Raw genomic sequence first — 46480 nt, 5'->3', positions numbered from 1 at the left:
AGAAGATTTATGAAAAAGGGCAGCGGTTAGGGAAGAAGATCGGGGAATGCATTGGCAGGCGACAAGGAGAACACATTGGCAGACAGCAAGGGGAACGCATTGGAGAACGCAAAGGGGAACGTAAAGGGGAAGCAAGACAAAGAATGATGCTTCAACAGATGTTGAGTATTCGGATTCCGATGGATGAAGAAGAAACGGCGCTGCTTCAGCAGTTAAATGGCGATGAGCTTCTGTTATTATCGGAGCGGTATGAAATGATAAAAACGTCGGACGATCTGGTTGAACAGGTTCATCAGATTGTAAATCAGAGAACTCACCGTTAGCCTGGGTTCAGGTGAATTCCTGTTTTCTGAAGAAAGGTTCTAATTACAGAAAAATGCCAGGATTAAGGAAGAACCCTGGCACAGGAGCGTAAAAATCAAATGTTTGTTTCTTAACTATTTCATGAATTTCCGAACAAGCTTTGCTTTCCAAGGAGAAACAGGCTGATAGCGGATTGGCAGGTCGATGAATGTTGATTTATTGACGATGCTTTTCATATGGGAGAAGGCTGCGAAGCTGGCATAACCATGATAACCGCCCATGCCGCTGTATCCAACGCCGCCGAAAGGCATCGCCGTGGTCGCTAAATGAATGATCGTGTCGTTAAGGCAACCGCCGCCGAAGGAACATTCGCGCAGGAAGCGATCCTGATGTTTATGATTTTCGCTGAACAGATAAGCGGCCAGCGGTTTCTCCCGCTGTTGGATAAAGCGCAGCGCTTCGCTGAAATGCGTATAGGTCAGAATCGGAAGGATCGGGCCGAAGATTTCTTCCTGCATTAAACTTGAATTGGGATCCGGATCGACGACCAATGTCGGCATGAGTTTGTGCTGGTTCCAGAGTCCGCCGTAAACAACCGGCTGATCCGCCAAGAGTTCATTCAGCCGCTGTTCATGTTTCTCATTGATGATTCGCGGATAGTTTTCATTTAATGTCGGATTTGTACCATACTGCCGTGTGATTTCAGAACGCAGCGCTTCGATCAACGGTTCTTTTACACGGGAATCCACTAAAATGTAGTCTGGGGCCACACAGGTTTGTCCGGCGTTGAGCAGCTTGCCGAAAATGATCCGGCGTGCGGCCAGTTCGATATCGGCGGATGCGTCAACCAGACACGGACTCTTTCCGCCTAATTCCAAGGTTACCGGCGTCAGCCAGCGTGATGCCTTTTCCATCACCAGCCGGCCGACCTGGACGCCGCCAGTGAAAAAGATCGTGTCGAAACGTTGTTCTAAGAGCTCGGTATTTTCTGCCCGGCCGCCCTCAATGACGGCGACATAACATTCGTCATAAATGATGTTCAGCAGCTTGGCAATACAATGGGAGGTTGCCGGTGCATAAGCGGACGGTTTAACGATCGCACAGTTACCGGCGGCCAGTGCGCCGATCAGCGGACTCATCGTCAGCTGGAATGGATAATTCCACGGCGCCATGATCAAAGCCACGCCAAGTGGTTCGGCCATCGTGAAGCTGACAGCTGGAAATTGAGCTAACGGCGTCGGGACACGTTGGAACCCCATCCATTTTTTTAAATTTTTTCGTGCGTAATTCAGTTCCTCAAAGACCATGCCGATCTCGGTCATATAAGACTCAAAATTAGATTTTCCCAGATCCTGTTTCAGAGCTTCCATGATTTCCAGTTCATGTTCCTGGATCACGCGTTTCAATAGCGTCAGCGCTTCGAAACGAAACGCATAGCTCAATGTCGCGTGCGTATTAAAATAAGCCCGCTGATTTTCTACACAGGTTTTAATATTCATACATAAATCCTCCTGTTTTCCTTATTGTATCACGAAGCGGGAAATGGCAGGTGAAAGAATGCTGAGATTCGTGAAAGGGAAGCGGATAAGCACTCCTTCTATTCCATCGACAGAATCTTCAGGTCTTCGCCGGCAATCAGATCTGATCGTTTTTGTGAAGAATTATGTTGATGCAGAATTGTTGATGAGTCTGTGATCTGAAAGTATCTTTAAAGCTGAAATTTTCATTCCCAACAGAATGAGAAAATCCAATAATAAAATAAAAAATTAGAATATTTTGTTGCAGGAGTTCAACACCTACTTCATTTGAATTGACTTCAAGGAAGTCCCTCAATTTCTGATGTGAACGGCACAGGATCATTGCTTTCATGGATCAGGATAATCAAACTTAGTGGAAAGAATGATAAGCTGAACGGCAATCGGTTTGATCGCGCTGATTGTATCGCGGAGCGTGCTGGTGAATAGTTCAGGGTAGCTGAACGCTTAGCCTTGTATTAGTTTCTCTATTCCCGGTTTTCAACGAAAGAAAAAGAAGGTCTTAATCAAGGTCAAAAAGAACGTCTTCGTAATTTTGGACATAATATCGAAGATTCTTTCGACCTTTGCGAACGATCGTGTGTCCTTCGGCTTCCAACTTTGCTTTTTGCGCCAGGACGCCGCCAGGATATTTCGGGTTCAGTTCCCCTTCCGCTTTAAGCGTCCGCCAATAGGGTGTTTCATCCTCTGATCGCTGGAAGCTGGCCCAGGCGGCAATCGACACGAAAATGCCGGCGGTGATCGGTTCTGTAAAATCAGTGCCGCTGGTTCGGGCGAAGTATTCACGAAGCGTCCCGACAGTGATCACCTTACCCCAGGGCACACGTTTCATCATGCGGTCGTAGTCGATCGGCGGGGCAAAAAACATCCGGTTTCCACCGTATTTCTCAATACTTTTGGGATCGGTGATGATCTGAATTTTTGGCATGTCTTTTTTGTCCTGCAGCATGGCGTTGAAATCTTTTAATTCTTCGTTGGCCATAAAATCACCTCTTGCCTTAAGCATAGCGGCTTTTGTAACTTCCTGCAATGAGACTGTTTTATAAATTTCCAACTATTTCATAACTCAAATTTTATTTCTCGTTACTGTTTGCCGTGCAGAGGAAAAATTCAATTTGCCCGCACAGTTTGGAAAGAAGCAGGATGACAACGGAAAAGATCCGTATTCTTTTCATGCGGGTGAGTCGAGACTGCCGGTCAGCTATGCCTGAGATGGGAGATGGTAGAGAAATACAATTCCTTATGCGACCATGCTGCGCGGATTTCTTTGAACGCTCTGCCGCACGGTGTTCGCTCACTACTCAGGGGAAAGTCAGACTGGGGATGACGTTTAATAAAAGGTCAGGAACTGTTGAAGTGAATACCGTGATCAAGACGGCCGGCATGAAATCCAAACGGGAAGAAGCGCTGGCATTCTATGGCATTACGCCGCAGACGGCGGTGATCGGCGATTGTAAGCGCGTCGGCTGGGTGATGGAAGCGACGCATGTCGGATATTTCTTCGCAATGAGCTTATAGAGGGAATCAGTTCTCAATCCTCATGATTAAAATGAAAAAGGAAAGCCGACAAAGACTTTCCTTTTTTACGGTCAATTAACAGACAAGATTGCTTTGAAATCAGTTTTTCTGGGAAACAGGCGAAAGAAAAATTGCATTATCCGCAATTTCGGGCATGGTTCCAATGGATTCCGATATGACCGATACCCAAAATCACAACAGATACGCAGAGGAATGGATTGTGGTTAGCGATTCCCAGCAGGAAAAAAGCCATGACCGGCAAAGTCGCGCCCGCAACCGGAATCTTGAGAAAAGGGGCATAGAAATCCCGCAGCGTCTGCGGACTTCGAAAATAATGGATCCAGAAGCCTTCGTAGCCCAGCATCATCGCCAGGGACAAAAGAAAACAAAGCTGTTCCCGAAATCCTGAATAAGCTGATTGACTCTCGAAGAAGGCAAACACGGTAACCAGAACCTGACCGATTCTTTCCATGCGTACCAGCGATGGTTTTTCTTTTGCCACCGCGACTTCGTAACCTTGCGGTTTGTGCCACGTCCAGAAGAGATTGGGCAGAAACAAGCCGGTCAAATAGATCAGACCTGGGAATGAGAATTTCCACGACATAGGAACACCTTTTTCTAAAATTATCAAAAAGAAAAATATGACTTGAATTCATCAGAGATGCAGAGGTTAAGCTGGAAGGTTTAAATTTAAAGCAACTTCCAGCGCTTTGCCGATACAGGCTGAAAACATTAAATCAAAGTAAACCGCAAGTTCTTTCGCGGGTATAGTCATCCCTTCTTCAACCCAATCCGCAATTACGGCCATGGATCCTTTGGAATGATAATTGATGACAAAGTTGATTCGTTGGGTATCGACTTCTTTTAGCAAGCCCTGATCTTTATAATCCCTGATTGTCAATTCTGCGCACATCCGGAGGTTTTCCTGTGTTTCTTTCAGCATATAGCTGATCAGATCGTTTTGTCCGCGGATTTTAAGTGCTTGCAGATAAAAGGCTTTAGCCCTTTCCATTTCGCCAAGATAGAGAGGAGAAATCGCATCCCAATTTGAGGTTGGACCATCAATAATTTTGCGAACTGGCAGCGTGATATCCTGATGAAAAATCCAACAGATCAGTTCTTCTTTGTCACAGAAATGATAGTAGAAGGTTCCCCGATTGATATTACATTGATCAGCTAACTCCTGGACAGTGATGCTTTCTAATTTTCTTTGCATACACATTGATTTTAAGGCATTTGCTAGTAAATTCCGTGTTAAGCTGTTTCGCATTATAGATCCCCTCCCTTTCTAATTTCAACATTTTATGTGAAATGTTGAACAATTCAACAATAATCCTTTAGTTGTCGATATAATTTAAGTTTAACACATGCTATTCTGGAGTCAACAATAGTCATGATAATGGACTAATCTGAAGGAGGAACTTATGCGAAGCGTAAAGAAATTAACGACAAGTTTTATCAGTCTTTTGCTTATGGTCTCTTTAACGGGATGCCAGAATGAACCAACGTCACAGCCAGCATCTTCGACAGGCTATACGCCGGGTACTTATGAAGGAGTTGGAGCGGGCATGAATGGAGAAGTTCATGTCGCTGTTACCTTTGATAAGGATTCTATTACCGCGATTGAAATCAAAGATAATGTGGAAACCATTTCAATCTCGAAACCGGCTTTGACAAGACTGCCACAGGATATTGTGCAAAATCAATCGTTAAATGTGGACTTGGCCAGCGGCGCAACGATTTCCAGCAATGCGGTGATTACCGCTGTCGGTGAGGCCGTCAAGCAAGCAGGTGGAGATGTAGATGCTTTAAAAAGCAAAGCGAAACCTGAAATTGAAGTCCAACCGGATGAGCAGACGGAAACGGATATTGTTGTCGTCGGCAGCGGTCTGGCTGGAGTGTCAGCCGCGTTGGAAGCCGCAAATCGGGGAAAATCGGTGCTGTTGGTGGAAAAGATGGAAGCCTATGGCGGATCCTCTGCACAATCCGGAGGGGCTGTTTGTTACACGCTGGAAAATTCTGATTTTACAGAACAAGATTATGCGGAATGGTTGATCCAGATGGGGCATGACGGAGAAAACATCAACGAAGAATTAATTCGGAAGATCGCCTCAATGACAGGGGATAGTCTTGAATTTTTACGCGATCGAGCTGGTGTTGACATTTCTTTTCCGGTTCGGGAAACATTGGCACACAATACGGTTTCTTATCTGGTTTCAACAAAGAAAAGTGTTGTTCTCGGAGCAGGCGGTTTAATTATTGAACCTTTCATCGAAAAATTAACTGCGATGAATAACGTTACACTGTTAAACCGGACAAAAGCAGAATCGTTGATTGTTGATGATACAGGCGCTGTATGCGGCATTCAGGCAGTCAGAGCTGATGGTAGTTCACTGACGGTAAAAGCGGATGCGGTAATTCTCGCGACAGGCGGCTGGGACCGAAATTCGGAACTTACAGAAAAACTGGCTCCAGGCTTTGCCAACAGTGTTCATTTAACTGGAACCGGAAATACTGGGGATGGCATATTGATGGCGGAAGCTATCGGTGCAGCGATCAATGAACAATTACCAGCTTGCGTGGATGGATTTATGGGCTTGCCGGTTACGCTGACCAGTGATTTTATTTTAGTAAATCAACAGGGAGAACGTTTTGTCAACGAGAACACAGTGAATATTGAAGTCTTTAATGCCATTGCCCGGCAGGAAGGTGGGCTACATTATTATATTTATGACGCGAATGAACTCTTTGAATTCGTAAATACGACAGATCGTGCAGCACTGGAATCTGCAGCTCAGGCAGGCACTGTGCTGAGCGCGGATACGATTGAAGAATTAGCTGAGCAAATAAAGGTGGATCCTTCAGCTTTACGTGTAACGGTGGACCGTTACAACAGTTTTGCAGGAGGTCAGGATTCAGATTTTGGCAAAGATATGACAAACGTGCAGCCATTTGAAAACGGACCTTTTTATGCAATGTCGGGTGTTCCCTATATTATGACGGCTTATGGCGGACCTGTTGTCGATGAAGAGTGCCGCGTTCTTAATCAGGAAGGGCATATCATTTCAGGGCTATACGCAGCTGGTGAACTTGCGGCTTCTAATTGGACCGGACAGGATTCGATTGGACATGGGATGAGCCTGCAGGATGCGATGAGTACGGGACGGCTCGCCGCGCTATCAGCATCAAGAGAATAAAATACGTCAGATTGCCCATCAGGAAACGAGGTTTTCATGAAGGTCTCGTTTTCCTGTTTTTCTATATTACATAAAAAACGGAAGACGCTTTGATCTTCCGTTTATCATTTTCTGCATTCCCGGCATTGGGACAGGGGCTTAAGCTAGTGCATCAGCCGGCTCTTGTTTTCTGAACTCATCTGGAACACGATTGCCAGCGGAATCATATACGACAACATACTTGAGCCGCCGTAGGAAATAAACGGCAGCGTAATGCCGGTGATCGGAAACAAACCGGTGATCATGCCCATGTTGACCAGCTGCTGAAACAATAACATGCCGATCATCCCCGCGACCATATACCGCTCGCGCGGCTGATCATGCCGCGAGGCGATGCTGATCAGCTTTAAATCGAACGCCGTCAATAACGCGACGACCGAAGTCGTGCCGAGAAATCCGAAATTCTGACCAATGACAGAGAAAATGAAGTCAGTTTGCGGCTCTGGAAAACGAATCAGGACTTCGCGGAAGCCATGGCCCGTTAAGCCGGAGGAACCGATCGTTAATAACGAGGTATACAGCTGGTTGCCCCAGGTATTGATGTATTTCTCCGTTTCCAGCCAGCCGTAAATCCGCCGCATTTTATAACCTCCGCCTAAGACGGAGGATAAAAGATTCGGATAAAACTTGAACATGAAGATCAGTCCGCCGAAGCCGATGACTAAACCGGCCGCGCCCAGCCAGACCCATTCCTTGCGGACGCCCGAGACCGCCAGCATGACCAGGATACTGACGATGATGATTAGCGGGATCCCGGTATCGGGTTCCAAAAAGATCAGAATCAGCGGCGGGACGGCGATCTTGCCGACTTCCCAGAACAATTTGAAATCACTCGCAAACGACATTTCCGTCTTCCCGAGGTTATGCTCGTGGATAATATTGGCAACCATGATGATCAGCACGACCTTCATGAACTCGCTGGGCTGAAAGGTGCCCAACCCGGGGATCTGATACCAGGCCGTCGTTCCGTTGATCGGTCGGATAAACCGGTCCGGCAGGTTGATCACATACTTATCCACCAGTAAAATCGCTAACAGCACCATCAGAATCCAGTAAAAGATTTTGACGCCGGTAAATAACCGGTCGCTGCCAAACCGCGTCAGAAAGGCCAGCATCAGAAAGCCGATCGCATACCACATGCCCTGTTTCAGCCACAGATGCGTACCCTGCAAGCGCGTCGCCATGATCGGATCGGCGCAGTAGATCGCCAATAACGAAACGCAGGTCATCGCCAAAAGCAGAAGCATCAGCGTCCGGTCGATATGGAATTTCTTGTGGATCCGTTCCGGCTGTTGGCTCATAGCACTTTCTCCATCGTGACGTGACGAATGCCGGCCTCATAAAATGGCTCGGACACCGTGGTATATCCCAGCGATGCGTAGAAACCTTCAACTTGCGCCTGAGCATGCAAAACGATCTTCTTAAAGCGTGCCAGATGCGGATCTTTTTCAATCTCACGCATCATCAACGCTCCGACATGCTGCCCACGATAAGACTTCAGGACGGCTACCCGTCCGATGTGAATTTCCTCGCCGAAGTCCAGTCCCCGGCAGCAGGCAACCGCTTCGCCCGCCTCGTTTTCCACCAGCCAGTGCATGGCGGTATCGTCGTCCTGATCCTGTTCAATATGCAGGTCGACCTGTTGTTCTATGACAAAGACTTCTGTGCGGATTCTGACAATCCGGAAGAAATCCGCCTGTGTTTCAGCAAACTTGGTTTTCATGAAAGTCAAACCACTCCTTTCATTTGAATCTGATGTACAATAATGGTATCATAATAGGCGAGGTGATGGTATGAGAAGATGGCATTCTTTGTTAGAAATCATTCAATTTCCATTGAAAATGCTGTTTGTGGCAATCATCCTGACGGGGCTTGGAACCTTGATTACCAACCAGAGCTTATCGGTGTTCTGGTTGGTGAATGACCGCAATATCCTGCTGCTGGCAGATCTGTTCAAACGGACGGGCAGTTTTATTATCGTCAATTTTCCTTTCTTTGTCATGATAAAGTTTTTAGCGACGAAAAGCAATTCGTCGGTTCCGATTATGATCGGAATCACCGGCTATGTGCTGGTGCTGGTTATTACGATGTTATTCCAGCCGGCGGGCCTGCCGACGTCGGCCTCCTCGGCGATTCTGGGATTAAGCTATTCTTCATCCCTGTTCGATCGAACCCGCTATCCGCTGCAGACGGGGTTCTTTGCCTGCGCCGCGGTCGTTCTGGCATCGCGGATCGCGTATTCCAAGTCGCGGACGAAGTCGATTTACGGTTTCTTCTCGTTTGTCGACCGCGATACCTGGGGTTTGATTTTAACGTTGATTTTATGTATGATCACCGGTTTCGCGCTTGTCTGGCTGTGGCCGATCGTGCTTAATCTTCTCAATACGATCTTTGAGTTCATCGCTACCGATATTACCAATCCGATGAACCTGTTTGTTTACGGCGTCATGGACCGGCTGTTAGCGGATCTCAACCTGGGCGCGCTGATGCGCACCTTGTTCTGGTATGGCGAACAGGGCGGTACCTGGATCAATAATTTAGGCGTTAATTACATGGGCGACGTGGGAATCTGGACAGCGCAGATGAACAGTCTGATCACGCCCAGCGGCGTCGGTCGGCTGATCACGCCGTATTATGTTTTGAACCTGTTTGCGGTTCCGGGCATGTTGATCGGATTCTATACGATCTTTACGGATAAAATGGAAAAACGGCGGATTCGTCTGTTCTTCCTGCTGGCAATTCTGGTGTCGTTAGTCACAGGCACACTGCTTCCGCTGGAGCTGTATCTGTTGATTCTGACCCCGTTGTTGTTTGTCTTCCATCTGGTCATGACCGGTGCGTTGTTCGGTATCTTCCAGTCGATGAGCGTGACACTGGGCTTCAGTTATACCGGCAGCACCGTCACCGCCATGCCGGGAACCTTATTTGATTTTATGCTGTATGTGCGGAATCCCAATATGCAGCACACAATTCGGATGATTTTCCTGGTCGGCGTGATTCTGTTTGTGCTCTACTTTGCGTTCACTCGTTTCTACTTCAAATATCTGGCATTGGACTTATTCAATACCGGCGCCAGCAAGCGGCGGGTAGAAGGCTTTATCTTAGCGGTAGGCGGATTGGAAAACATCAAGATGATGCATTCCTCGCCGACGCGGTTAACCATTCAGGTTGTGGATTCCTCGCTGATCAACTTCTCACAGATTCAGCGCTTGGGAGCCAGCCGGGTGGTAGAGAGCCGTGCCGGATATTCCGTTAACTTTGGGGCCGGCAGCACGATTATTAAAAATGAGATTAACAAGCGGATAAAGGAAATGAAGCGCAGCGCATAATCAAAAACACTTGGGATTGAAACGATACGAGAGATCGGGACAATTCCTTTTCTTTTCTGGTAATGTTAATGTGTTTTATAGGTAATATAATTTATTCTGATTCAATGTGGGCTATGATAAAAAAGAGGGGATGACGAAGCAATGCCGAAAACGATTAGTATAGCAAATAAGAGAATTATTGGACCCATGATTCGCTTAGAAAGGCTAAGATTAGGTTTAACAAAAGAGCAACTAATTCATGATAATCAAGGTAAATCTATCTGTTCTCTATCCACCTTATACCGGATAGAAAAAGGGAAAGTAATACAGGACGACATCATCTATTATGATTTGATTAAGAAGCTAAATAGAAGTTATGAAGAGAATAGTTTATTAGATAATGCAGTAAAGGATCTAAGCTATAATTTAGTGAACTATTTTGAGACGCTGAATGCAGTTGATGCTGATGAAATCTTATCTTATCTTAAATCATTTAATAAAATTAACAGTTTTTATTATAAAGAAATCTTTTCCAGCTGTACAGACATACTTCACGTTAGCTTAAATCAAAGAAAGTTAACACCTAATGAATATCAATATTATCAGCGAATGATGGAATTTATGCCGGAGCCATATAATATCCTTCTGCTTCATCTCTGTTTTTGTCATGTGCATAATTATAATCAGGATATTTCAGAGATTTGCAGTTATGAGCCAATTTTAATGAAATATCAAAGCTATTTATTCATCCAAACGGATTTCTTACTGCTTTTAAGATGCGAAAGAAGATTTATTGAATATCAAAAGATTCATTCTACGGTTATGGATAAAATAGATAAAAGAAACTTAATTAATCAAAAATGTAAAGTTTTAAGTTACTATGTTGGAACTATTGCCGATATACAAAAACCTGAATTATGTAATACTTTGAAAGAATTAGAACAATTACTGAATAATGAGAAACAACGTTTGAATTCGGCGATTTACAGTAATGTCTTATTAATGCTGGCAATGACATATTATGTTGATTTAAAAGATTACAGGAAGGCTTCATTATTATTTGAAAGCTTGTTTATTGAAGATCCGCTGAAGATCTATTCTTCTGGAATATACTATTTTTCAGCCTGTGATTTAAGCAGAATCAAACCTTTACAAGAAATATTGGACAAGATAGACATAAATCAGGCAAATATCTACTTACGATATTTCTATTATAAATACTTAAATGGTTTTAAAATAACGGATTTAGTTCATTATTTAAAAACGGAAGTATTGGATGAACTTAAAGAAAACGGTAATCAATTAAAAATTGGTGTGTTTAAAAATCAATGGAATCTACTGATAAGTGAGAGTCCTAATAAATATTATAAAGACTATTATCGATTCATTAAGAACTTTGAATGATTCTCCAAAAATAATAAAGAAAACGGTGAAAATTTAAAGAACAGTTCAATTTCAAGAAATTCATAATGATTATGCTAAAATGAAATCAACAAGGAGGATTATGTTCATGAAAAAGATCTTGCTCTTACTTCTATTAGGATTGGTTTTATCCTTCAGTTTCATTCCAACAAATACAACCGAAATAAAGGCAAGATGTTCTTTTCCCGAATGTGGTTTTGGGGGATAAATTACTTTTTATTTCCCAAATTGTTTAAATTTTTGAAGCACAAAGTGTTTAAAGAACTTTAGGTATAATATTAGGAGGAAAAATGTTAAAAAAATTAGCTGTAACATTGATTACAATGTGTATTACCATTTCTGTTTTTGTGCCGATAAATGCTGAAACAAATATAGATGAAGAAGGTAAATCAAGAAAAGAATATTATAATGAACTGTTAAAAAGTAAAAGCTCTGGGGAAGAATTACCTTTACCATCTGAAGATTATTTACGAGAAGATTGGATAGATATGACATCTAGCATTTTAGAGTCAAGAAATCAAGGGATTCATGTGTCTAATATAATTACAGATGATCATTCTGTGACTTTTATTTTTGATCCAATTCAAATTCAGCAAAGAATTTTAATCAATTCATACAATAAAAACGCACAAGAAATTACTTATTTAGGAAGCGTTAGTTATGAAGAGGCAACTCCATTTGCAGCATCGACAAGAACTGCCTACTGGTATAACAGTGAACCTTTTGTTAATGTTGATGGTAAAACGCTGAAAGATCTATCAAATTTAGCTGGTATAACCATCGCTATCCTGGGGTTAGGCTTTTCAAATCGTATTCTTGCAATTTCTTCTGTTATTCAAGCGGCAGCGTCATTTTGTAATGTGACTATGAATAATAATTTAAAAACTATTGTAACAACAAACGTACAGAATGGTTATACAACAAAACAAGTTTCAGCATATTCAGTAAGTTGGATTCCTGGTGCACAAGTTCAACGTCATGAACAATTTACGCAATATATAGTTAATCAATATAAGAGCAATGGTGATGGCACTAATTCTGCTATAAAAACTAATTATCCTAACTCTACCCACTCAAATTATGATGCGTGTGAGAAAAAGGAACATTATGACGACGATGCGTGGCTACAAGAAAGAGCACGACAAGTCGCAACAGGAAATAATACGTTATATTATAATGTTTATAAAGACTATATACCAAATAACTAATAGAATATGTAGTGCGAAATAAGAGGTGTGATGTTCACCTCTTATTTTCAAGAAAGTCAATTTCAAGAATTATGTGTGGTACCAGAGCTTAAAATGATAAAGAATACCTTCCAGTATAATTAAAAAGAAGTCTAATAGGTAAAAACAAAATAAAGGAAAATATTTGTCAAATGAATTATACTTAAAGTTTATTACGCATGACATGGCAATCTAAAATACGTTCAGTTTTTGTGTATCTATATTTAATAATAGTTGTGTGCTTTTACTCTATTATCAAGAATTCTTTTGAATAGGTTCTTATAAAGGTTTGTATATTCTTGCTTTTAATGACTTCTAATATTCGTATATTAGTGCAATATATTTCCTTATACTTCAATGATAACATTCTTTGCGCAAATATCTTTCTGAAATGGTAGTAGAATGACATTAAGGGCTTAAAGATATTTTCTTTAAAATTAGGAACTCTATATGTTTATCTATTTTGTCAATAAACAATATATTTGTAGTGATAAAAGTGCTAGACAATGAAAAAGTAGTTGCCAAAAGACTTCCGATTTGATTTTGACATAACATCTTTACGGTGAGAAATATTTTTTTCGCCAAATGATGGATGTAGAGTAGGCTATTGCATATATTCTCAGCTATTTCTATAACAATTTTTCATTTTACGAATAAAAGTCTTTATATATAGGAGCTAATATATGTTATTAGTTAACGTTAATGTTCAGCTATCTAAAGGAGATGAGGTCACAAAGTAGTGCTAAGCGATTACTTAAATAATTCTGTATTTAACTTAATTATTTATAGTATAAAATTTATCGGTAAATTGATACTTTTAGAAAAGAAAGTTAAGGAAAACTGAAGAAGGTGTATCATGAAAAAATGTTTATTAATTATAGTATGTTCGATAATTTCACTGCTATTTTTTAATGTATTAACTTTATTTGTTTATTGCACACAATCGGAGTTTCTAGGTGTGAAATTTCTTCGTACTGCCTCTATAAATAATGTTAATAGTCAAATAACGTATATGAGCGATATGGAACTTAACAGTGTTACCGCTTACATCCAATTGAACTTTGAAGGGAGAAGCTGTAAAATAAATAAACCCGAAGGTTTAATCGGAGGCTACTATAAAGGGCCATATTATTGTGATAATGATGTGCCATGGATCATATATTTTGGGAAAAAGTATAATACGATCATAATTGAAGATGTTTATGATATGAAAAAAGAAAATAATGGAGGAGTAAGTTATAAGCATTCTGGTATATTTTATGTAGGAATAAATGTAGATGAGTACAAGATGCTGAGAATGACAAGACACGATTATATCAAAAAAATAACAGCGCTAATTAAAGAATGGTCACCTGAATTTGACTAAGGTGATTATAATGTTTATTTTTAAAATTTTGTGGATTTTAGAAAGACGAGATTTAAAATCATTTATAATTTAGGAAAGATTTTATCACCAGAATGAGTATTGAAAAAAAGCCTATAAAACAAGCCAGGAAACTTGCTGACGATCAATTTGTTAAGGTCATTAACTTAACCATGAGTCTCTCGCTTAGCCCTAACATACGACTTTTTCTATAGAATTCATTCACTTTGAACATAATGATATAATCCTGTAAAAAGGCATAGCTGACCCCTCTGAAACGCTGAAGATATTGTTTAAGATTATTATGCAGTAAATTGACTTTGTCCAACGTGTAAGTGTTAACCTTTCTCTTTCCACTCGGAATCTTATGCCACTTTACCTTTAACGCTTTTACAAGTCGGTGGTAAGATCGCTGACTGTCTGTGACCAAGTCACATCCTTCTTTAATCTTTCCTTGAAAAACATGAATTAAGCTGGAGGCTTTGATTCGTCCGACATCACTGGCTTGAATTACGCTCCTGCCCTGGATATCAATTGCACAGCATATGTTGACCTTCTGCTTACTAATTCCTCGTTTTTTTGAGCCTTTCAGTTCTTCCTTTCCTTTTTCTATCCGTTCAACAAAAGTTTCATCCAGATAGACTGTTCCCTCTAATTGATCCTGGTTCATCAATGCATTTAAAGCATCATTGACTTTGTGCCGCCACCGAAAGGCAGTATTTCGATGAATTTGAGCTTCGCGAGCACAAACATCTAAGCTTTCTCCACGAAGATAACATTCTAAAAATCGTTACCATGGGTCATAATTTTTATGTGTTTTATAGAAAACAGAATGGACGTTATAAACAAAGACCTTATTACAATTTAGACAATAAAATCGCGGAATTCCTGCTTTTTGTTTGACCATGCGGATAACAGTGAAGTCTGCCACAATGCGGACAACGGGCTAGGGCTTGATTCTCTTGTAGATATCGAGATAAGTATTCATGGTTGAGGGCTTCCCGTTTTTTTTCTCAAAGCTTCAAGACTGATTTCTTTTTTCATATTCATCATCTATTTATTATTAAAACGTTTTTTCTTTGTCCCTTTAATCGGACAGTACTGCATCTGGTGATGAAATTTTTAGGAAAAGAGAATAATTGATAGGAGGTCAGCCTTGTAATGAACAAAAAAGCTGAATATCCATATTTATTTGTGGTCAAAATCAAGCAACTATGATCTTATAATTTTAAGCTACAATAAAGTTAATACGGGAGATATACTTATGAAAAGATTATCCTGAAAAAAGGTTCTAACAAGGATTCCTGAAGTTTATCTTTTGGATAGTTCAAAACACGCAAACAAACAATAGAGTTGGAATAATCGAAGGGGAAAAAATGAAAAAATTCTTATATCGTCATGGATGGTCTTATGATCAAGTTCGTAGCCTTAAAGTGGTTCCTCTTTGTTTTTTGGTATATATCTTAGTAACTTATGGTTTTACGGCAATGACCAGGAATCAATCTATAGGCCAGGAAACTCCGCTAATAATTTATCTTTCGGATCTTGGTTTTGTGGATGAAAGCGTAGAAAAAAATCATAGCTGGACTGATGGATAAGGAAATAAACGAGTTGAATGTATCCTTTTGGGAGAGGATCCGGCTGCCAATCAACATGTTAGATTTAATGTTCAAGTGGTTGATTACCAAGAAAATATAAATCCTGTGGTTGGCTATCTGCGTGAGATGGGAATAAGCGTTCATCAAAATACGTTTCAAAAGCAAGATCTTGAACACTATCTTGAAGATATGCATGAATTAGACGCTGAACAATGGGGATCGGAATTGGCCTATTCAAGTCAGACATTTGATGTTGAACTCACATCCTATGGCATACCGAATAATACAATTTATCTGCTTTCCGAAAACAGAGCTATAATATTTCGCTATTATACTAAAATCGAAATAAATCAGGAACTCATTGACAGCGTGGTTTCTATCTACCAAAAATCGTTTTACTAATGAGGATTGGGTTCTTATTCATAAAGAGGCAAGAGGACGATCTCAATCTGTTAAGCATGAGATGTTTTTCGAAAATCAAAACAAGCAGAGAGGCGGCCGCTGCCTGTGGGAATCCCGGATTATCGTTTCGCTTCTTTTGAATCTTGCTATGCAGATCAAAGAAGCTGATCAAAGATTTTATTAATGAACATCCGTTAGTATTCCTGTTCACCCGACTCCGGCATATTGGAGAAACGCTGAATATAGATATGCTATGAACAATTTTTAAAAAGACAGGGAAAGATACTTCGGTTTTAGCCTGACAAAAATATCAACGATATTTTCACTGCTGCTCACAAAGCAAAAAATGAAATTTACCCGTGATCGGGATAATAACAATTTTAAGATTTCCATTTCATAAAGTATTTGGGGAAACTGAGGGGCAGGGAAACGAAATCTGATGCACGAAGGGCTGTTTATTCATCCCGGACTACATCTGTCTTTTCTGCGGATATCGTGATCTCAAAAAGTCAGCCAGATTTTCAGCCGCTTTCTGGTTCACATAATCTCGCCGCACAAGCAATCCAACGAACCAGTGATAATCACGAAACGGCGTCATGGTTAATCCCGGCAGCGGAAAGGCTTCGATTAAAAGATCAAAAATCATGCCTTCATTCGCTGAAATTCGATAAAACGTCTCAATCGTATTCGGGCTGTTTTCAAATAGAAAAGACTGTCCCCTTTTCTTCAGGTCGCGAAACAGGGGCGGATATGTATTTTCAAGGCTGCCCATGCCGAAAAAGCGGTATGGCAAAATGTCATCAAGGGTTAAGCAGGATTTTTTAAAGTCCAGTTTGGAACTATGCGTACAATAAACCGGACATTCAAAAATTGGGAATTTATTGAATTCTGACATGTCATCATGGAATTGAAAGATCAGCGCCGCATCCAGCTGCTTCTTGCGAAGCTGGCTGAGACATTCGTCCAGTTCTAAAAAGTGCCGTTCTATATGAAGGTCTGCCCGCTTTTCATAAGCTGAAAATTCAGCGTCGCTGACCTGAAACTGAAACGGAATCATCGAGGAACAGATGCCCAGCTGCAGCTGATGAAACTGCGGATTCAGGGCCGCCATTTTCTTTTGCAGCAGGTCAAACTCTTTCAACAGCGGAAGACTTTGTTCGGCAAGATATTTCCCTTCTGCGGTTAATGTGATCCGGTTGTGGTCGTTTTGAAACAAACGACAATGAAGCTCGAGTTCTAAGAATTGTATTTGCTGACGAAGCGCTTGCCGACTGATATAGCACTCTTGCGCCGCTTTTGTGTAATTCAGCGTTCGTGCAGTTGCGGAAAAATAACGCAGCGATTGAATATCCATAATCTCCTCCAACCGCAGGTTTTTCCTGCGTTTGTGTGATCATTATAACTGCTTTTGTCCTGGTTGAAAAGATGTTATCCTCTAACTGGATGATTTTTTCACAAACGAGGAGGAAAGAAGATCATGAAAACTGTATCACGCCGTGAGTTTCTCAAAGGCGCTGCATTGTCTGCGGCAGGTCTTGCCGCCGCGGGACTGCTTGCCGGCTGTTCCAGCGAAAACAAAGACGCTTCCCAGCAGCCGGCTCCTACTGAAGCACCTGCCGCTTCCGATTGGCTGGGCAAGGCTCCGGAATTCAAGGAAAGCGATTTCGTCAAAACCTATGAAACGGATGTTTTAGTCATTGGTGCTGGAAACGGGGGCCTTTTTGCCGCATCGGCGGCGGTCGAAGAAGGAGCCAAAACCATTTTAATTGAAAAATTCAGCGAAGAATTCGGAGGTTCCGGGATCCGCGATACGTTGGGAGCCATCAATTCCAAACAACAGATTGCCAATAACGATAATCCGGATCGGCTGGAAGTGATCACTGAACTGTACCGCGTATCGAACGGATATGGCGATATGCGGTTGTATAATACCTGGGCCGACCATTCTGGCGAGATGATCGACTGGTTTACTGAGCGGCTCAATGAAGAGGGCTGGCAGTTTCTACACGAAATTGACGGGAAAACAGAAAAGATGCGTTATGCAGCATTTGACACGGGTCACACGCTGCAGCTGGGAACCAACGCCTACGACCCGAACAATTCCGCCCGCGTTTTAAAGAAATACGCCAGCGGCCTGGGATTAACGATCCATTATGAAACCAAAATGGAAGCTTTGATCAAGGAAGAAGGAAAGGTAACCGGCGTCATTGCTTCGACGCAAGACGGTTTTGTGAAATATATTGCCCACAAAGGGGTTATTGTCTGCACTGGCGGCTACAGCCTGAATCCGCAAATGCTGCAGGCTCTCCAGCCGGAAACACTGCTTTATGACAACAACAACAGCTCTTTCCCGGGATCGACAGGAGAAGGAATTAAAGCGATGCTGTGGGCCGGAGCTAAAATGGATGACGTTCATGGCTCCGTTGTTTTCGATCGCGGCGCAATCAAGCCGGATGCGGTCGGCAATGAGGAAGGTTATATGTTCTGGATGGGCTCGCAGCCATTCCTGAAGGTTGATTTGAAGGGTCAACGTTTTACAAATGAAAGTGGTTTTTACGATCATATCCTGCATGATTCGCTGAATCTTCCTCATCATACCTACTGCATGGTCTGGGATGCTGATTATGTTGCGGATATTGAACGCTTCGATACTCACGGCTGTTCCAGAATGTTCCCGCATTCCAATGGTACCGAACCGGTTATGCCGATTCAGTACATCGACGGCGTAGTTTTGCCGCAGGCCCGCGAAGACGGCTATATTGTCAGCGCAGATACGTTAGAAGAGCTGGCTGAAAAACTTGGACTTCCCAAAGAAAACTTCGTCGCAACCTGTCAGCGCTACAATGAATTATATGACAATCAGGAGGATCCGGATTTCGGCAAGGAAGCATTCCGGCTTTCGCAGATGCGCAAAGCGCCGTTTGAAGGCATCCGCATGAGCGGCGGCTATTTCATCAATACGTTTGACGGCGTTAAGGTTAACTGCGACATGAATGTCCTGGACGAAAACATGCAGCCGATTGAAGGCTTATATGCTGCAGGCGACTGTACTGGAGGTTATTTCGCCACCAGTTATCCGAATCTTCTGGCCGGTGCGGCTGCTGGAAGAACAGCTACTTTCGGCCGCCTGGCGGGCAAAAATGCAGCCAAGCGCTCCGTCTGAGCGACTGATCAGAAAAATAGATTCAAGCTTTAATCAGGCCACGAAGGGATAGATCCGTGGCCTTTAACGATGGGGAGAACGCCACAGGAAGGGGAGCTCTCGTTATGATGAAAAGACACCCGGTATGAAAAACAGTCCGGGTGTCTTTTGCGATTTGATGACACTTCGCATCAAAATTCAGGCTTTCGATGAAAGTCCGGCTGCCTGCAGCCTTCCTGATCAATAATAAATCTGTTTCTGAATGAATTCTTTCTGCTCGGTTCCCTGCAGCTTCTCAATGATCGCAAACGCGAAATCAATCGTGGCCGCCGCGCTGCGGCCGGTGATCAGATTGCCGTCGGTGACAGTGTATTGATCGACATAGGTACCTCCGAAGTCCTCGTTCATGCTTGTGAAGCAGGTGTACCGCTTCCCTTTCAACAAGCCCAGATGTCCCAGAATCGTCGGCGCCGCGCAGATCGCCGCGATCGGCTTATCCAGCGCTTTGAATTTCAGGATGATCTGTTTCACATCCTCGCTGCTTTCCAACAAAGCATAATGCGGCCCGCCCGGCAGCAGCAGGCAATCATAATTTTCAGGGTTCAAGTCGGATAACGGAAGCAGGCCGCAGATCGGCAGATCATGCTTGCCCGTCGTCTTTTCTCCGCTGATTCCAAACAGATCCGCTTCCAGTCCGCTGCGCTTCAATAACGCCAGCGTGCCGATCGCTTCGATCTCCTCATAGCCCTTGCCTAAAATCGTGCAAATTCTCATATCCGCACCTCCATTTTCCTTATTATAAACCCAAAACTCCCCTGACCTGCAGAAAAAATGATGGTATAATAAGAACAGTTTTTTTAGAGGTGAAAGTATGGAACAATATACGCCGATGATGCAGCAGTATCTCGAGGTTAAAAAGAATTATCAGGACGCCCTGGTTTTTTATCGTCTGGGCGACTTTTATGAAATGTTTTTTGAGGATGCCAAGATCGCGTCCTGTGAGCTGGACCTGGTGCTGACCGGCAGAAACGCCGGGGTGAAGGACCGCGTGCCGATGTGCGGCGTGCCGTTTCACGCCGTGACGGGCTATATACAGCGTCTGGTTCAGAAAGGCTACAAGGTGGCGATTGTCGAACAGATGGAAGATCCGGCTTTAGCCAAGGGACTGGTCAAGCGCGATGTGATCAAGGTCGTGACGCCCGGCACGGTGATCGACGAGCTGTTTGACGAACGCTCCAGCATTTATCTGGCGGCTGTTGTGGACTATCAATATGGATTCGCCTTGTCGATCTGCGAAATGTCGACCGGCGAAACGACGGTAACGCATATTCCGCGCAATATTCTCCATTTGCAGCAGACGCTGCTGAAAAACAATATTCGCGAGATCGTCGTGAAGGAAGGCTTCGACGAGAAGTTTATCCGTGCAGTCCGCGATCTGTCCGCCGTGGCAATTTCCTATTGCGCCGAAGACCAGATCGGCGAGGAATACCTGCCGCTGTGCGAGGAAGTGAGCGACGGGGCGCAGCGGGAAGCCTATGGGCTGATGCTCAATTATCTGATCGAAACGCAGAAGCGGATGATGCATCATCTTCAGACTGTCGAAATTGAGAATGAAAACGACGTGCTGTATATGGACTTCTCAACCCAGCAGAATCTGGAACTGGTCGCTCCGCTGCGCACGCAAAGCAAATCGGAGACCCTGTGGTCGTTTCTCGACCGCTGCCAGAGCGCAATGGGGTCCCGCCTGTTAAAAAAATGGATTGAACGGCCGTTGGTAGATAAAAAGAAAATCCTGTTCCGCCAGGACCGGATCGAATACTTAATGAAAAACTATCTTGTCCGCGAGGATCTCAAGGACAAGCTGAACCAGATCTATGATATGGAACGGCTGATTGCCAGAGTGGCCTATGGTTCTGCCAATGCAATCGACTGCCAGCGTCTGCAGAAAACACTGAGCCAGGTGCCGGAAATCCTGGCGCTGTTTCAGGATGCGCCGGTTTTTCAGGAATACCGGGACGTCGACTGCTGCCTGTCGCTGACGGAGCTGCTGGACGGAGCGTTCGTTGAGAATCCACCGGTGTCCGTGAAGGAAGGCGGGATGTTTGCGGAAGGCTTCAGCGAACAGCTGGACGAATACCGTCATGCCCAGAAGGAAGGAAAAACCTGGATTCTCCAACAGGAGAATTACGAACGCGAGCGCACCGGAATTAAGACACTGAAAATCGGCTACAACCGGGTGTTCGGCTATTATATTGAAGTGTCCAAGGGCGCATCAGCACAGGTGAAGGAAGAATACGGCTATGTCCGCAAGCAGACGCTGACCAACGCCGAGCGCTACATCACCTCCGAGCTGAAAGAAAAGGAAGACGCGATCCTGCATGCGGAGGAGCGCTCCATTCGTTTGGAAACCGAGCTGTTTGCCAATCTGCTGGAACAGATCCGCAGCTATCTGCCGAAGCTGCAGAAGCTGGCCTTGATGCTGGCGAATATGGACGTCTATTACGCCCTGTCCTCGATCAGCGCGGATAACGGCTACGTTCGTCCCCTCTTCACGGAGGACGAGCTGAAAATTGAGGAAGGCCGCCATCCGATTCTGGAAAAGATCAGTCCTAACCGCTATGTTTCCAACAGTCTGGCGATGGATAAAGAAAATCAGATCCTGATCATTACCGGTCCGAACATGGGCGGTAAAAGTACCTATATGCGGCAGGTGGCGCTGATCATCCTGATGGCGCAGATCGGCTGCTTTGTGCCGGCGAAGAAATGTGAAATGCCGATTTTCGATAAGATTTTTACCCGCATCGGCGCCAGCGACGACATCCTGTCGGGACAGTCGACGTTCATGGTGGAAATGACGGAAGCGAACAACGCGTTATCTCAGGCCACGGAGCATTCCTTAATCCTGTTTGACGAAATCGGCCGCGGCACTTCCACGTATGACGGCATGGCGCTGGCTCAGGCCATGATCGAATACATCGCCGTCTGCATCCACGCGAAGACGCTGTTCTCCACACATTATCATGAACTGACCAGTCTGGATGAAAGTCTGCCGGTGGTGAAGAACGTGCATGTCGAGGTGCATGAGGACAATGGCGATGTCACCTTTATGTACCGCGTTAAAAAAGGCAAAGCCGACCGGTCTTATGGCATCAACGTCGCCCGGCTGGCAAAGCTGCCGGAAGCGGTGCTGGAACGGGCCGGCGATCTGTTAGCGGAATACGAATCGAAAAAACGCGTCGTTCAGCAGTCGCTGGGCATCGTCGAAATGGTCAAAGCGCCGGTCAAGGAACAGGGCGTGCTCGATAAATTGGAAATGGTCGATCCCAACCAGCTCTCGCCGATTCAGGCGCTGCAGATGATCATGGATTTGCAGCAGGAACTGAAGGAAGCGCAGAAAGCATAACAGCTGACTGCGATCAGTCTCACGCCGCTTTCGCCGTGGGAAAGAAGCGAAAGTCAAATCAGAAATAACGAAAGTAAAACCGAAAATAACGAAAGTAAAACCAGAAACGAGGAAAAGCGATGAAGATGTTTCGAATGCTTTGCCTGGCGTTAAGTCAGGGTTTAATTCTCGGCTTGATCGCCAGCGCAGTCCGGCAGACGCTGCGCCGCCGCAACCATCCGGATTTCACCTATACGCCTAAGCAGCTGGAACAAGGCCGCCGGCGCTGGAAGGTAGGTTCGCGGATTCTGACCTATGTCACCTTTGCGATGCTGATCCTCGGTTTTATCTGGTGCCTGTATTTTCTGGTGCTGGCGCTGGCCGATCCGACGCAGGCAGAGTACGCCAACAGTTTGTCGGAAATGATCGTCGGGCTGTTGACGATCATCTCGATCGGTTTCGCGTTTTACGAGTTTCTGCGGCATGGACAATAAAAGATGCGGCATGGACAATAAAAGATAAGGCAAACCGGCAGTTCGCCGGAGCACTTGAAAAGGATGACCGGTTCCCTGAATTTATCGCATCCTCGGGGAATCAATCGGAAACAGCTTCACAGAACAGGAGGGTGAATCCACGATGGCAAAAATACAGCAGCTGGACGCGCATTTAACCAACATGATCGCCGCCGGGGAGGTCGTCGAACGGCCGATGGGCGTCATCAAAGAACTGGTTGAAAACGCGCTGGACGCGCAAGCGACCCGGATTGAAGTTAACATCAACCAGGGCGGCACCGAGCTGATGGAAGTGATCGACAACGGCGTCGGGATGGATCGGGAAGACGCGTGTCTGTGCTTTGAACGGCATGCCACCAGTAAAATCAAGACGACGGAAGATCTGTGGGCGATTCACACGCTGGGTTTCCGCGGTGAAGCGCTGCCTTCGATCGCTTCCGTTTCCAATCTGACACTCTTGACCAACAACGGCGAAGATTCCACGCGTGTGGAAATCCGCTACGGTCAGCGCCAGTCCGCGCGGCCTTACCCCTGCAATCAGGGAACGCAGATCACGGTCAGCGGCCTGTTTCAGAAAACACCGGCCCGGCTGAAGCATCTCAAGTCGATTCCGTATGAAACCTCGCTGATCCTCGACGTCATTCAGAAGTTTGCGCTGAGCTATCCGGACGTCGCGTTTCGGCTTGTCCACGACGGCAAGGAAGTGTTCCGCAGCGCCGGCAACGGCAGTCTGCTGGAAGTTATGGCGATCATCTACGGCCGCGATCTGGCCCGTCAGTGCATCGAGGTGGAAGGGCAGGACTTCGATTACACGGTCCGCGGTTTGATGGCGCTGCCGGCGCAGACCCGCGCCAGCCGCAATTACATGACGGTCTTTATCAACCGCCGGATGATCCGCTCCTACCGGATTCAGAAAGCGATTTTGGAAGCCTATAAGAACTATATTCCGCAGGACCGCTATCCGATTGTCGTGCTGGATATCGAGATGGACAGCCATCTGTGCGATGTGAACGTCCATCCATCCAAATGGGAAATCCGGCTTTCCAAGGAGCAGCAGCTGGAATTTTTAATCCGCGATACGCTGACCCGCACCCTGCGCGAGCACATGCAGGCGCCGGAGGTCATGCGCGTGGAAACGCCGAGGGAGAAAGTGGAAATGCCGCAGCTGTTTGAAACGCCCGCGGCTGTTCCCGCCAATCAGGTGCGCGAGGATTCCGTCGAAGCTAACGAATGGCGCAGACAGGCGGCCCTGATGAGCGAACAGCGCGAACGGGAACAGATCACCGCGTCGCTTTCCCGGGAAATAACGCAGAATCCGGAAGCTGCTGGAAAAGCGGAAGAATCCGCAGTCTTGCCAGCGGAGCCTGAAGCCCTGATTAAAAAAACAGAGGTGGAAAACCGGGAAGGATCGTCGCTAACAACGCCGAAGCCAACCGCAAAGACCTCATCTGCGGACAGCCTTTCCGATCAGCTGTCAAAGCCGGAGCCGCTGGATCCCCGGGTTCAGTCGACAGAAGCTTCGGCCGAAGCGCTGCGCTCAGTTCCAAAACAAACCTTCCCACAGATGCAGGTGCTGGCTCAGATGCATGGCAAATACATTCTCGCTCAGGACGAACACGCGCTTTATATTGTCGATCAGCATGCCGCGCAGGAACGTGTCCATTTTGAAGAAGTCCAGCAGCGCTTTCTGGATCAGGAGCCTTTAATGCAGGAGCTGCTTGTGCCGATCATTTTGGAAGGCAGCGCGTCCGTGGCGGCCCGGCTGCAGGAAATGAACGAACTGCTGGAACCGATGCACATCCATCTGGAAAACTTCGGTCAGAACAGTTTGATCTGCCGTCAGCTGCCGGCCTGGATGAGTGAAATTGACGAACAGGCGTTCTTACAGGACGTGCTGGATTTGTGGAAAGACGGCCGCGAAGTCCGTGCGGAGGATCTGCAGCGGCACCGGCTGGCAACGATCGCGTGCCATCATTCAATCCGTTTCAACCGCGTATTGTCGTTAGGCGAAATGCAGGAGGTAATCGAACAGCTGGCGCGCTGTGAACAGCCGTATCACTGCCCGCATGGCCGTCCGACGTTCATCACCATCACGGAAAAGCAGCTGATCAAGGAGTTCCAGCGATGAAGAAAGTGCTGGTACTCGTCGGTCCGACCGCCGTCGGCAAGACGGCGTTTTCGATTGAACTGGCGAAACGGTTTCACGGTGAGATCATCAGCGGCGATTCGATTCAGGTCTACCGCGGGCTGGATATCGGATCGGGGAAGATTACCGAAGCGGAAAAGCAGGGCGTGCCGCATTACAATATCGACACGCGGAATCCGAAAGAAAAAACGAGCGTCGCGGATTTTCAGCGGGAAGCCCGTGCAGCGATCGAAGCGATCAGCGCCCGGGGCAAGCTGCCGATGATCGTCGGCGGCACGGGTTTGTATATCAAAGCGGCCCTGTATGATTATCAGTTTCAACCCGAGGATCCGCGCGCGCAAAGCTTGAGCGAAGAACTGGAACAACGCGATGAAGCCGAGCTGTATGCCTGGCTGAAACAGGTCGATCCGCCAACCGCGGATCAGATTCATCCCCATAATAAGCGCCGGATCATCCGCGCGCTGGTGATTCACGAACTGGCGCAGACGCCGAAAAGCGAGCTGGAAAGCCGGCAGGAACACAGAATGATGTACGACACGTTCATTTGCGGTCTGACTTGCCAACGGCAGGCGCTGATAGAGCGGATTGAAAAACGCGTCGACGGAATGATCGCCGCCGGGCTGATCGAGGAAATCCGCGGCTTATTGCGGCAGGGCGTCAGCTTTGACGATCAGTCGATGCAGGGCATCGGCTATAAGGAATGGCGCGGCTATTTTGAAGGCCGGGAAACGATCGATCAGGCGCGGGAACAGATTTTAACGCATACCCGGCAATTTTCGCGCCGCCAGATGACCTGGTTTACCCGGCAGACGCCGATCCGCTGGGCGGCGGTCGATCAGCCGGGTGAGAAAGAACAGGCAGTGGCGGAAATCGCCGTCTGGCTGAAGGAGGAATGTGCGTGGAAACACCGCTGCAAAGACTGGAATTGTTAGTCGGTCCGGCCGCGATCGGACGGCTGAAGCAGGCGTGCGTGCTGATCGTCGGCATCGGCGGGGTCGGCGGGTATGCCGCGGAGGCACTGGGCCGCAGCGGGATCGGAAAATTAATCCTGGTCGACGCGGACACGGTCGCCCCCAGCAATCTCAACCGACAGATCATCGCCACGCTGGATACTTTGAACCAGTCGAAAACCGAAGTCATGGCCGCGCGCATCCGCAGCTTTGCCCCGGAATGCGAAGTCCAGGCGGTGAACGTGTTTTTCAACGAGCAGAGCGAGAGCCTGTTCGATCAGAAGATCGACTACGTGATCGACGCGATCGACACGCTGTCAAGCAAGCTGGCGTTGATTGAAATGGCGCAGCGTCATTCTGTGCCGTGCATCAGCTCGCTGGGAATGGCGAATCGGTTTGATCCGACCCAGCTGACCGTCACGACGCTGGATAAGACCTGCAATGATCCGCTCGCCCGGGCCCTTCGCCAGATGGTGCGCAAGCGGGGCTTCAACGCGAAGATTCCGGTTGTCTGGTCCAGGGAGCTGCCGCGCACGCAGAATCAGCTGGTCAACGCCGAAGGACAAACCTTGAAGCAGAAATATCCGCCGGCCAGTACGATCTTTGTGCCGGCCGCCGCCGGGCTGACCTGCGCTTCGGTGGTGTTTCAGGCACTGATCAATTCCATCGAAGAATAGGCGGAAAGAACGAAAGCTTTCAGCGGTTCCGGTTGAAGGAAGAGCCGCATTCTTCTCGGGATTTCCCATGTGTTTGCCAGATTGAGCTTTTCAGCCTGCGAAAGTAAAGCTGATAAGGACAATGAAAATTCAAAGGAAACGGTGGAAATAGTAAAAACAAGAAGGCTTGTCTGTGATTTTGCCTGAACTGATCGGGCAAAAGGCGGCAAGTCTTTTTCTTCTTACTCATTCGGCAAAGAAACATTCTTCACTCTTCGTCAGGGATAAATAAGCCAAAAAAAAGGTTGTTTTCAAGAAATTGAACGTCGGAAGGATTAAAAACTGAACAAAGGATTAAAATTTACGAAAGAAGGATGAAATTACTGAAATAAGTGTACTCATCGCTGTCAGTTTTCGATATAATACCACCGTTGAGGGGGTATTTTATGAAGCAAATCAAGAAACTGGCCCGCCGGGGCATGGCGCAGACGCTTGCCTTGCTGGCAGCCATCTTTTTCGGCGTCACCGCCGTCTTCGGGCTGATCATGCTTGGCGAAGGCGTCGAGCAGGCGCTGATGATGGTTGTGGCGATGGTGCTGATGTTCGGAATAATCATGTTGATCTTCGTACTGATCGGCAGCGTTCCGTATCTGCGCATCGGCAAAATGATTAAGCGTCAATGCGAGGATTTGGGAATCGAATTGAACGAAGAGGAAGAATTTGAGTTCGTGACCAAAGAGATTTCGATGAGTAAGAACTGGATTGTCAGCGGTCTGTACGGTTCCAATTTCGCGCTGCACCGCCGCAGTATCGACCATGTCGAGGAAACGAGCTACTATCAGAAGGGGCGCACCTATCCGATGATTCTGTTGTTTGTCGGACTGAAGAAAAAGTATAAGATTATCTGCAGCCGCAAGGGCGATTTCGAGCGGGTTACGGATGCGCTGGATCAGTGGTTCCCGCCGTTGGAGACGCCGGAAAATACAGCCGGAGAGTCTGCCGATAAGACACCGGTCAATCCGGCTGTGGAAGATCGTCAGGCTCGTCGGGACCGGATTCTGCGGCAGGAGCAGGGCCAGAGCGGTAAGAAAACCATTGCGGCGATCCTGGGCGTTGTTGGAATGGTCGTCGTGTTCTCTGTAATCTATAACCTGCTGCCAGCGCGCACATCCGCGCCGAAAACAACGCCGAATATCGTGAGCCAGCCGCAGAAACCAAAGGCGAAAGACCGTCAGGTTGACGCGTATATCGCAACGGTCAAAGACGATCAGTTCCAGCAGATTGCCAAAGGGTTGATCGTCGAGACAGACGGCGATGAGGATTCGATTGAACCGTTGATTGTATCCAGTGAAAACAATCAGACGAGGTTCGCCATTTACAACGGAACACCGTATTTCTTCTACGGTCAGATGGTGGTCTACGATGAAAACAACAAAGAATTAGGCACTCTTGAAATTCCGCTGGCGAAGCCTTATGAATACTGTTTCCTGAACGACTATGTCGAAGGGGCTGCCAGCAGCTACGATTATTCTGTCGCAGAATATTACTCGTTAAGCTATGCCGCAACGGAAGCTCGTTATCAATTCACGCTCAATGGCGACGAGGAGAGCAGCTGGAGCGATATTCTGTTAGCGTCGGAAGATGTAAGCGAGGACAACGTGGAGGAAATCTGCATGGCGGAATATTATTCCAACGTTCTTTCGCAGATCTCGTCTGAGGAATTGATGTTTTATGATGAAAATGAGCTGAGCTATGTCAATGAGGATGAAAATCAGGGATTGGACCGAGCTTCGGCGAAGTATCGCGCAGTATTGGATATTGATCGCGGCGTCATTGAGTGGTATTCTAATAACAACGGATCGGAGACGGCGTTGTCTTCGATTTCTATGAAATAAAGGAGGATATATTATGGATCGTCAGGAAGTTGTTTCGTCCTTAGGAGGCGTCAGCCTTTCGCAGCATCTCACCCATACGTTTTTATGGATGACTGCCGGTTTGGCCGTCACGGCGATTGTTGCTTTTCTTACTCTGTTCAGCGGGCTGTGGATTACGATTTATTCGTTCTCGTTGGCGCCGTTGGTGTTGTTGGTCGCACAGCTGGGCGTGGTTATTTTTCTGACCGGCAAGCTGGCTAAAATGCAGCCTTCGACGGCGAAGCTGTTGTTTCTTGCGTATTCGGCGCTGACCGGTATTACGTTCTCAATTCTGCCGCTGGCCTATGGCTTCGGCACGATGTTTATCGCTTTTGGGTTCACCGCGCTGATGTTTGGAAGCATGGCCGTCATCGGCATGACCACAAAGAAAGATTTAAGCGGTCTGGGCCCGATTCTGATGGCCGGACTGATCACGATGATCGTCATCACGATCGTCGGCTGGTTCATCAATCTGGACGCCATTTCGATGGTGATGAATTATATCATGATCGGAATTTTCCTGGGCTTGACCGCCTACGACATGCAGAAGATGAGAGCGATGTATTATGCCTGCGAATCGGAACCGGAAATGCTGGATAAGATTTCCATCTATTCCGCACTGGATCTGTATCTCGACTTCATCAATATTTTCCTGTATGTTCTGCGGATTTTAGGCCGCAGTCAGAAAAATTGACAGCCAGGCTGATCTGGAAAGCTGACTCCTGCGAAGAGGTCAGCTTTTTTTGCATGGCTTGGACTCCTTTTTCAGCTGAATACTGTTCGAAGTCCGAATGACGATTGGAAAACGGCAGGGGGATCAAGTTTAAGCCATAAATGACTACCCTTTTCGCTCTCTTTCTGCAATAATAGAGATAAGGAAAGACACGTTTGAATGGGTATGTTGAAAATCGCGTCGTAAAAAAGGGAGGATAAGATGAAAAACATAAGCCGGACAGTCAGCCGCTTCTTTGTCGAAGTCATGGACGACTGGAAAATGGACTCACAATCGGCCGTTCTGACGATTACGGACAATGAACTTCGAATTGAGGGTGAACAAATTCTTTGTTTGCCCCGGGCGCAAATCCGCAAGGTGCAGCCGTTTTTGAACGCCAGCCGCGTGGAGGCGGATCCGACATCCGGGAAAGCTCTGGAGGCGGAACCTGATCTGGCGCTGACCGTAGCCAGTCCGTCTGGAATTGACCGGCTGTTATTGATCCGGGTGCTTAAAAACGAAGGAACACGAACAGAAAGTTTATTTGAACAGCTTCGCCAATAACCGCCGCCGCGGTTATTTTCGTCTCGCCAGGCCGGCGGTTATGGTGTAAAATAAAGAAGTCTATGCGAAACAGAACAAAAGGTGGGATGAGCGTGAGAAAATGGATAAGAGCACTGGCGGCCTGGGCGCTGGTCATCGGCATGATCCCGGCGATGCCGGTCAAAGCCGAAGAAGAACTGAATCTGGATGGCGAATCGGCGGTTTTGATCGACGCCGACAGCGGCGCGGTGCTGTATGAGAAAAACGCTGACGATCGCCATTATCCTGCCAGTATTACAAAAATTATGACGGTTTATCTTGCCTTAAGTCAGGGGCATCCCGATCAGATCCTGACAGCGACCGATACGGCGATTGACAACATCGACCGCAAATCCAGTCATATCTGGCTGGATTATGGCGAAGAATTATCGTTAAAAGACGCCTGTTACGCGGCGATCATGGCCAGTGCAAATGACGCGAGCAACGTTCTGGCCGAAGCGATCGGCGGATCTCAGAGCGAATTTGCGGAGATGATGAACGAGGCGGCTGCGGCGGCCGGGGCGAAGAACACCCATTTTGCCAACGCGCATGGTCTGCCGGATGAGGACCATTACACCACCGCCTACGACATGGCGATGATTACCCGGATGGCGATTCAGAACGCGGATTTCGCGGAGATCTTCGGCACGGTGAAATATGAAATGCAGCCGACGAACAAGCAGAAGGACGTCCGTTACTTCGCTTCCGGCAACGATATGCTGAAAAAAGGCGAGTTTTTCTATGAATATGCCACCGGCGGCAAGATCGGCTGGACGGAAGATGCCGGCTACACGATCGTGACCACCGCCTCCAAAGACGGCGTGAATCTGATCGCGGTCGTTCTGAAGAATTCCAACAAGAACGCCCGCTATACCGATACCCGGACATTGTTCGATTATGGCTTTGCCAACTACAAGCAGATCACCATTCCCGCCTCTTCCTTTGAAGAAAAGACGGTGGAGATCAAAAAGCGCGGGCAGCTGTGGGCCACGGCAAAGTTTACAATGAGCTATGATTTCAAGATTCTCGCGCAGGCTGACGACGATGAAAGTCAGTATACCGCCAGCGTAATCGTCGAGAATGAAAAGGATCCGGACACGGTTCAGGCTTACGCAATCCTGAATAAAAACGGCGTGGAAATTGCCCGGCAGGCGATGGAGAAGGAACTGGCAGTCAATGATATCAGCTTCAAGGCGACGACCTGGCCGATCATCCGAAAAGGGCTGGATCTGTTCAGCGTCGGCGTGTTCGCCGTGTTCATGGGATTGTTTTTCATCGCAGCTCTGGGGCGAATAAGCCGCCGGCGTTTGTGAGTAAGGGAAAGAGGAAAACCTCTTTTTCTTTTTGGCAAATTCAGGTACAATGAAAAGCAAAGAGAATGATAAGGAACAGAAAAAAGGTAGAGGGGACAGAAAATGCTCAAATTGTTGGTTACCGATCTGGATGGAACATTGCTGAAAATTGGAAACGAGCTGTCAGCCGGGATCAGTGATGAAAACCGGGAAGCTCTGACGGCGTTTGTCAACGAAGGCGGGCATGTGGCGATCGCCAGCTCGCGGGGGGCGGACGCTCAGACCCTGATCAGCGGTTTACTGGGGGTTCCGGTCGCTGCGATCGGAATGAACGGGTTTATCATTTTAAATGAAGACGGAGAAAAAATTAACGAGCACTGGATGGAGTTTGACGACTTTGCGGAACTGGCAGAATTCATTCAGAAACATCGGATCAACGGTTCCCTGATCACCCGCGGGGATGATGGCGGTTCCTATGGTTTTGGCAGCGAAGCGACTTATCCCCAGCGGTTAACGCCGGACAGTCCGGTTATCCGGCAGAACTGGCGGCTGGAATTTGCGGATTTTGCCTCGCGCTCGGGCCGCTGTTCAAAGATCAGCTTGTTTGTGGAACCCGCCCAGCACAGCGAAGCGTCGCGGCTTTTGCACGCCGCCTTTGACGGTCGGTTTGAGATTGCGGCTTCGGATGTGGATATGTTGGACGTGAGTCCGGTCGGGATCAACAAGGGCAGCGGTATTCTGGAACTGGCGCGGGCGGCAGGAATTCACAAAGACGAGATTGCGGTGGTCGGGGATAATGAAAACGATTTGTCGATGTTCAAGGTCATTCCGTTAAGCTATTGCATCGACCATGCGGCCCCGGCTATTCAGGCGCAGGCTTCCTGCAGTGTCGCAACGGTGGCGCAGGCGTTGGCACTGGCGCGGAAAGCGGCGGAGTAAACGGTTATCCATCGGAAAGAGAGAGCACAGGCATAAGTAAAAAAATCTGGACATCCAGATTTTTTTTCAGGAGAGATGACCAATGAAATGGATCAAAATCGGGCGATCCTTTCCCAGCATCGGCAGCTGAGTCCTGCCCGATTTCAGACATGGCAGAAGATCGCGCATGCTGCAGAGGAGCTGACTTATCGTCTGCAAGCTTTCCTGATGGAATAGCTTCTCGATCTCCTGCGGCGTCGTACAGGTGCGGTTTTTTACATGCGGACTGCCGTTCAAATCAAAAACCTTCCTTCCGATCACGTCCCTTGTCTGCTTTTATTACAGCGTGTTCCTCGAGGAAAAAGAAAAAAGGATGATCTTCATCAAGAAGAACATCCCTTTCCGGGTTTGTTATTGATAGGCGATCGCTGCCCACATCTTACCGGAGTAGCCGATTGCGATCTTTGTCGAGCTGCTGCTCAGGATGATCGCCCGATGGCCTGAAGAATTCATCCACCAGTTGAATTTATCCTGCACAGTGCTGCCGGCGTAGGTCAGAATCTCCAGCGGATGACTGTAAGAAACGCCGTATTCATCAAACGCCGTTTTATAATGGGAACCATCCGGACGTTTGTGGGAAACATAACCTGCCGCTTCCGAAGCGCGGACGCCAATCGCCGCCTGCGCGTTTTCATCGCCCAGCGACAACGGATCCAAACCGGCATCGGCGCGGGCATTGTTGATCAGGTTCAACATGGATGTAATCGCGTCGCCAGCGACCACGCCGCTGGATTTCGGCTTCGGTTTTTCCTTGACCTGGACGCCCAGCGTGGCAAAACCCACGTTGCCGGAAGCGTCAGCGATCGAGAAATAAACTTCATATTCGCCGCTTTGAGAAGCGTCGACATAATTCTCTACCCACAGCTGCTGGATGTCTAACGGTTCCAGACTGTTGTCGGAAACAGATTCCACCCAATCCAGCGGATTCCATTCCTCTTCGTATTCCAAACGGATGTGCGGATACTTTAATTCAATGACCGGAGCGGTTGTATCCTGAATGTCCAGGGTCACTTCGCGCGACAAGGTTGTCTGCAGCAGACTGTTCTGCGCAGCGCTGTTGTTCAGCGTCAAATGAACCATGACATCCTGTTGTCCAATTTTGCTCAAGTCTAACTGATCGATTTTAATTTCGGCATTCGTCAGATCAGCGGCCGGGGCCATCAATGTCGTTTCTTCGGCCGGGACACTGACAGCGGCTTCCTGAAATAACGCTGTTTTAATTTTATCAGCGGCATTCAGGTCGTTAATTTCCAGACGGATCGTTGGCTTGACGTCTGCTTCGGATTCACCCTCGGCTCGGATCGGAGAAGTGATCGCCGCAGTGGTAAAGCATGTAAGCAAGGTAACGATCGTTAATGAACTGGAAAGAGCTTTATGTTTTTGAGTCATAATTTCCTCCTTCGGTTCACGACCATGATTATTGTATAATGAAATAATTTCGATGGCAAATTGAATAAGGAAATTTTCACAGAATTCACATGAAAATCCCACATTTGAAGGCCTTTTTGTTAAAAATGGGAGAAAATTCCTTCGTTTTTCTTTCCCGGAAATTCATAAAAATTTAAGAATTCCGTAGACACTTCTTCAAAAATGACTAGCAAAACCGACTCATTCTGAGTGAATCCGCAGACAAAATGACGTTTTTGTCAGATTTCCAATGCGGGCGATCGGTCAAGATTCTTCTTGAAAAAAGGTAAAAATATCAGATTTTTTAACCTTCAATTTTTGTGATGGCACCGCTTGCATTTTCGGGGTGAAAGGGCGGTGCGGGCAGCCTGAAAATTCAGCTGAAAACCAAGCTTGAGATGCGATAAGCATAACCGAAGCGGGTGGAAATTTTGAGACGGTGCATAACCGAAAATGAAAAAGTCCGGATCGTTGCGAAGACGTCCAGACCTGTTAAAACGTGAGCGAAGCGGAAATTCGCAGCGGGTTATTTTCCCCGCTTCAATTCTGCCAGATTTTTGGAGCGAACATAGCGTTTTAATGATTCATAGTTGGCCGCCAGCTGTTTTTCATAGGCCGAGGTGGCCTGCGGTTGGTAAAACCGTTTGGTTCGGATCGCGTCGGGCAGATATTGAATCTTGTGCCACAAATCGGGACGATCATAAGGATACTTGTCTTCTTCCTTCATGCCGACCGGGGTGAAACGCAGATAGGCCGGCACCGGCGGATCGCTGGCTTCCGCTTCCGCCATCGCGGCCTGGATCGCCAGTTCGCCTGACTTGGATTTTGGGGACAGCGCCAAGTCGATCACCGCAACGCCCAAGGGAATCATGCCTTCCGGGAAACCCACGCGCTTGGCGGCGTCGATCGCCGAGATCGTGCGGGCCACTGCGGCCGGATTGCCCAGCCCGATATCCTCATAGGCGATGACCAGCAGCCGCCGCTCGATCGAGTCCATATCACCCGCCTGAATCAGCCGCGCCAGATAATATAAGGAAGCGTCCACATCGCTGCCGCGGATCGCTTTCTGAAATGCGCTGACGGCGTCGTAATGTCCGTCGCCGTCCTTGTCGATGCCCTGTACCGGCCGCTGGACATATTGCCGCACCAGTTCCGGGCTGATCACCGGTTCATCGCTGGCGATCGCGCACAGCTCGAGGACGTTCAAGGCATAGCGGATGTCTCCGCCGCAATAGCTGGCGATCAGTTCGGCTGCTCTCGGATCCAGTCTGACTTGTCCGTTTAAGCCCTTTTCACTGGCTGCCGCACGGTTGAGCGCCGCGATGATATCGTCGGTTTCCAACGGCTTGATCGCGAACAAATGACAGCGGGAACGGATTGCCGGATTGATCGCCATCGTCGGATTGGAGGTCGTCGCGCCAATCAGGATAATCCGCCCGTTTTCCACATGCGGCAGAAGCAGATCCTGCTTGTCCTTATTTAAGCGGTGAACTTCGTCGATGATTAAGACGAGTCCGTCGTAAAATTTAGCTTCCTCAAAAATGGTGTCGAGTTCTTTTTTATTGCCGGTGACGGCGTTGAACAGCCGGTAAGGCAGATGCAGCTCGTTGGCCAGCACTGAGGCCAGCGTCGTTTTGCCCGTCCCCGGCGGCCCGTAAAAGATCATCGAAAACAACCGGCCCTGTTCAATACAGCGCCGGATCACCTGCCCGGGTCCGATGAGATGCTGCTGACCGATCACCTCGTCCAAAGTTTCCGGCCGCATTCGAAAGGCTAAAGGTTGTTTCATGCGATCAACTCCTTCGTCTTATTTTACCATCTGAAAACAAAATAGGAAACGTTTCTTCTTTCCGGCAGCCGAAGTGCTTGGGCAGGTCCGGAAGAATCGTGCTTTTCAGGAGTTTGCGCAGAGAAATTAGGAAAACAGAAACGAGAGTGAGAACTGATTCTGTTTGATAACGACCGCTTTGCATCCTCTCTGTGCTTGCGGTGCAACGGTTTTCCGTTATAATTAAAGAGAAGAAAGACAGAAAACTAAAAATGAGAAAGGTTTCTTATCAGGGAGGAAGTCATGAGAGTAGTTTTGCAGCGGGTGAGTGAAGCGTCCGTCACGATCGACGGGCAGCTTGTTAATGAAATTCAGCAGGGATATCTTTTGTTAGTTGGAATCGTCGACGGCGACACTGCGGAAACCGTTGAGAAAATGGCTGCGAAAGTACATGATCTGCGCATTTTTGAAGATGAAAATGGTAAAATGAATTTATCCATTGAGCAAATCGGCGGACAGGTGCTGTCGATTTCCCAGTTCACACTGTACGCCAACTGTAAGAAAGGCCGGCGTCCAAGCTTCGATCAGGCAGCTCGGCCGGAGATCGCCAGTCCGTTGTACGACGCGTTCAACGACGCGCTGCGAAAGACAGGCCTGGTCGTCAAGCCGGGCATTTTCGGAGCCGAGATGAAAGTCCGGCTGCTCAACGATGGGCCGGTGACGTTAATTCTGGACAGCCGCGAATTATTTTAAGCGCGGGCGGTCTTAAAGCCGCTTGAAACAAAAGCGGGCAAAGAAAGCAGGAAACAGACGGAAAGTCTGATCAAGGAGGAAGACGATGGCACAGGTGATTTATGGCTCTGAAGTATCAAAAGACATCCGCGCAGAACTGAGCGAACAAATCGGGGCGCTGCGGGCTGCCGGACGGCGGATGCCGAAGCTGGCAGTGATTCTGGTTGGGGATAACCCGGCTTCGCTTTCGTATGTCACCGGCAAGGAAAAAGCCTGCACGCAGGTTGGAATGGAATCGGAGCTGATCAAGCTGCCGGCTTCGACTTCTCAGGCTGAACTGATGGCGGTGGTCCGGCGTTTGAACGAGGATCCGGCGGTCGACGGCATCTTATGCCAGCTGCCGCTGCCTCAGGGATTGGACAGCGCGCAGGTGATTCGCGAAATCCGGCCGGACAAAGATGTCGACGGCTTTCATCCGATCAATGTCGGCAAGCTGCATTTAAAAGAAGACGGCTTTGTGCCGTGCACGCCGCTGGGTTGTATGGAGCTGCTTCATCGGATGGGAATTAATCCGGAAGGCAAGCGCGCGGTCGTGCTGGGCCGAAGCAATCTGGTCGGCGCGCCGGTTGCGCGGCTGTTGTTAAATGAGAACGCGACCGTCACGATCTGCCATTCCAAAACGGAAAATCTTGCGCAGGTGTGCGCGGAAGCCGATATCCTGATCGCCGCGGTCGGCCGGGCCAAAATGGTCACGGCGGACTACGTGAAGGAAGGCGCGGCGGTGATCGACGTGGGCATCAACCGCAACGCTGAAGGCAAACTGGTCGGCGACGTGGACTTTGCGTCAGTCGAGCCGAAGGCCGGATTCATCACGCCGGTTCCCAAGGGCGTCGGGCCGATGACGATCACGATGCTGCTGAAAAATACACTGAAGGCTTATCGTCACCATGAAGGGGAATAACCAATGATTACGGATTACGATTTAAACGACATTGTGGAGATGAAGAAGGAACATCCCTGCCACAAATCAAAATACTGGAAGATCATCCGCATGGGCGCCGACATCAAGATCAAATGTCTGGGCTGCGGTGCGGCGATCATGTTTCCCCGTTCGGAATTTGAGCGGAAATGTAAAAAACTGATTGAGAAAGCGGACAAGGCGGAGTAAAATCCGTCTTTTCTGCCGCTGACCGTCCGCTGCATCTTGAGAATCAGACTGAAAAAAGGTAAACTAATAAAGGATTTCCGCGGCCAGCTTTGCTTGAGAAGCCGCGTGAGTGAAAGGATGAAAAACTTATGTCATTAACCGCAGGTATCGTCGGACTGCCCAATGTTGGCAAGTCGACCCTGTTTAACGCCATCACCCAGAGTCAGGTCGAGGCGGCGAACTATCCGTTCGCAACGATTCAGCCCAACGTCGGCGTCGTCGAAGTGCCGGATGAGCGCATCGACAACATCGCGGCGCTGTTCAACCCGAAGAAAATTATCCGCACGACTTTCGAATTTACGGACATTGCCGGTCTGGTCAAGGGCGCGTCCAAAGGCGAAGGTCTGGGCAACCAGTTTTTGAGCCACATTCGTCAGGTCGACGCTGTGTGCCATGTCGTGCGCTGCTTTGACAACCCGGATATCACGCATGTCGAAGGCTCCGTTGATCCGATCCGCGACATTGAGATCATCAATCTGGAGCTGGCGCTGGCCGACTTGCAGACAGTGGAAAACCGGATCACCAAGGTTGAACGCAAAGCCCAGGCGAAAGATAAGGAAGCCGCTGCAGAATACGCGGTGTTAAGCAAGCTGGTCGAAGCGCTGCGCGAAGGCAAAGCGGCCCGCAGCGTTGAATTAGGCAAGGAAGAAGCGCTGATTGCCAAAAGCTATCAGCTGTTGACCGCCAAGCCGATGATCTACGTCGCCAACATGTCGGAAGACGACATCGCCGATCCGGAAAACAACGCTTACTACAAGCTGGTCAAGGCGTATGCCGAAGCGGAGAACAACGACGTCATCGCGATCTGCGCGCAGATCGAGGAAGAACTGTCGTCATTGGAAAAAGAAGAGAAGCTGGCATTTCTGGAAGAGCTGGGAATTCCTGAATCCGGTCTGGACCGCGTGATCAAGTCTGCGTATCATCTGTTAGGGCTGAAGACTTACTTCACCGCCGGCGAACCGGAAGTCCGCGCCTGGACCTTCCGCGAGGGCATGACGGCGCCGGAATGTGCCGGGATTATCCACACCGATTTCCAGCGCGGCTTTATCCGCGCGGAAACGTACAGCTATGACGATTTGATGACGTATAAGAGTGAAACCGCCTTAAAAGAGGCGGGCAAGCTGCGGCTGGAAGGCAAGGATTACATCGTGCAGGATGGCGACGTCATGCATTTCCGCTTCAACGTTTAAGCTGAATATCCTCATTGATTGTTAATGCAGAGTAACATCCCGGCTTCATCGCGGGATGTTTTTGCGTGGAAACTGCGTTTGCCAACCGACTTCCCATTTTGTTTGGAAAGAAATGAAATCAGTTTGGGAAAATCAGGAACTTTGTTCAATTCCGTGCGCTTTTGAGGACTTCCCTACGGGTTATTCCTTGTCATGGAACAACGGTCTATGGTAAAATTAAAACAACAGGTTGGTAAAAAAAATGAATCCACAAACAGCCCAGAAAAAAACCAAAATTGCAATCATAGGGATTTGCCTGTGCTTTTTATCGGGCAGTCTGGGGTATGTTCAGTATATGCGCACGCAGAGCGAAAACGACAGCGTTCAATATCTGGACAATGCCGCCGCCCAGCTGCAGAACACGATGATCAAACAGATTGACGGTGATTTTCAAACGCTGGAAGCGCTGGCGATCGTGCTGGGGGAAACGGGAATCAACGACGCGGAGCGGATGATTGCCATTCTGGAAACGATCAACAATCAGAATCAGTTCGTCCGGATGGGCTATGCCGATTTAAGCGGCAATGCGGATCTGGTCGATATCCGCAGCAATCATCATTTGAAAAAACAAGTAGGCCGGGAACCTTTTTTTCAGCAGACGGTGAGGGAAGGCCGCAGTCTCTCCAACCCGCAGCTGGATGAAAAACAGGAATGGATGGGCAGCTATGGAATGTTGATTAAAAACAACGACGGCGAACCGACCGGTGTTTTAATCGCGGAGAATCTGATGGATGTTTACAGCTCTATTCTGGATGCGCCGCTGCTTAACGGCGAGGGATACAGCCTGCTTGTGGATGAAACCGGCGCTGTATTGATGCGCCCGCATCATGAGCCGCAGGCCAGGAAGCAGACATTGGCGGAGTTGGGACAATTCACGGATAAAACGCGGGATACGCTGCGGAACTGGCTGACTGAGGGACACGCCGGAAGCCTGCGCTACCGCTCTTTTACCGGACAGCCGGCGATTGCGCAGCTGGTGCCGCTGGGCGTAAATCGCTGGTATCTGTTCTGTGCGGTGCCGACGGCGGCGCTGCATAAAAATTATGACAAAACCTCGCTGGGAATGACGCTTGTCATCACGCTGGCTGCTATGATTTTTTTACTCTTGATGGAATGGCAGAACCGCAGTATGCAAGCAAATCAGAAAGCGCTGGAAACCCTGGCGTATCAGGATCCGTTAACGCAGGAAGGCAATTTTGCCTCGTTTCAGAAAGACGTTCCGGCGCTGCTCAAAAGCGGCTGTACCGTATGGTACTGCGATATCAAAAAGTTCAAATATTTCAACGATCTGTTCGGCTATGAACAGGGCGATGCACTGCTGCGTGATTTTTCCGCCGTCGTGAAAGCGTCGCTGGAGAAGGACGAGCTGTTCTGCCGGGTGTCCGGCGATAATTTTGCCGGGCTGCTGCAGACTCTGGACCCCCAGCGGCTGGCCGCCTGGTTTAACCAGCTGTTAGTGCAGCTCGATCAACAGCTTAACGAACATTCTGCGCTTGTTCATCTGGAACTGTGCATGGGCTTTTTCCCTGTCTGCGAAGACGATCTAACGCTGTCGGTGAACGAGATGGTCAACCGGGCCAACATTGCCCATCGTTCAGTAAAAGATCAGCCGGGCAATCAATTCGCTTTCTTCACCCCGCAGCTGCGCGCTCAGACGCTGCGGGAATCCGAGCTGGAAGCTCAGGCAAAAAAAGCCCTGGCACGCGGGGAATTCGAACTGTACGTCCAAGGCAAGGTCAATATTCAGCAGGACTGCCGGATCGTCGGCGGGGAATGTCTGGCACGCTGGATTCATCCGGAGAAAGGGTTGATTCCGCCCGATCAGTTCATTCCGCTGTTTGAGCACAACGGCATGATTACCCAGCTTGACCGGCTGATGTTTGAAAAAGCCTGTGCCTGGCTGCACGCCTATCTCAAAGAAGGACGCCCGCCGATCAACCTGGCGGTCAATGTATCGCGGCTGGATCTGTTTCAGGATGATTTCCTTGACTGGTATACGGCGGTCAAGCAGCGCTATGCAATTCCCGACGGTTTACTGGAACTGGAATTTACGGAAAGCGTGATGTTAAAAGACGATCAGATCTTCCTGCACGTCGTCGAGGAATTACGCCGGCGGGGATTTATCTGTTCGCTGGATGATTTTGGCAGCGGCTATTCCTCGCTGAATATTTTGAAAAATCTGCCGATTCAGGTGCTGAAGCTTGATATTCTGTTTTTCCGCCAATCTGTGGATATCGGCCGCGAACGGATCATCATCCGCAATATTCTGACGATGGCGCATGAGCTGCAGATGAAAACGATTGCGGAAGGGGTGGAAACGGCGGAACAGGTGGAGTTCCTGAAGGCTGCCGGCTGCGATATCGTCCAGGGCTATGTGTATTTCAAACCGATGCCGCTGGCGAGCTTCGATCAGGTGCTGCGGGAGGAACTGGATCACCCACAGAACTGCCAAACACGCGAAGCGGCGGTCGGATCACGGCGCTAACGTAAAAACATAACGCAAAAACCCACTCGCAAGGTGGGTTTTATCGTAACTTTGGATTACAGGAAACTTCTGCGATAAAGCCGCAGGGACAACCTCATGGTTTGTCCTTGATTCTTAATTCATTCCGGATTAAGCAGCATTTCGTTGGAGCTTAACAGCTGCTGCCGATAGACGGAGGGCGAACATCCGGTATATTTGCGGAAGCTGGCTGAAAAATAATCAGCGTTCGCAAAGCCCAGCTGCTGCGCGATCATCTTGATCGGAACATCCGGATTGCTTAAGTATTCCCGCGCTAAATGCAGACGATATTCCAGAATGAAATTCTGCGGCGATTGCGAGGTATGTTCCTTAAACAGTTTGTACAAATAGATCTCGCTGATATTCAGGCTGTCCGCGACTTCTTTTACCGTCAGATGATCGCCGATGTGCTGATAGACATAACTGACGGCCCGGCTGATCAGATAATGAGTGGAACTGATCGGAATCGGCCGCAGAGTCAAAACGGCTTTTCCCTGTTGGGCCATACGCACCATTTTGATCAGCAGCGAACAGAACAGGTTCTGAACGATCAGACAGGAACCCATTTCAGCATCGGCGGCTTCGTCAAAGATCCGTTCCAGCAAGTAGCGGAGGATCTGGCGATCGTTGTCGCGGACCTGATAGAAGGGGAACCATTCCAACAAGCGCGTCATGAATTCGCTGCGCATCGCCAGATTGCTGACGTCAAAGTTAATGAAGTAGGTTTCCACTTCTTCCTTCGGATTGGCCTGCGTTAAAATCCCGCGCGGAGGAATGATCACGGCGTGGCCGGCATGGACGGGAAGCGCCTGATCGTCAATCAAAAGCAGAGCTTTGCCGCGGACAACGTAATTGACGCGGAACAAATGGACGTAGGACTGCGGATTTTCCTCAGCCTGCGCTAAAATGCGGCCGGCGCAAAACGCTTTCAGGCGGTAATGGTAAAGCCGCTCGCTCAGCGGATCGGATTGAATCATATATTGAAAAAGTTCGTTGGACATGCCGATCACTTCCTTGAAATCAGTATACCAGAATTTCCTTGAAAGATTATAAAAATGATCGAAACGGCAGGACAGGGCTTTTCTGCCGTCATGAAAAGCTGTTTGTTTCATGGATTCTTATCTCTTTTGTGTTCTGCCGCAGCGCAGATTGTTTTTTTAACGCTTCATGAATTGGATTAAAACAGAAAGAAAAGCGGGATTGCGGCTTAGCGGGCCGGCTCTGAAAGAAGGATAAAGATTCTATGAAAATCATTGAAAAGGGATTTCAAGGCGGGCAAAATATGATAAAATAGAGATATATAAAAGGAGGCCTTGATTATGAAACTGATCTTAGCCATTGTCTCGAATGATGATAGTTCCAGTGTTTCTTCTGCTTTAACCAAAGCCAATTTCCAGGTGACCCGGCTGGCGACGACCGGCGGATTCCTGCGGGCAGGCAATACAACGATGATCGTCGGTACAGATGACGATAAAGTGGATCAGGCGATTGAAATTATCGGCAATGAAAGTAAGCGCAGAACAGAAATCGTTCCGTCAACCGCTTCTTACGATATTGGCCGTTATGCTTCGTTCCCGGTTGAAGTCCAGGTCGGAGGGGCCACAATCTTCGTGCTAGATGTTGAGAAATTCCTGAAACTGTAATCCTGAATCAAAGAACGGAGGCAACAAGCTTCCGTTTTTTCATTTGGTTGATTCAAAAGACAGGCATTGAAAAAGAAGGCTTGGGAATGCAGTAAAATCCGGAAGATCAAGAGTGGGGAAAAGTTCTCGGGAAACTCTGTTTAAAACAGAAGAAAACGATCCATCCTGAAAGCAGGAGGACGGATCAAAATGAAAAAATGTATGGTGATGTACTCGTCATCGACCGGCAATACAGAACAGATGGCTCAGGCGATTGCGGAACAGGCGCGAAAAGAAGGCGCGGAGGTGGTTCTGTGTCCGGCCTCGGCGTTGCCTGCTGCGGAGCTGCCGACGATCACACATTGGGCGCTGGGCTGTTCGGCCCATGGCGTCGAGGAACTGGATGGCGACGAGTTTCTGCCGGCACTGGCCCAGATAGAACCGTATTTACGGGGCAAACCGGTGTTGTTGTTCGGTTCTTACGGCTGGGGTGCGGGTGCGTACATGAAACCCTGGGAAGAACGGACAAGGCTGACGGGCGGCGAGCTGTGCGGCGAGGGTTTTGTGTTTGAGGGCGCACCGGCGGAAGCGGCATTGGAAGAAGGAAAGCAACGGGCGAAGATCCTGCTGGCGCAGTGAATCTTCGCTTTTCTTATGGTGTCAGCCCGCTGCGTTTTGTGATACACTGAAAGCATGAACGGAGGGATCAGCCATGCGCACGATGACGAAAGAACAAGCCTTGCGCCATCAGCGGCACGCTCATCATTTAGATGAGAAACTGCCGCGGGCACAAAGACTTGAAGCGGTTTCGGCCTGCGGAATCGTCAACAGTCCGCCCGGCAGCTGGGAACTGGCGATGGCGGTGCGGGTTGCGGAACTTGAGCGCAGCGATCTGCGGCAGGATTTGATCGAAACGAAATGTCTGATGCAGACGTGGAGTCTGCGCGGTGCGCCGACGATATTTCCGCTTGCGGAAGCGGGAACGTTTTTAAGCGCGCTGGCGGCGCAGCCGGAGGAAGTGCCGATCTACGCGCAGCCGCTGTCCTATACCGCGCAGGCGTTAGGCGCTGACCGCAATGTCTTGCTGGAAGCGCTGCGCCGGGCCTGCGCGGTGCTGGAGCACAACCGGATCGTAAGCAAAGCCCGGCTTGATCATGTTTTAGCCGAAGCCATGAAGCCGTATTTGCCGGATCCCATCCGTGAACGGGCGGATGCACCGTCGCTGGTAGCGGAAAAACAGACGCTGCTGGAAGCGGCCGTGTCGTATTTGCTTCGACAATGTGCTTTGGAAGGCCGCGTGATGATGGGAGAACGTCAGGGGAATCAGCCGTCGTTTACCAGTCCTGCTGCCGAGCTTGGACAAGCTTTGGATTTACAGGCGCAGCCTTCGCGGATTGTGGAAAAGTTTCTGCATTGTTATGGCCCGGCGACGGTGCAGGATTTTGCCCGCTGGAGCGGATGCGGCCTGCCTCATGCAAAACGACTGTGGGCTTTAACTGAAGAGGAGCGGGTGGAAATCGAAGTGGAAGGGCAGCGCGGATGGATGCTGGAAGCGGATCTTGATCTGTTGGTAAGTCTGCCGCCGGAGGAATCCAAGATTCAGCTGCTCGGTCCGCACGATCCGTTTCTGGATCTGCCTCAGCGCAGCTGGATTCTGCCGGACAAAGCGGCGCAGAAGAAAGTCTGGCGGACAGTCGGCAGTCCCGGCGTCCTCCTCAAAGATACGCGGATTGTCGGATTCTGGAATGCGCGCGTTCAACGGGAGAAGGCAGCGGTGCAGGTTACATTGTGGGAATCCCTGAACGAAGCGGAGCATTCCTGCATTCACAGGGAAATGGCCCGGCTGCAGGAGTTTCTCGGCCGGACGCTGGAAACCTGCCGGTTTCTGGAATAAGCCAGACATGCCGGGGAATGGCTGGCTGATACAGCCCGGTTTCCCGGCTCGAAAACAAAGCATATCCAATAGGAGAAAAGGGGGAATCACGATGAGATTCAGGGTGACGAAAGAAGAAGATCTGCCGGCGGTCATGACGATTCTGCATCAAGCTCAGGCATATTTTAAAGCCCACGGAATTGATCAGTGGCAGGATGGCTATCCTGACGAAGCGACCCTGCGTCGGGATATTCAAAACGGAACCGCCTATGTCGCCGAGCTTGACGGCGCGGTAGCTGCCTGCGCGACGATCGCTTTTGCGCCGGACGAAAATTACACGACGATGGTCAGCGGCCAATGGCTGACCGAGAGGCCGTATGCCGTAATCCACCGGATTGCGGTTGACGATAAGCTCAAAGGTCAGGGGATTGCCGGCTGGATTCTGGAACAGGCGGAACAGATGTGCCGGCAGCGTGGGGTAGAGAGTTTGAAAATCGACACGCATCAGGACAATACTTCGATGCGGCGGCTGTTGGAAAAACACCATTATCAATATTGCGGCGTCATTCAGCTGCATCGCGATCTGAGTCTGAGGGTCGCTTATGAAAAGAGGTTAGATGAGAAATGAGCACAACGCAATGGGAATTACTTCAAAAGATCGGCTTTGTAAGAGTCAGCGGCACGGCAGAGGAAAAACGGGCGGCGGAGATTCTGCGGGATGAAATTGAGGAACGCGGGGAAAAAGCCCGGCTGGAAATGTTTGAGGTTCCCGGCTGGAAGATCGAACAAGTCCGCTGCGCTACCGAAAAGAACAGCTATCCGGTCACAGCCTATGGCAACTGCGGGGAAACCGACGAAAGCGGCCTGACCGCGCCGTTCTATTATATGGAAATCCCCGGGCCTGTCAGTCTCCAGCAGGCCAGCGGGAAGATCGTGCTGGTCAACGGTTATCTGAACTATAAGCTGTATCAGGCGTTGATTGAAAGCGGCGCGGTGGGGTTTATCACTTATAACGGCGAAGCCCGCGATGAGGAGGAAGCCACGGATATCGCCCATCGCGAGCTGCGGGAAAAGCTGGCACAGCTGGGGAAACTGCCGGGCGTGAACATGTCGATACACGACGCGATGCGGCTGGTTCAGGAAAACCCGAAAATGGTCACGCTGGTCGTGCGTCAGAAATCTGCACCGGCGGTTTCGCAGAACGTCATTGCGGAGATTCAGGGCTTAACCCGGCCGGAGGATGTGATCGTGCTGACGGCGCATTATGATTCAGTCGAATACAGCACCGGCGTGTACGACAACGGGGCGGGCAGCGTGATCCTGATGGCGCTGCTTCAGCACTACCACGACCATCATCCCAACCGCACGCTGCGCTTTATCTGGTGCGGCAGCGAGGAACGCGGGCTGTTAGGCTCGCATGCTTATGTCGACACCCATGAGGAAGATTTAAAAGCGATCCGCTTCAATCTGAACGTCGACGTGGCCGGTGCAATTCTGGGTCATGACAGCGCCTGGTGCTTAGGCCCGCAGTCGTTGGAAGCGATGGTGCAAACCTATGCCGCCCAGACCGGGATTCAGCTGGAAGTCAAAAGCGACGTGTATTCCAGCGACGAAGTGCCGTTTTCCGATCAGGGCATTCCGTCGGTCAGCTTTATGCGTTTTGGCGAAAAGGGAGCCAATTATATCCACAACCGTCACGACGTCCTGCGCTATCTCAGCGCTGAAAGTCTGGAAAAAACGACGGAGCTGGTGCTGAATTTTCTGGATCAGCTTGATCAAAGCGCCGTCTTCCCGATTGAACGGACGATCCCGGAGGATCAGAAAAAGAAGATCGACGCGTATCTGAACAAGAAATCGGAAAAGCAATAACAGGATCTGAAAGCGGCTGCCGCAAAGCGCCGCTTTTTCATACGAAGTGGATACCACGTGCTATGCGCGTGGTGCCAGAGCTTAAAGTGTTAAA

General features: G+C 48.4%; 42 protein-coding genes and 1 pseudogene. 30 read left to right on the top strand and 13 right to left on the bottom strand.

The annotated features are described in order from the left end of the window. On the top strand, positions 1 to 323 hold a 323-nt coding region (locus I2G61_RS16525; RefSeq protein WP_229100756.1), incomplete at its 5' end, for a hypothetical protein. A gap of 114 nt (positions 324 to 437) precedes the next feature. On the opposite strand, the gene I2G61_RS12705 is transcribed toward I2G61_RS16525, so the two are convergent. After that, positions 438 to 1802, bottom strand: coding sequence for an aldehyde dehydrogenase (locus I2G61_RS12705; RefSeq protein ID WP_072685339.1), 1365 nt, complete (start codon positions 1800 to 1802; stop codon positions 438 to 440). A gap of 538 nt (positions 1803 to 2340) precedes the next feature. Beyond that, complete coding sequence (locus tag I2G61_RS12700) at positions 2341 to 2820, bottom strand: MGMT family protein (RefSeq protein WP_072685340.1); 480 nt, start codon at positions 2818 to 2820, stop codon at positions 2341 to 2343. 374 nt (positions 2821 to 3194) lie between these two features. Here I2G61_RS12700 and I2G61_RS12695 point away from each other — a divergent pair, with 374 nt between their 5' ends. Then, on the top strand, positions 3195 to 3356 hold the full coding sequence (locus tag I2G61_RS12695; RefSeq protein ID WP_195548314.1) for a hypothetical protein: 162 nt from the start codon (positions 3195 to 3197) through the stop codon (positions 3354 to 3356). 136 nt (positions 3357 to 3492) lie between these two features. Here the strand turns inward: I2G61_RS12695 and I2G61_RS12690 are convergent, their stop codons facing one another. Together I2G61_RS12690 and I2G61_RS12685 are read right to left on the bottom strand one after the other, a co-directional pair. Beyond that, complete coding sequence (locus tag I2G61_RS12690) at positions 3493 to 3960, bottom strand: hypothetical protein (RefSeq protein WP_072685341.1); 468 nt, start codon at positions 3958 to 3960, stop codon at positions 3493 to 3495. A 66-nt stretch (positions 3961 to 4026) separates the two neighbouring features. Then, complete coding sequence (locus I2G61_RS12685; RefSeq protein WP_072685342.1) at positions 4027 to 4626, bottom strand: TetR/AcrR family transcriptional regulator C-terminal domain-containing protein; 600 nt, start codon at positions 4624 to 4626, stop codon at positions 4027 to 4029. A 154-nt stretch (positions 4627 to 4780) separates the two neighbouring features. Between I2G61_RS12685 and I2G61_RS12680 the strand changes: the two genes are divergently transcribed. After that, entirely contained in the window at positions 4781 to 6553 is a 1773-nt protein-coding gene (locus tag I2G61_RS12680; RefSeq protein WP_072685343.1) for an FAD-dependent oxidoreductase, read from the top strand. Between the two features lie 143 nt (positions 6554 to 6696). Here I2G61_RS12680 and I2G61_RS12675 read toward each other — a convergent pair whose 3' ends face one another. Both I2G61_RS12675 and I2G61_RS12670 read right to left on the bottom strand, forming a co-directional pair. After that, positions 6697 to 7893 (bottom strand): FtsW/RodA/SpoVE family cell cycle protein, encoded by a 1197-nt coding sequence (locus I2G61_RS12675; RefSeq protein WP_072685344.1) that lies wholly within the window; start codon positions 7891 to 7893, stop codon positions 6697 to 6699. Next, the gene (locus I2G61_RS12670) at positions 7890 to 8315 is read right to left on the bottom strand and encodes a GNAT family N-acetyltransferase (protein WP_072685345.1); all 426 of its coding nucleotides are present in this window, start codon (positions 8313 to 8315) and stop codon (positions 7890 to 7892) included. The genes I2G61_RS12675 and I2G61_RS12670 overlap by 4 nt, the downstream gene beginning before the upstream one ends. Before the next feature lie 70 nt (positions 8316 to 8385). Here I2G61_RS12670 and I2G61_RS12665 point away from each other — a divergent pair, with 70 nt between their 5' ends. The 4 genes from I2G61_RS12665 (at position 8386) to I2G61_RS12650 (ending at position 13914) form a co-directional block, all read left to right on the top strand. Then, positions 8386 to 9921: a hypothetical protein gene (locus tag I2G61_RS12665; RefSeq protein ID WP_139248651.1), complete on the top strand. Its 1536-nt coding sequence runs from the start codon at positions 8386 to 8388 to the stop codon at positions 9919 to 9921. Between the two features lie 141 nt (positions 9922 to 10062). Then, positions 10063 to 11304, top strand: coding sequence for a hypothetical protein (locus I2G61_RS12660; protein ID WP_072685347.1), 1242 nt, complete (start codon positions 10063 to 10065; stop codon positions 11302 to 11304). Between the two features lie 308 nt (positions 11305 to 11612). After that, the gene (locus tag I2G61_RS12655) at positions 11613 to 12530 is read left to right on the top strand and encodes a hypothetical protein (protein ID WP_072685348.1); all 918 of its coding nucleotides are present in this window, start codon (positions 11613 to 11615) and stop codon (positions 12528 to 12530) included. Positions 12531 to 13404: 874 nt separating this feature from the next. Further along, the gene (locus I2G61_RS12650; protein ID WP_072685349.1) at positions 13405 to 13914 is read left to right on the top strand and encodes a hypothetical protein; all 510 of its coding nucleotides are present in this window, start codon (positions 13405 to 13407) and stop codon (positions 13912 to 13914) included. A gap of 142 nt (positions 13915 to 14056) precedes the next feature. Here the strand turns inward: I2G61_RS12650 and I2G61_RS12645 are convergent. Further along, positions 14057 to 14680, bottom strand: a pseudogene (locus tag I2G61_RS12645) (IS1595 family transposase); the annotation flags it as partial. A 607-nt stretch (positions 14681 to 15287) separates the two neighbouring features. Between I2G61_RS12645 and I2G61_RS12640 the strand changes: the two are divergent. Together I2G61_RS12640 and I2G61_RS12635 are read left to right on the top strand one after the other, a co-directional pair. Continuing rightward, positions 15288 to 15509, top strand: a complete 222-nt coding sequence (locus I2G61_RS12640) for a hypothetical protein (RefSeq protein WP_139248653.1) — start codon at positions 15288 to 15290, stop codon at positions 15507 to 15509. Between the two features lie 27 nt (positions 15510 to 15536). Then, positions 15537 to 15911 carry a hypothetical protein gene (locus tag I2G61_RS12635; RefSeq protein WP_072685351.1) on the top strand — a complete coding sequence of 125 codons (375 nt, stop codon included), beginning with the start codon at positions 15537 to 15539 and terminating at the stop codon, positions 15909 to 15911. A gap of 469 nt (positions 15912 to 16380) precedes the next feature. On the opposite strand, the gene I2G61_RS12630 is transcribed toward I2G61_RS12635, so the two are convergent. Beyond that, positions 16381 to 17265, bottom strand: a complete 885-nt coding sequence (locus tag I2G61_RS12630; protein WP_072685352.1) for a LysR family transcriptional regulator — start codon at positions 17263 to 17265, stop codon at positions 16381 to 16383. A gap of 123 nt (positions 17266 to 17388) precedes the next feature. Between I2G61_RS12630 and I2G61_RS12625 the strand changes: the two genes are divergently transcribed. Further along, positions 17389 to 19074, top strand: coding sequence for an FAD-dependent oxidoreductase (locus I2G61_RS12625; RefSeq protein WP_072685353.1), 1686 nt, complete (start codon positions 17389 to 17391; stop codon positions 19072 to 19074). A 219-nt stretch (positions 19075 to 19293) separates the two neighbouring features. On the opposite strand, the gene I2G61_RS12620 is transcribed toward I2G61_RS12625, so the two are convergent. Next, entirely contained in the window at positions 19294 to 19827 is a 534-nt protein-coding gene (locus I2G61_RS12620) for a DJ-1/PfpI family protein (protein ID WP_072685354.1), read from the bottom strand. Positions 19828 to 19924: 97 nt separating this feature from the next. On the opposite strand from I2G61_RS12620, the gene mutS reads away from it, so the two are divergent. The 10 genes from mutS to I2G61_RS12570 all read left to right on the top strand — a co-directional run bounded on the left by mutS (position 19925) and on the right by I2G61_RS12570 (position 32137). Further along, the gene (gene mutS, locus I2G61_RS12615) at positions 19925 to 22456 is read left to right on the top strand and encodes a DNA mismatch repair protein MutS (protein WP_072685355.1); all 2532 of its coding nucleotides are present in this window, start codon (positions 19925 to 19927) and stop codon (positions 22454 to 22456) included. A gap of 119 nt (positions 22457 to 22575) precedes the next feature. Further along, complete coding sequence (locus I2G61_RS12610; RefSeq protein WP_072685356.1) at positions 22576 to 22929, top strand: hypothetical protein; 354 nt, start codon at positions 22576 to 22578, stop codon at positions 22927 to 22929. Positions 22930 to 23071: 142 nt separating this feature from the next. Further along, the gene (gene mutL, locus I2G61_RS12605; protein ID WP_072685357.1) at positions 23072 to 25075 is read left to right on the top strand and encodes a DNA mismatch repair endonuclease MutL; all 2004 of its coding nucleotides are present in this window, start codon (positions 23072 to 23074) and stop codon (positions 25073 to 25075) included. After that, positions 25072 to 26025 (top strand): tRNA (adenosine(37)-N6)-dimethylallyltransferase MiaA, encoded by a 954-nt coding sequence (gene miaA, locus I2G61_RS12600; RefSeq protein ID WP_072685358.1) that lies wholly within the window; start codon positions 25072 to 25074, stop codon positions 26023 to 26025. The genes mutL and miaA overlap by 4 nt, the downstream gene beginning before the upstream one ends. After that, on the top strand, positions 25986 to 26720 hold the full coding sequence (locus I2G61_RS12595; RefSeq protein ID WP_072685359.1) for a ThiF family adenylyltransferase: 735 nt from the start codon (positions 25986 to 25988) through the stop codon (positions 26718 to 26720). The genes miaA and I2G61_RS12595 overlap by 40 nt, the downstream gene beginning before the upstream one ends. A 425-nt stretch (positions 26721 to 27145) precedes the next feature. Next, complete coding sequence (locus I2G61_RS12590; RefSeq protein WP_195548313.1) at positions 27146 to 28594, top strand: phage holin family protein; 1449 nt, start codon at positions 27146 to 27148, stop codon at positions 28592 to 28594. A gap of 13 nt (positions 28595 to 28607) precedes the next feature. Continuing rightward, a complete protein-coding gene (locus tag I2G61_RS12585) occupies positions 28608 to 29306 on the top strand; it encodes a Bax inhibitor-1 family protein (protein ID WP_072685361.1) in 699 nt (232 codons plus the stop codon). Between the two features lie 240 nt (positions 29307 to 29546). After that, complete coding sequence (locus tag I2G61_RS12580) at positions 29547 to 29888, top strand: hypothetical protein (RefSeq protein ID WP_072685362.1); 342 nt, start codon at positions 29547 to 29549, stop codon at positions 29886 to 29888. A 92-nt stretch (positions 29889 to 29980) separates the two neighbouring features. Then, positions 29981 to 31219: a D-alanyl-D-alanine carboxypeptidase family protein gene (locus I2G61_RS12575; protein ID WP_072685363.1), complete on the top strand. Its 1239-nt coding sequence runs from the start codon at positions 29981 to 29983 to the stop codon at positions 31217 to 31219. A 102-nt stretch (positions 31220 to 31321) separates the two neighbouring features. Then, positions 31322 to 32137 carry an HAD-IIB family hydrolase gene (locus I2G61_RS12570; RefSeq protein ID WP_072685364.1) on the top strand — a complete coding sequence of 272 codons (816 nt, stop codon included), beginning with the start codon at positions 31322 to 31324 and terminating at the stop codon, positions 32135 to 32137. Positions 32138 to 32203: 66 nt separating this feature from the next. Here I2G61_RS12570 and I2G61_RS12565 read toward each other — a convergent pair whose 3' ends face one another. The 3 genes from I2G61_RS12565 to I2G61_RS12555 form a co-directional block, all read right to left on the bottom strand. Next, on the bottom strand, positions 32204 to 32437 hold the full coding sequence (locus I2G61_RS12565; protein WP_195548312.1) for a hypothetical protein: 234 nt from the start codon (positions 32435 to 32437) through the stop codon (positions 32204 to 32206). A gap of 90 nt (positions 32438 to 32527) precedes the next feature. After that, positions 32528 to 33565: a CAP domain-containing protein gene (locus tag I2G61_RS12560; RefSeq protein WP_072685366.1), complete on the bottom strand. Its 1038-nt coding sequence runs from the start codon at positions 33563 to 33565 to the stop codon at positions 32528 to 32530. A 544-nt stretch (positions 33566 to 34109) separates the two neighbouring features. Then, on the bottom strand, positions 34110 to 35372 hold the full coding sequence (locus tag I2G61_RS12555; RefSeq protein ID WP_072685367.1) for a replication-associated recombination protein A: 1263 nt from the start codon (positions 35370 to 35372) through the stop codon (positions 34110 to 34112). 282 nt (positions 35373 to 35654) lie between these two features. On the opposite strand from I2G61_RS12555, the gene dtd reads away from it, so the two are divergent. From dtd to I2G61_RS12530, 5 genes are all read left to right on the top strand, one after another. Continuing rightward, positions 35655 to 36104: a D-aminoacyl-tRNA deacylase gene (gene dtd / locus I2G61_RS12550; protein ID WP_072685368.1), complete on the top strand. Its 450-nt coding sequence runs from the start codon at positions 35655 to 35657 to the stop codon at positions 36102 to 36104. A gap of 85 nt (positions 36105 to 36189) precedes the next feature. After that, positions 36190 to 37044 (top strand): bifunctional methylenetetrahydrofolate dehydrogenase/methenyltetrahydrofolate cyclohydrolase FolD, encoded by an 855-nt coding sequence (folD, locus tag I2G61_RS12545; RefSeq protein WP_072685369.1) that lies wholly within the window; start codon positions 36190 to 36192, stop codon positions 37042 to 37044. Positions 37045 to 37047: 3 nt separating this feature from the next. Continuing rightward, positions 37048 to 37251, top strand: a complete 204-nt coding sequence (locus I2G61_RS12540) for a DUF951 domain-containing protein (protein WP_072685370.1) — start codon at positions 37048 to 37050, stop codon at positions 37249 to 37251. Positions 37252 to 37379: 128 nt separating this feature from the next. Continuing rightward, on the top strand, positions 37380 to 38480 hold the full coding sequence (gene ychF, locus I2G61_RS12535) for a redox-regulated ATPase YchF (protein WP_072685371.1): 1101 nt from the start codon (positions 37380 to 37382) through the stop codon (positions 38478 to 38480). Positions 38481 to 38721: 241 nt separating this feature from the next. Then, entirely contained in the window at positions 38722 to 41004 is a 2283-nt protein-coding gene (locus tag I2G61_RS12530; RefSeq protein ID WP_072685372.1) for an EAL domain-containing protein, read from the top strand. 119 nt (positions 41005 to 41123) lie between these two features. Here the strand turns inward: I2G61_RS12530 and I2G61_RS12525 are convergent, their stop codons facing one another. Beyond that, positions 41124 to 42134, bottom strand: a complete 1011-nt coding sequence (locus I2G61_RS12525) for a helix-turn-helix domain-containing protein (protein WP_072685373.1) — start codon at positions 42132 to 42134, stop codon at positions 41124 to 41126. Between the two features lie 207 nt (positions 42135 to 42341). On the opposite strand from I2G61_RS12525, the gene I2G61_RS12520 reads away from it, so the two are divergent. The 5 genes from I2G61_RS12520 (at position 42342) to I2G61_RS12500 (ending at position 46386) form a co-directional block, all read left to right on the top strand. Further along, positions 42342 to 42665, top strand: coding sequence for a cyclic-di-AMP receptor (locus I2G61_RS12520; RefSeq protein ID WP_006058515.1), 324 nt, complete (start codon positions 42342 to 42344; stop codon positions 42663 to 42665). A 189-nt stretch (positions 42666 to 42854) separates the two neighbouring features. Next, positions 42855 to 43283, top strand: a complete 429-nt coding sequence (locus I2G61_RS12515) for a flavodoxin domain-containing protein (protein WP_072685374.1) — start codon at positions 42855 to 42857, stop codon at positions 43281 to 43283. Between the two features lie 73 nt (positions 43284 to 43356). Continuing rightward, entirely contained in the window at positions 43357 to 44538 is a 1182-nt protein-coding gene (locus tag I2G61_RS12510; protein ID WP_083538630.1) for a DNA glycosylase AlkZ-like family protein, read from the top strand. 91 nt (positions 44539 to 44629) lie between these two features. After that, positions 44630 to 45145 (top strand): GNAT family N-acetyltransferase, encoded by a 516-nt coding sequence (locus I2G61_RS12505; RefSeq protein WP_072685375.1) that lies wholly within the window; start codon positions 44630 to 44632, stop codon positions 45143 to 45145. Further along, positions 45142 to 46386: a M28 family metallopeptidase gene (locus I2G61_RS12500; RefSeq protein WP_072685376.1), complete on the top strand. Its 1245-nt coding sequence runs from the start codon at positions 45142 to 45144 to the stop codon at positions 46384 to 46386. The genes I2G61_RS12505 and I2G61_RS12500 overlap by 4 nt, the downstream gene beginning before the upstream one ends. The last annotated feature ends 94 nt before the right edge of the window (positions 46387 to 46480 follow it).

The organism is Holdemania sp. 1001095H_141210_F2, assembly GCF_015558105.1.
Lineage (GTDB): Bacteria > Bacillota_I > Bacilli_A > Erysipelotrichales > Erysipelotrichaceae > Holdemania.
This window is presented reverse-complemented; position numbering and strand designations above follow the sequence as displayed.

What these genes read in the sequence shown, in the direction of transcription:
- I2G61_RS12670 (WP_072685345.1), bottom strand. Translation starts at nt 8,315, where the DNA reads ATGAAAACCAAGTTTGCTGAAACACAGGCGGATTTCTTCCGGATTGTC.
- I2G61_RS12620 (WP_072685354.1), bottom strand. Translation starts at nt 19,827, where the DNA reads ATGAGAATTTGCACGATTTTAGGCAAGGGCTATGAGGAGATCGAAGCG.
- I2G61_RS12570 (WP_072685364.1), top strand. Translation starts at nt 31,322, where the DNA reads ATGCTCAAATTGTTGGTTACCGATCTGGATGGAACATTGCTGAAAATT.
- I2G61_RS12585 (WP_072685361.1), top strand. Translation starts at nt 28,608, where the DNA reads ATGGATCGTCAGGAAGTTGTTTCGTCCTTAGGAGGCGTCAGCCTTTCG.
- I2G61_RS12530 (WP_072685372.1), top strand. Translation starts at nt 38,722, where the DNA reads ATGAATCCACAAACAGCCCAGAAAAAAACCAAAATTGCAATCATAGGG.
- I2G61_RS12580 (WP_072685362.1), top strand. Translation starts at nt 29,547, where the DNA reads ATGAAAAACATAAGCCGGACAGTCAGCCGCTTCTTTGTCGAAGTCATG.
- I2G61_RS12505 (WP_072685375.1), top strand. Translation starts at nt 44,630, where the DNA reads ATGAGATTCAGGGTGACGAAAGAAGAAGATCTGCCGGCGGTCATGACG.
- I2G61_RS12680 (WP_072685343.1), top strand. Translation starts at nt 4,781, where the DNA reads ATGCGAAGCGTAAAGAAATTAACGACAAGTTTTATCAGTCTTTTGCTT.
- mutS (WP_072685355.1), top strand. Translation starts at nt 19,925, where the DNA reads ATGGAACAATATACGCCGATGATGCAGCAGTATCTCGAGGTTAAAAAG.
- I2G61_RS12640 (WP_139248653.1), top strand. Translation starts at nt 15,288, where the DNA reads ATGAAAAAATTCTTATATCGTCATGGATGGTCTTATGATCAAGTTCGT.
- I2G61_RS12610 (WP_072685356.1), top strand. Translation starts at nt 22,576, where the DNA reads ATGAAGATGTTTCGAATGCTTTGCCTGGCGTTAAGTCAGGGTTTAATT.
- folD (WP_072685369.1), top strand. Translation starts at nt 36,190, where the DNA reads ATGGCACAGGTGATTTATGGCTCTGAAGTATCAAAAGACATCCGCGCA.
- I2G61_RS12660 (WP_072685347.1), top strand. Translation starts at nt 10,063, where the DNA reads ATGCCGAAAACGATTAGTATAGCAAATAAGAGAATTATTGGACCCATG.
- I2G61_RS12625 (WP_072685353.1), top strand. Translation starts at nt 17,389, where the DNA reads ATGAAAACTGTATCACGCCGTGAGTTTCTCAAAGGCGCTGCATTGTCT.
- I2G61_RS12540 (WP_072685370.1), top strand. Translation starts at nt 37,048, where the DNA reads ATGATTACGGATTACGATTTAAACGACATTGTGGAGATGAAGAAGGAA.
- I2G61_RS12510 (WP_083538630.1), top strand. Translation starts at nt 43,357, where the DNA reads ATGCGCACGATGACGAAAGAACAAGCCTTGCGCCATCAGCGGCACGCT.
- I2G61_RS12515 (WP_072685374.1), top strand. Translation starts at nt 42,855, where the DNA reads ATGAAAAAATGTATGGTGATGTACTCGTCATCGACCGGCAATACAGAA.
- I2G61_RS12595 (WP_072685359.1), top strand. Translation starts at nt 25,986, where the DNA reads ATGTGCGTGGAAACACCGCTGCAAAGACTGGAATTGTTAGTCGGTCCG.
- I2G61_RS12560 (WP_072685366.1), bottom strand. Translation starts at nt 33,565, where the DNA reads ATGACTCAAAAACATAAAGCTCTTTCCAGTTCATTAACGATCGTTACC.
- I2G61_RS12650 (WP_072685349.1), top strand. Translation starts at nt 13,405, where the DNA reads ATGAAAAAATGTTTATTAATTATAGTATGTTCGATAATTTCACTGCTA.
- I2G61_RS12500 (WP_072685376.1), top strand. Translation starts at nt 45,142, where the DNA reads ATGAGCACAACGCAATGGGAATTACTTCAAAAGATCGGCTTTGTAAGA.
- I2G61_RS12555 (WP_072685367.1), bottom strand. Translation starts at nt 35,372, where the DNA reads ATGAAACAACCTTTAGCCTTTCGAATGCGGCCGGAAACTTTGGACGAG.
- dtd (WP_072685368.1), top strand. Translation starts at nt 35,655, where the DNA reads ATGAGAGTAGTTTTGCAGCGGGTGAGTGAAGCGTCCGTCACGATCGAC.
- I2G61_RS12655 (WP_072685348.1), top strand. Translation starts at nt 11,613, where the DNA reads ATGTTAAAAAAATTAGCTGTAACATTGATTACAATGTGTATTACCATT.
- I2G61_RS12705 (WP_072685339.1), bottom strand. Translation starts at nt 1,802, where the DNA reads ATGAATATTAAAACCTGTGTAGAAAATCAGCGGGCTTATTTTAATACG.
- I2G61_RS12590 (WP_195548313.1), top strand. Translation starts at nt 27,146, where the DNA reads ATGAAGCAAATCAAGAAACTGGCCCGCCGGGGCATGGCGCAGACGCTT.
- ychF (WP_072685371.1), top strand. Translation starts at nt 37,380, where the DNA reads ATGTCATTAACCGCAGGTATCGTCGGACTGCCCAATGTTGGCAAGTCG.
- I2G61_RS12675 (WP_072685344.1), bottom strand. Translation starts at nt 7,893, where the DNA reads ATGAGCCAACAGCCGGAACGGATCCACAAGAAATTCCATATCGACCGG.
- I2G61_RS12685 (WP_072685342.1), bottom strand. Translation starts at nt 4,626, where the DNA reads ATGCGAAACAGCTTAACACGGAATTTACTAGCAAATGCCTTAAAATCA.
- I2G61_RS12520 (WP_006058515.1), top strand. Translation starts at nt 42,342, where the DNA reads ATGAAACTGATCTTAGCCATTGTCTCGAATGATGATAGTTCCAGTGTT.
- I2G61_RS12665 (WP_139248651.1), top strand. Translation starts at nt 8,386, where the DNA reads ATGAGAAGATGGCATTCTTTGTTAGAAATCATTCAATTTCCATTGAAA.
- miaA (WP_072685358.1), top strand. Translation starts at nt 25,072, where the DNA reads ATGAAGAAAGTGCTGGTACTCGTCGGTCCGACCGCCGTCGGCAAGACG.
- I2G61_RS12700 (WP_072685340.1), bottom strand. Translation starts at nt 2,820, where the DNA reads ATGGCCAACGAAGAATTAAAAGATTTCAACGCCATGCTGCAGGACAAA.
- mutL (WP_072685357.1), top strand. Translation starts at nt 23,072, where the DNA reads ATGGCAAAAATACAGCAGCTGGACGCGCATTTAACCAACATGATCGCC.
- I2G61_RS12525 (WP_072685373.1), bottom strand. Translation starts at nt 42,134, where the DNA reads ATGAAACAAACAGCTTTTCATGACGGCAGAAAAGCCCTGTCCTGCCGT.
- I2G61_RS12690 (WP_072685341.1), bottom strand. Translation starts at nt 3,960, where the DNA reads ATGTCGTGGAAATTCTCATTCCCAGGTCTGATCTATTTGACCGGCTTG.
- I2G61_RS12630 (WP_072685352.1), bottom strand. Translation starts at nt 17,265, where the DNA reads ATGGATATTCAATCGCTGCGTTATTTTTCCGCAACTGCACGAACGCTG.